Here is a 43,365-nt window from a genome sequence, read left to right as displayed (position 1 = left end):
CAGCCCAGTCCTCCACTGTCATCACCCTTCACAGGGTCACGCAGGGGTCCACTTCCAGCCGTCGCTAGAGGGTCAGTCTTCACCCGCCGTCGACAGCACTACGCCCTCCGAATCGGAGAGCGCTAGGCAGCCTCTACACCGACCGGCCAACGTCCTCGCCCTTCGCGGCGGCAGTATCGGCGGGGGCAAGTCCCGGAGTCGGGCTTCCAGAGCCGCCGCATCACTGCTTTCGAAGGCGATCGCTCATCGGCTTGAGATCCAGCAAGGCGATCCGGTCATGCGCACGAGCTATCGCTTTATCGCCGACGGTGAGCCCGTGCTGCTAGCCACGTCATTTGAGCCTCTCGCGCTAACTCGCGGCACTCCGATCGAGAACCTTGAAGGCGGCTCGACCCCACGCGGAGTCCCCAGGATGGACACCATCGGCGTGCACATCACGCACGTCGGCGAAGACGTGACCGGTCGTGCGGCTCGTCCCTGCGAGGCTGAAACGCTTGTGGTGCCGTCAGACTGCCGATTCTGGTCATTGAGCGCACCTACTACGAGCGTGACCATCCGGTGGGAGACTGCAGACATCGTCGTCTGGTCCGAGCGATATGTGCTTTCGTATCGCTTGCCGATTCCGGGGCGAGGACTCTCTCCGGACGGCAGTTCGAGGTGACCTGACACTCGGGACCCTGGGCGTACTGTCGGGGCGTCAAAGCCGATTGCTCTGGTCTGCACCGTTCTGAGTGCGACGCGGCAGTAATCTTGCAGTTGCCGTCGGAGATTGTCGGCACCGCCTCGTAGGCTCGGTCTTGGGCCAGAGATCTGGGAGGCGACATGTCGGAAGCCGAGCTGTGGGCGATGCCGCATGAGTACGGGGCGGGAGCCGCGAGCTGGGTCAGCAACGCTGTCGATTCGATCAGTCGCGAGCTCCACCCAATCCTCGCGGCGGTCCGCCGCGAACGAGTTGCTGACCTGCCAAGGCCCGAGGAACATTCGCCTGGTGCAGAAGTATTGGCGTCGCCACTCTATCGCGGCATTGAGGTAATGCACGTTGTAACTGCCGACCGGGACGACGTCCTCATGGGGGATGTGGGCGCGTTTCTGGGACTGCTATTCAATCTTGCGGACGAGATGGGCTCTCAAATGATGCGCGGAATGCTTGAGCACATCAGCGAGGTCTGTGAAGCGTCAGGACAAGTCGTCAGTGCCGAGGGTCGTGATTACTATGACGTAATGATTGAAACGCTTGAGACGATCGACATGTCGTTCGATGAGAACGGCAAATCAAATCTCTTTATGGTCGTCAGCCCTGCCATCGCGAAAGAGCTCGAGGGCAACCCGCCAACTCCTGAGCAAGAGGCACGCATGACGCGGGTGCTCGAACGGCGGAAGGAGGAGTGGGATGCTTCGCGGCGTCGTCGGGACCTTCCTTGACTCCCTCACCGAGCGAGAGCTCGATGGCCCTTTACTTGCCCTGCTAGCTGCCCGGGGCTTTACGGACGTCCATTTCCTGCATGGCGCATTCGAATTTGGCAAGGACGTAATCGCCAAGCGGACCGACGAGCGCGGGAACGTCAGACAGTACTCGATCCAGTCGAAGGCAGGCGACATTGGGCAAGGTGATTGGCGATCGATCCGGCCACAGCTTGAGGAGTGCGAGTACAACACCAGGGCTCACCCCAACTTTGACGATAGTCTGCCGCGAGTGGCTGTGCTTGTGACCACTGGCCGGTTGAAGGGTGCCGCACCTGTCGACGCCCAAGAGTTCCGGCAAGCCTGTGAGAGGCGGGGCCTGGCCGGCTTTGAAGTATGGGACCGCTCCAACTTGCTGGACTGGCTCTGTCTCGACCCATTGCTCGGACTCACTGAGATTGGTGTTCAGGACGAGTTGAGCGCGTTGCTCGGGGCCATTGCGCGCCAGAAGGTGACCGAGCCTAGCTTGGAGCGCCACACCCGACAGTGGCTGATCGGCGACGATGACCAACGTCGCCTCGCGCGAGCTTCGATGGAGACGTCGCTCATCTGTATCCAGCTCTTGGCAGCCCGACGTCTGGACCTGGCAGCGCTCACAGCGTTGCATCTCTATCGCGCAGCTTGGTCACCACCGACTGCGGAACTCGTCGAATCGCCAGTTTCAGGTACTGCGCTGAGATTGTTTGCGTCCTATGCGACTGAGTTACTGAATCAGGCCGCTCCACTGCTGAGCAGCGCGAGAGACCTGGCGGACGCGATCATGGACGTCGGGTTCATCATCACCTATCCGGCAACATGTTGTCGGCTCGCTGAGGTCTTCGCCCTTCTCGCCTTAGTGGGTGAGCCTGCCGTCTCTGCACGGGCAGCGGCCGCGGTAAGCGTGTTGGCTTCAGATCATCCAGGCACAGCGCGACCACCGTCAGACCAGTTCGCGGCCAGTCTCGTGCCGCTCATCGTGGTGCTAGCACATCACGATCGACCAACCGCAGTTCAGTTCATGCGCAACGTCACGACGTGGCTACTCGATCGACATGATCCGGAGAAGGATGGTCTCGGCCTTGGTGGCCTGGACGAGGCCGAACAGACACAATTCGAACGGCTCGTGGCTGGTGCTACAACCTTAACCGGCTTGGAGTTGAGGCGCTCGAGCTACCTGGCCGCCGTTGTGCTCGACGCGTTATGGGTAGTCGGAGCCCAAGATTTGTATGAGGCTCTTCAGGCGAACATGTCAGCTCTTCGGATCATCCCGAGCGGTAGTGCAGCGGATGAGCGGCACGCCCGATGGAAGCGGGGAGGGTCGAATGTGTTCCTCCAACCCCGTATCGAGTACGCAGGCTGGTCAGATCGAGCGAGCGAGGCGTCTGTCGAGCCTGCCAGCACACCCCTGGACGCCGTAGTCCTGGGCGCGGTGTGTCGAAACCGACACTACAGCGACGCAATGGCCGCGATGATTCGGATGGCCGGTACCGCGTAATGCCTTGTGGACCGACGGATCCGCGCCGTTCTCATTCACGCAGCCCAGGGTTCCCGCATCGCCTGACAGGGTCATGGGGGAGCGCGCTCTCCGACATGGCACGCCTCAGGGCGCCTACGGCGTCCCTCCGGGATCTCCGACCCTTGACTCGCACCGCACCAAACCCCAAGTCACCAGCTATCGAGGTGATGTGAGACGACAGGCCGTTTCGCCTGACACGTAACCGTCAAGTGCTCAGACCGCTCAGATCCGCGATCGGTCGCTGGTCTGCTGCCATCACCGCGGGCGGATCTGGCTCGCCGAAGGCACCCGCGAAGCTCAGGCACTTCTCACGCTTCGCGCTGTCCATCGCATCCAAGGTTGGACTAGAGACCTCGCGCGCCATCAGTGCGCCCCATGTCTTCTCCGACGCCTCACGCATCCTCTTGAATCCGTCGCGCAGCAGAAATGGCGGGGCGACGAGAAGAGCGAGCGCAATAGGCGACCAGGCGGTGGCGAGGACTCCAGACAGAATCAGCAACGGCCAAAATATCGACATCCGAAGTTCAGCCTCAACCTTTAGGCGATCGATCTCTGCGTAAACCTCCGGGAAACGCATCTGGATACGGACCTCAATCGCGGGCTGGTCCCGCTTTATCTGGCGAATGAACTGCTCAAGCAGTTCATCTCGCGCTGCCTCGTACTCCTCGATATGAGCCGGAGTCATCGACTCCGTCGAATAGAATGCCCGAAATCCAGTCGGTGCGTCGCAACCGCCACGGAATGATCGCATTACCGGTACCCGTCCATCGGACATTAGACTCTGAAATTCGTTGTGCAGCCATGAATCAACAGCGTCAAGGCGACCAGAAAATCCCTCACCCAACCTACGGGCGGCAAATCCCAAGCGCCCCCACCCCGCTCGACGCCACCATCGCCAAACCGGCCGGAAGCGCGCACGCTTGGGCTCGACGTCCAAGTCGAGCCGCTCGATGACCTTCGTGACCTCTGACCGCATCCTTACGCTCACGAGCCTGAGTGGCGATCTACGAACCACCAGGAGACTTCCGACCAGATACACCAGCAAGACGCCGGCACCCAGCCATACAGAGGATGGCAGCCCGTCGAGGTCAGATCGATGGAGAAACGCGACTGTCGACTTGTTGTCGGCAACCTTTGCGCCCAACAGGATCCATGCACACGCGACCCAGAGCGCGCCAGTAACAAGAGGCGTCCGGAACTCACGGACGCCTGGCAAAAGAGCGGAGAACACATGCTGAGAGTACTGATGACCGCCGACAGAATCCGCTCGGCGCGCAACCTCTGGCCCAGGTCGTGGCGGGAGTGTCTGATTGGGTCCTATCGCGCCCGGACTCGCGCGCTCTTAGGGTCGGTGGCCCGTAGCCTGGTCGGCCACGGGAACTGCAGGGGCTCGGGGGTTGCGCTCCACTGTTCGCCCAGTTCGCGCAGCACCGTTGTAGCGCGGTTGATGTCTTCGTCCGGATACGGACAAGGATCCTGAGAGATGACTCCCCAACTCTCGCGCACTTGGGCGTACGGCGTCGGTTGGCGCTTCTCGACGGCTTCATGGATTACCGCCGCGATCGCCTCACTGACACCGACACCCTTAGCGGCCTTCAAGATGCGGTCGCTACGGACCTTCGCGTCGTAGCGCGCCTTGCCCTCGATCTGAGTCATGGTGGAGAAGACCGCGCCTGCCGCGATCACGCCGAAGATTCCGTCGGCGATGCCGAGCTCCCGTTCGGTCACCGCATGCGAGAGGTCGTGCGGTACGCGCCACTTGCGTGTGTACGACGAGAGCGTGAAGACTGCGCCGTCCGCCCGCCGGATCAACGTAAGGCTCTCGCCGCGCGGATCATGCTGGAAGGTGAGATGCATGTCATCCAGGGTGACGCCGCGCTTACACATGCACCAATGGTTTTCCCGCAGGTGTCACGAAGCCCTGAGCTGAGGGTCAACCGAGTCCAGGCACCGGACATCGACGGCGGCCGCGTCGGCGCGCCACCGAACCACCCGCAACAATCAGGACCGCCAAAACCCCTTGTATGTATAGGAGTGAGCCCCCTTGCCTTCGCGGAGTTGTTCGGCGGTGCGCGGTGAGTGCGAGGGGGATGCTGCGCTGCCGGTGGGTTGGCGGCGATTGGCTTCTGGGATTCAGCGCGCGCGGCGGTAGTGCATGGCCACTACGCCGTTGCGGAGTGGCTCCGCCGAGAGCAGCTCGAGCCGGCGCGTGGCGGGCAGCCCGCCCTGGTACAGGGTCGGGCCGTGGCCGGCGATCATGGGCTGGACGAGCAGCTTGTACTCGTCGATCAGGTCCAGCCGGTCGAGCTCGGTCGCGAGCTTGCCGCTTCCGAGGAGGACTCCGGCAGGCGTCGCGTCCTTGAGCTTCTGCACGCCCTCGCGCAGATCACCGGCGATCTGGTGGGTGTTGGCCCACGAGAAATCCTTGCGCGTCGAGGACACCACGTACTTGGGTTTGGCATCGAGCTTGACTGCCCACTCGCGCAGGGCCGGTGACGCTTCCTCGTCGCCGCGGGCGACGGCCGGCCAATAGCCCTCCATCATCTCGTAGGTGACGCGACCCCACAGCATCGCCCCGCCCTCGTCCAAGAGACGGGTGAAGAAGGCATGCGTCTCATCGTCGGCGATCCCCTCCTGGTGGTCGACACAACCGTCCAGGGTCACGTTGAGGCTGAAGGTGAGAAGTCCCATGCCCGCCGAGTTTAACGCCACCACGGCAGCGCGTCCGCTGCTCGCCGTATCGCCTTAGGTGAAGGCCAAGTAGCCCCTGGCCATGTCATCGATCGGCGTTCCTCGGTTGGAAAGGATGGACACGAAGCCGTGTTGCAGCTTCCGCGGTGTCTACTCGTCAGCGGCGCGCCCTGCCTACCTGGCCACCTTACGGACGTGCCGTCGCGCGTTAGCTGATGCTGGCGGCTTCGAGTGTGTGGGACGCGGCCGTGGATGAGTTGGTGGCTAGGCGGGGAAGGCTTTCCAGTGGCCTTCGGAGATTAGTTCGGTGGTGCCGTTGGTTACTTTGATGGCGGTTTGGTCGTCGATGGCGTAGGCCGGGGCTGCGATGTCGGCGGCCCAGCGTTCTGCGTTGGCCAGGGTGTTGTTCGGCATTTGTTCGTGGTCCAGGTGGGGGTAGATCGAGAAGTCGACGACGCCGAGCGTGCGGTCGTCGGGGGCTGAAGGCCAGTTGACGAAGTCTTTGCCGATTCGCGGTGTCATGACCATGCTGCCGGCGCTGAGTCCTACCCAGACTGTGTCGGGTAGGGACGGGATGAGGTTCGACAGGCCTGACTGCTGCATCCAGTGGCACAGGTAGGTCGTGTCGCCGCCCTCGGCGAGGAGCACGTCGGCCTCTTGGACCCAGGGTATCCACCGCTCGTTGCCGATGCTGGGCAGTGCGGTGAGTTCGAGGACTCCCAACGATGCCCAGTCCAGGCTGGTCATCTTGTCGAACGGAGGCTCGGCGGCGATGGTGCGTCGTACCGTGGCAGGCCCGAGCATTGGGTGGCCCCACTGCGCGGTGGGGATGCAGAGCGCGTGGGACTCGGAGATCGGCTTGCCCAGAAGGTCGACCAGCGCATCGCGGATGCTGTCGTTCGTGATGCCTCCGGAGGTGAGAAGGAGCTTCACAACGCCTCCCGAGTCGAGTGCGACGGATTTGTGTGGCGCGGGCACCGGGGACGCGTCATCGCTTGACTCCTTTGTCGTGTCCTGTGGCGTCGTTGACTAGCAACCGTTTCAGCTGTTCTACACCAACTGTGGAGCACTGATCTGCTACATCGATGGGGACGACGAGCGCGGCGCGGAATGTGTCTGTGTTCGCGTCTAGGGTGCTGGCATGGTTGCCCCGGTTTCGATCTCAGTGGCTGCGCTTGTGCGCGATGGCCTTGTGCTCCTGGTGCATCGGCATCCGTCGCGGCGGTGGTATCCCGACTGTTGGGACCTGGTCGGCGGGCATGTCGAGTCGGGCGAGTTGCCTCACGATGCCGTCAAGCGGGAGTGCCTCGAGGAACTCGGTGTCCGCGTCCACGAACCCGTGCCCATCTCGATGGCGGTCAGCGACCCCACGCTCGACGTACACGCGTTCGTTGTCACGCGATGGGAAGGGGTACCTGTCAACGCGGCTCCTGAGGAGCACGACGATCTTCGCTGGTTCCGGCCCGGTGATCTCGCAGACTTGAAGCTGGCTCACCCGGGCAGCCTGCCGAGTCTCCTGTACGCCGTTCAGTCCGCAGCCGGCTAGCCGGCTGCGGACTGTCCGCTCTTGATCATGTGAGTCATCTGTTCTTGATCATGTGGGTGATCTACTCGCGAAGCAGGTCGGCCCTTCAGTCTGATGGACGTTGACTGGTTCCGTCGGTCCTGGCCGCCGGCCGAGCAGGACAATGCTCAGGTTGAGGCTCGCAACATAGCGGCAGTCTGGGAGTGCGACCGGTCAGTGGGGCCGCGCCAGTTGGGCCGCTATAGCGCCAGACGTCAGCCTTGGAGTGGCATCTGGAGCGCTGCGATGAAATAGCCGCTCGCCTGGAGGCAGCGGATCTGGACGAATTGGTAATCGACACCAGCACTCTTGAGCCGCAGGAGGTGGCCGAGCGCGCTCTGCGACGCCTCGGTCTGCTGGAAGCTCGCCACCGTAACCGCCGGTAGGCGAGAGCGCCTTATAGGTAAGGGAAAATGGGCGCCGACCCGCGGCCTGGAAACGTCACGAGACTGTCGGCGGCCAGTGGCTGGTGCGCCACGCGTCCCAGGTTGTGAAGCCGGGTGGTGGGGCGTCGATGGGTTCGGTGCCGTCGAGTTCGCCTGGGTTTGGGATCTCGATGCTGGCGGACCACTCGGCGAGTTCCTCGTCAGACATGGGCCAGGTTGTGTGGGGCGCTTCGGCTTGGCGCTGGTCGAGTCGTTTTCGCTGTTCGGTTGCGGGGAGTTCGAAGTAGAGCATCTCCACCCTCGCGCCGAGGTCTGCTGCAGCCTGACGGAGAGCGGAGCGCTCATCTCGGCTCCAGAGGCCGTAGTCGATCACGACGTTGTTGCCGAGCTCGAGGGAGCGCAGCCCGATCTCGATCAGCCGTCCTTCGATCACGCGCTGGGCCGAGTCCGGGTTCTCGTGGCCGTAGAGGGCCTTCACCCATTCGTCTTTCGTGAGGCGAAGGGCTCCGTGCTCGACCTCGATGCGCCGTGCAGCAGTGGTCTTCCCGGTGCATGGAAGTCCCACGGTCAAGAACAGAATTGGTTGCCTGATCATCACCGCCCATCCAAGCAGACGCCTGGGTGCCGAGAACGTCAGCGGACGGGGTCTCCGGGGAGGAGGGCCCGCCACCAAGGCGCGTCGATCCAGCGCTGGTAGCGGGCCAGTTGTTGATCGATGGTGGTGACCTTGTCGGCGGGGGCGTAGTCGAACAAGGAGGCCTGGTGGCGAATGCCGAAGTAGGTCCGGCGCGTCCAGAGGTCGACGATGTAACCGCCGTACCATCGGCCGCGGCGCATGAATGCGTCGGCCCCAGGCGGCCAAGGCACGCGGACTGGTGAGGCGGATGGTCGGGAGGCAGAGGTGGTGCATCTTCTTGCGGATGATGCCGGGATGACTGTCTACGTTGGGTGTCCCGAGGTGCTCGGTGGTGAGGACGGCGGGATGGTGTTGGCCGGCTTCTACCGGGAGGTGCTGGGTTGGGAGCGGTACGACGCCTGGGGGACGTTCTTCGTGGCGAGGAGTCCTAAGTTCCGGATTGGCTTCGATGGTGATGGGTGGTCGGATGAGAGGCCGCCGCGCTGGCGCGATCCGGAGTGCCCGCAGCAGATTCACTTTGATATCGCTGTGCAGGATCTGGACGGCGCGGGTGCCCACATCACTGGTGCCGGCGGGACGTTGCTTCAGGACGACGCGGACCATCGGGTGTACGCCGATCCCGCCGGACATCCGTTCTGTCTGTACCCGGGTCCGTCTGTAGCGCCGACGGTTGAGCGTCTGGTTTACGACTGCTTCAGTCCGCGGGCGCTGGCGCGGTTCTACGAGGGATTCCTCGGCGTACAGGAGAGAGCCGAGGACTCACCAGAGCGAGTCGTGATCGATCTTGACGACGATGAGCTGCCGGACCTGGCGTTTCAGCATGCACAGGTCGCTGCTCCGCGGTGGCCGGACCCTGCTTATCCGGCACAGCTGCACGTTGACTACCGGTTCACGGTGGACCACGAAGTTCCGCACTTCCAAACTCCGGCGGCCAAGGCGGCAGTGGCACGTGCCGAAGAGTTGGGCGCGATCCACCTTCAGAACGTCGTGTACGCCGACCCGGCCGGTCACCCGTTCTGCTTCTGAAGCACTCGGTCGCGGTTGGAACGGCTGGCGCAGGGCGGGCTCGTCTTCGCGTCCCGCGCCAGCCGGATTGTGGGTCCCTGTCCGAGCCCGCCACAGGGAGGAGAGCTCGGACAGGGAGATTGATGACGGACCTGTTGGCGGGCGATCCGCCGCATCTCGGTAGTCGCCGTCGGTCAAGGTGCGGGTTCGTACAGCAGGAAGTGTGCGCCGGTGACTCGCTCGAACTGCTGCTTGATCGTTGCGGGGTCGCCGAGCAGCGCCAGGTGGCGCCACTCCGGCAGCAGGACCGTGGTGATCTGGTCACGATTGACCGACTCGATCAAGGCATCGAAGGCGGCCGGAGCCGAGGCTGGATCCTCGACGTACACCGGGCCCATGGTGTAGCCCTCGAGGTTGGCGATTGCTTTGAGTTCCTGCTTCATGTCTTCGATGTGTGGATCGGACAGGTACAGGTCTCGCCGGGCATATCCGAGCAGGAGCGGCCCGGTTGCCGGCTCGATGGTTACTCGGAGGCTTGCGAAACGTCTGCTCATCGCGGCCTGATAGCGGAGGGCCGCGGCTGGTTCGCCTGTGTAGTCCGCGATGACGTGTACGCCGAACCAGACGCGAACGCGCTTGTCGGTGGGAAGCGGGGGTCGGGTGATTGTCGTCATTCGCCGCGCACCTCCCGCGCGATGTCGCGCAGAATGAAGGCGTACAGCACGCTGGCCACCAGCCAGAGAGACCACAGTTCCGGTATCACTTAGCGTCACCCCACCGTTGCGGTTGGCACACTTGGTGCCGAGAAGCTTCTGGCCAGGCGGGCGGACATCACCATGATCCGCACCGGACATATGCCGGACATCCGGGTGCCATGCGTCAGGCGTTTGTCTGCCATGGACGCGCTGGACCGGCATACCGCCTAGCTGGCTGATGTGCGGTGCACGCGGGGCAGGGAAGTCGGATCTTGGGTTGGGCGGAGCAACATGGAGTTATGGCGGCCGGGGATTTGGTGTTTGGGGTGGGGGACAGGGTTCGGACTTGGGGGCGGTTGGTGAGCGGGGCGGACGGTGATTGGTTGGACGTGGCTCGCGTTCTGACTCCGATCCGCAGAGAACCGGGGTGGAAGTCGGATCGGTCGGTTCGGTTGATCGGGTTGGTTGCCGAGGCGATCCCTGTCGACTCGGCATCGAACCGCCGACTGAGCTACATCTCGGTGGTCGGGATCTGGCGGGACGGGAGCATCGAGGTCGACTCGTTCTCGGGGGAGGTCCCTAGGCCGGAGTCACGTGCAGTTTGGAGGGAACCACCGTGCCCGCCGCCGCCCGGTGGCTGGCGGCACGGTGTGGTGGACCTCGACCTGGACCTCCGCGCCCTGGAACCGCCCGGAGAGGTGGTCCATCCGGTGATCTTCCGTCCCTCCGAAGGTCAGGAAGTCCTCGTTGTCGCCGCCACCGACGTGGACGCAGTGACTCGATTGTTGTCCCCGAAGCTGCCAGGTCAGTTCTGTGTGGTGCCCAGTCGGTTCACCCGTGCTCAGATCGACGAGGTGTACGACGTCCTGCACGCCCATTGGCGAGAGTGGCGCGTGGAGTCCTTCGGCACCGGCTCGGACGCGCAAGCTCAAGTGTTCATTCCGGTCAGCCTGTTTAGGGTCACCGCCGATACAGCCGAATGGGCTGACACCCTGCCCGAAGGCCTGGTCCGCCTCGAGCCGGTACTGAGCCCGGCCTGACACCTCAGTCTTCGGCGGCTTGGCGGGGCATCAACGTGACGAGGGGGAGGGTTAGCGCGGTGAGGGCCAGTACGACGATCAGGGTTATTTCCATCGCGTGGGCCAGACCTGGGGTTGTGGCTCGGAAGAAGATCGACGTGACTGCGGCCGAGCCGATTGCCGACGCGAGTTGCTGGATCGAGCTGAAGGAGCCGCTGGCGCTGCCTGCCTCCTCGGGTTTGGCGGTGCCGAGGGCGACGACAGGGATCGTGGCGAAGCTGAGGCTGATGCCGACGCCGATGACGAAGAACGCCGGGGCCAGCGCCCAGAGGCTGAGGGTCGTACCGGAGTGTGCGACGAGGGCCAGTACCCAACCGCACCCGACGATGTCGATGACGAGGCCGATGAAGACGAGCCGGCGTCCGAGCTTGGCGACGAGGCCTCCCATGGCGGCAAAGCCGGCGGCGACGAGTCCGAGGGTGAGCGGCATCAGGCCGAGCGACGCGTTCTTCGGGCTGACCTGCAGTCCCTCCTGCAGGAACAGCGACAGTACGAAGAGCAGACCGGTGCCGGCGGCGACGGCGACCAGACAGACGAGCAATCCGGACGTGAAGCCGCGGTTCTTCAAGAGCGAAGGCGTGATCAGCGGGTGCGTCGCGGTGCGCTGACGGTAGGCGAAGGCAGCGAAGGACAGTACGCCGATGACCATCGAGGCGATCGAGATGACGCCCCAGCCGTTGGTCGAGCCTTGGATCAGTCCGTACAGCAGCCCAAGCATCGCGATCCCGAGTACGCCGGAACCCCAGCCGTCGACGACCGTCGACCGGTCGCCGTCGTCATCACGCGGCAGGATCCTCACGGCCAGGATCATCCCGGCAACGCCGAGGACGATGTTGAGGAGAAAGATCGGGCGCCAGGACAGACCGAACAGGTCGGCGCTGATGATGAACCCGGCCAAGACCGGGCCGGCGACACTCGACAGACCGAGAATCGGGCCGAACAACCCGAACGCCTTGGCGAGCATCTCGCGATCGAACGCCTTCGTCATGATCGCCATGCCTTGCGGGATGAGCAGAGCCCCGAACGCTCCCTGCGCAACCCGCGCGATGACCAGCAGAGTCGGATCAGGCGAGAACCCGGCGACCGCCGAGGCCAGCGTGAACCCGCCCATCCCGATCAGGAACAGCCTGCGCTGGCCGAACTTGTCACCCAGCCGACCGCCGACGACGAGCAGGACGCCCATCGCGAGCATGTACGCCGGGCCGAGCCACTTGACCAGGCTCACCCCGCCGCCGAGTTCGGCCGCGATCGTGGGCGCCGCGATATTGGTGACCGTCGCATCGATCACGTCGAGAGCGTCGGCGAGTATTACCAGGGCCAGGATCGCCCACATCAGCCGACTGGACCGGCCGGTGCGGACTGCTGGCTCCGTCAAGATCGTCATGATGAGGTGTTGCCCTTCTCCATCGGCCCCCCGTCTTGAGCGGCCTCTCAACCTGACTACGACCACCCTCCACACGATCCGACATCGGCCCTCGAAGTTTCTTCGACTCAGCTGCCGGACGAGGTACGTCAGCGGGACTCGGGGCTCAGCGTCTGCTGGGCTGGCGGGAGGTTATCCACAGAAAGGCAATCGGTCCGTTCAGGAAGGCTTCGGCTCGCTAGCCTCAAGGAACGCGAATGAGCGCCAGAAGGTGACCTGATCTGGGGAGATGGCATGGACGGTGATGGAGCACAGCAGTCGGATCACGACGCGGCAGATCTGGCAGCATTGCGTAAGGCCATGGACGGGCTGCGGTACGGCAGCCGCCGCGAAGGTGCGCCGGCGTCTGGATTCCGGCCCCGGTTCGCTGATCTCGAGTCATGGGTACACGAGTTTTTCGTGCTGACTTTCGGACGGTGCGCTGAGCAGGGTCGATGGTGCGCCCAGTGGTGGGATCACCCCGAGGCGGTTCTCAGATTGGATGCGCTGTGGCGTAGCTGGGAGGTCGCCTCGCTGGATCCGATCCACGGTGTTGCCGACTGGATCCGTAACTACCTCGACCCCAATCTCGTCCAACTCTGCAGCGATGGTGGCCCGTTCGCCCGGTGCGCGGAGGAGCGTCACAGACCGACGCCGGTGCTACCCGTCTGTCCGCCGCCGGATGGCTTCGGCGCACCACCTCGCCATTGGTGGGAGGTTCTGGGTGAGCGCGACAGGTGAGGGTGGATCGGGCTCGGCGGCAGAAGTTCCTGGACGCGCGGCCGATCCGACGCAGCGAATCCCGGACGTGGACCTTCTCGTGCCGCGGGATCGTTTGGCTCTGGTCAAGTCGTACAGCGAGTCTGCGAGGAACGCGGTCCTGCCCATCAAGCTCGATACGGTCGCGGCTGAGGTGTATGTCGATTTTCGCCCGCGCCACGAGAAGTCGTACCTGGTCCATCGCAGACTGAGGTTCCCTGTGCCGAGCACCTTCTTCGCACCGCGCGCCGTGCCCTTGTTCGGAGAGCAGATCAAGACGATCGACCCGCGGTCGTTGCTCCATACGTTCGGCACCATCGGTGGTGTTGTTCGTCAGAAGGATGTGCCGAAGATGATCAGGCTGGCCGAAGCAATCCGAAGCAATCCGAAGCGGTCGGGCGGTCAGTAGGTATAGCGAGACGGATTGCGAGGTGTTTGATCGCTTCATGCTGGCGCGTAAGCGACAGTCTCCGGTGTTCATCGCAGCGAAGACCGGCTGGGAAGGCGTTTTGGACGTTCTGCCTCCGACGGCTGCCGGAACTCTGAAACGGCGGCTGTCACCTCCTGCCCAGCGAGTGATGGGTCAGATGAATCGGTCTGGAGTTGGAGGCCGGGGGCGTGACAGCTAGGTAGGGCGTGATGCAACGTACTGATCCGGGCGACGTTGAAGTCTCCGCACACGACAGTCGTTGCCATGTTGGCTTTGACAACCTGCCCGAGGGCTGTGAGTTGGTCACCCTGTAGTTGGCGGAATCGATTGTGCTCCGACCAGTCGCCGTCGGTGTTGGCCGCCGGGTGGACGTTGAGCACCCTGATCCGACTGCCGGCCAGGTGGACGGCGAGCAGTCCGCTGTGCAGCGCATTCACGCGCGCTCGAACGGGTAGGCCTGACCGGCGCGAAGGCTGCGGAAGCTTGATGTACGCAGTGTCGGACAGCGGCTGCCGCGACAGTGTGACCAAGCCACCTCTGGGGCCGGCCAGCGACGGCCGATAGGCCACCTGTGTGAACGACGGCATCCCTTGGCGAAGGAGTCTCAGGTGGTAATAGTCGAACACCTCCTGCAGGCAGATCAGGTCGATCTTGCTGGAGTCGAGTTCGGCCGCAATCGCCGCGAACCGTCCGGCAACGCGGGTGCCCTTCAGCGGGAGCCCGCGGATGTTGAGCGTGGCCACCGTCAGCTGCGTAGTCATCGTGCGAGACAGCTTACGGATGAACCTACGAGACGTCGGGTCTGGTCATGAGGGGGGATTTTAGGTGGAGGGGGAGGTTGGGGCCGGTTAGGGGGACGGTGCTCCAGGTTGCGGTGGCGGTGGGGCCGTTGACGGTTAGGTGGACTCGGTGGGGCGTGGTGATGACGTAGAGGTCGGCGGTGTAGGTGTCGTTCTGCCAGGCGGCGGAGGCGATGACTGGGCGGCCGAGGGGGGAGCTTTCGTGCCACTCGTTGTGGCCGGCCTTGATGGTGAGGGACGGGCCGAGGTGGATGAGCCAGCCGTCGGAGGTGGGGGCGACGGTGACCGGGGTTCCGTCGGGGAGGGCGGAATTGTCGGCGGAGGCGTCGATCGTTGCCTTGATGGAGCGGTCGGGGCCGAGGCTGCCTGGCACGGGTGGCATGGAGAGTTGGCGGAGGCGGTCGGCCAGGCGGGCGTCGTTCTCGGGGGTCGCCTCGGTGTCGAGTAGGTGGTCCCAGAAGAGGCCGGGTACGGCGTTTGTTGGGCCGACGGCGCCGGTCAGGGCGATGACGAGGTCGTGGGACGGGACGACCACGCAGTACTGGCCGAAGGAGCCGTGACCGAAATACCCATGGCGCGAGATCCAGAACTGGTAGCCGTAGCCGGAGGTGAAGTCGGGGTTCACCGCCCAGTTGGGGAGGGCGAGCGTGTCGATGTGGCGTCGAGTTGCGAGCTCGATCCATTCGCGAGGGACCAGTTGTTGGTCGCCCCAACGACCTCCGCGGAGTAGCAGTTCGCCGAAGACCGCGATGGCCTCGGTTGTGAGATGCAGACCGTGGAATCCGAAGGCGGCGCCGCTCGCCACGCGGTCCCATTCGGCACCCTCGATGCCCATCGGCTTGAACAGGCGCTCGTCAAGGAATTCGGGAAGTTCGCGGCCGGTGACCCGTTCGACCATCCGCGCCAGGATGAAGGTGGTCGCGTTGTCGTAGTCGTGCTGGGTCCCCTCGGCCGCGGGGAACGAGACGCGCAGGAAGCCCTTCACCAGATCCCCGGGCTCCAGTTCCCACGCTTCCTCGAGGCTGTCCTTGCCGTGCCCGGCCGTCATCGACAGCAGGTGGTGAACGGTGATGCGGCGGCCCTGCTCCGAGACGCCGGAAGGAACGTGGTCGGGCAGTACGTCGACCACCCGATCGTCCAGCGACAGCAGCCCGTCGGCGATCGCGAGTCCGACAGCGATCGAGGTGAACGACTTGGTCAACGAGTACAGCAGGTGCGGGCGCTCGGCGGAGTACGGCGTCCACCAGCCTTCCGCGACGACCTGACCGCGGTACACGATCATGAGCGAGTGACATTCGATGGACTGCGCTTCGAGCTCGTCCAGCAGCGCGAGGATCGACGTCGACGACATGCCCGCGGCGGCCGGTGTCGACCGCGGCAGGAGGGCGCGCTGGGAAGTCATCCGCGCACAGTAACAAGCCCGCCCGATCGGGTCATGCGATATATGCCCTTGCTGCTAAGGGCAAATGACCAGGCGCGAGAGGTGCGTGACGGCGTACCGTCGGGTGATGGACGGCGTAGAGGAAGGGCTGTGGCCGCTGGTTGAGAGCTTTGTCGGCTCGCATGACATCGCGGGACTGGCCGTCGCGGTCGTGCGGGATGGCGAGGTCGTCTCGCGCGGGTTCGGAGTGCGCGATGTTGGGAGCGGTACGCCGGTCACGCCGGAGACGATGTTCCATCTGGCGTCGGTGTCCAAGCCCTTTGTCGCGACGGCGATCGTTCGCAAAGAGCTCGATCTGGACGCTCCGATTACCGAATGGGTGCCAGAGTTCACGCTGGCCGACGGCCGGGAGGGGGAGGTCACGGCGCGGGGCTTGCTGAGTCACACCAGCGGTCTGCCCGACGTCTCGGACTACGGCTGGCACGACCCCCAGCTCGGCGACGACGCGCTGAGCGAGTTCGCTCGCAGCTTGTCGAGTTGGCGGCTGAAGAACCCGGCGTTCTCCTACTCCAACGCTGGCTACGAGCTACTCGGCCTGGTCCTTTCGAGGGCGACAGGCGCGACGTTCGAGGACGCCGTACGGCGGGAGATCCTCAAACCGCTAGGGATGCAGAAGAGTACGTTCCTGCGCGCCGACGTACCCGCTGAACTGGCCGCCTCGCCGCACGTGGGGATGCCGCTGGTGATGCCCGGTGATGCGTATCCGTACAGCAGGCGTCATGCGCCGAGCTCGACCCTGCACTCGAACCTGATCGAGTTGTCCCGCGGACTGATGGCGTACTTCGAATCGGGTGGCGTGCTCAACCTCATGTCGCAGCCGGTCGTGCAGGTCGGCAATCCTCCCTGGGAGGAGGCGATGGCGCTCGGCTGGGCCGTGGGCAGCTATCTCGGGTATCGAACGCTGAGCCACAGCGGACTCGATCCCGGCTTCGGAGCACGTCTCGTGCTCGTGCCTGAGCGGCGTACCGGCGTCGTCGTCCTCGCCAACTCCAACACCGTCCCCGCCTCATCCATCGCCAAGGCAGCACTCGACGTCACACTCGGCGGAGGAGACCTCGGAGTGACGGAGTTGCGCATCGCCAAGCGCTCGCTCGCCGGCCCGGTCGCCGAAGCCCTTGCAACCGAAGGGCCGGACGCGGCCCAGGCGACGTACCACCGACTGGCCACTGCCGACGATTTCGACCCCGACGACGAGGGATTCGAGGACGCCGTCTGGGGAGCGATCGAGCTCCACCGCACCGACATCGTCTGGCCCTTCCTGCGCCTCTGGACCAAACTGCGCCCGGACTCACCAACCGCCCGGACCATGACCGCCTGGGCCCACGAACTGGACGGCCACGAACTGGGCGGCCACGAACTGGACGGCCACGACTTAGCGCTTCGCGGTGAAGGTTAGGTGGGTTATGCCGGTCGGGGTTGAGACGGGCTCGATGGTGTAGGTCTGTTCGAGGGATTCGAGGCCGTCCCAGAGGCGGACGCCGCGGCCCAGGAGGATGGGGACCTGGGCTACGTGCATGTAGTCGATGAGGCCTTCGGCGAGGAAGTCGCGGACCACGGTGGGGCCGCCACCGATGCGTACGTCGGCGCCGGCGGCGGCCTCGCGGGCCTGGGCGACGGCTTCGGCCGGGGTGGCGTCGAGGAAGTGGTAGGTGGTGCCGCCCTCCATCTCGATCGACGGGCGTGGGCGGTGGGTGAGGATGAAGGTCGGCGTGTGGAACGGCGGGTTCGGGCCCCACCAGCCCTTCCAGTCGGGGTCGTCCTGCCATCCCGGCGGGCCGAACTTGCCGGCGCCCATGATCTCGGCGCCTATGCCGGGGTTGTGCTGTACGGCGAACCCGTTGTCGGCGCCCTGCGTACCGCCGGACAAGTTGTCCTCCGCGTGGAAGAACCGCGTGCCGACGAGCCACTCGTGCAGCCGCTCACCGGCGTGCCCGAACGGGGCCTCCAGCGCCTGACCCTCGCCGGTCGCAAAACCGTCCAGCGAAATCGACAGGTTGTGAACTCTGACCTCGGACATGGTGTCGCTCCTTCAGTTGGATGGGAGATGCTCACCAACTGGTCGGAGCCGGCAGAGCCGCCTTGACATGACGGGAACGAATCACCGTTTCGACGTGGTGTAGGTCAGGTGAGTCACCCGCGGCGACGCGACCGAACGCGTCTGGTCGAGCGCGATCCGGTCCGGATCCACGTGGTCGAACAGGCGAATCCCGGTGCCGAGCAGCACCGGCGAGAGGGAGATCGAGAACTCGTCGATCAGACCGCCGTCCAGGTACTGCTGGATCGTCTCGGCGCCGCCGGAGATGCGGATGTCGCGGTCGCCGGCGACCGCGCGGGCCTGGAACAACGCGCTCTCGATGCCGTCGGTGACGAAGTGGAACGTCGTGCCGCCCGGCCGCTCCCACGGCTCCCGCTCGGTGTGGGTGAGGACGAACACCGGAGTGTGGAACGGCGCTTCCTCCGGCCACGAGAGCTCGCCGGCCTCGAACATCCGCTTGCCCATGATGTTGACGCCGATGCGCTCGTGCGTCTCCTGCGAGAGGTCGTTGTCGACTCCTTCCTCACCGCCCTCGCCGAGCTTGAGGTTCTCCCGGAAGTGGCGCTGCGGGAACGCCCACGACTGCAGCTCCGACCATTTCCTCAACCAGCGCTGGGCCCCCGGATCGTCCTGACCTCGGGGTGTGAAGACGATCTCGGCCGGCACGTGCTCCGGTGCCATGAAACCGTCCAGCGACATCGTCACGCCGAAGAACACCTTGCCGGCCATCAGTTCCTCCACTCGGTTCGAACCATGGCAAAATCATATGCCCATATCGGAAAGTGTCAACGCGCAAGCTGGCCGCGCGATACTTTGCGGAAGGCTGCTTCGACGTGGTGAAGGTGGTTCGCAGATGCGTCTCCGATGGGTTCTGGCCGCCGCTACTTCCCTTGCCCTGATCGCGCCAGCCGTGCCGGCCGCTGCGAACCCTCCCGAAGCAAGGAACTCGGCGCTGAGCTTCGGCACCTGTCCCAGCGATATCGCCGAGCCGTACCCGGCGCTCACCTGCGCCACCCTGAAGGTTCCGCTGGACTATTCGCGTCCGAACGGCGCCAAGATCTCGCTGCTGGTGACCAAGCACGCGGCCAACAAACCTGCGAAGCGGATCGGCTCGCTGGTGGTGAACCCGGGCGGCCCGGGCGTGAGCGGTGCGGCGTACGCCGGATCGCTGTCCAGACCGGACGCCACCGGCTTCACCCAGCTCGACACCGCCGTTCTGGATGCCTACGACATCATCGGATTCGATCCGCGTGGCGTGTTTCTGAGCGCGCCGGTGAGCTGCGCGGCTCCCGATCACTTCGGCGCCCCGCAGCCGGACCCGGACGCGAAGGCGAGCCGCAATCAGCTGTGGAAGCTCTGGAGCAGCTATGCGGAGGACTGCCAGGCCAACAACACGGCGATCCTCCCTCACCTGGGCACGGTCGACGTGGCTCGTGACATGGACGCCGTCCGCGCCGCGCTGGGCGAGCGGAAACTCAACTATCTGGGCCTGTCTTACGGCACCTATCTCGGCGCCGTGTACGGGCAACTGTTCCCGCGCCACGTCGGCCGGATGATTCTGGACGGCAACATGGATCCGACCCCGAAGGAGGTTTGGTACCAGGTCTGGCTCGATCAGGCGGCCGCGTTCCAGAAGCGGTTCGACCACGACTACCTGCCATGGGTTGCCAAGTACGACAACGTGTTCCACCTGGGCAAGACCGTGCCGGCCGTGCGGGCGGCCTGGAACAAGACGCTCACTGACTTCCGTACCAAGCCGCACGGAGACGTCGGCGGCAGCGAACTGCTCGGAACGGCGTACGGCGCGATGTTCGCCGAGGGCGGCTGGATCGGATTCACCGACGCACTCAGCGCGTACGTCGTCGACGGGGACGACAGCATCCTGACCGACATCGCCGCGCCCGACCTGAGCCCCGACGGCGAACAGGCGAACGCGATCTTCACCTCGGTGATCTGCGCCGACTCGCACGGGCCGCGCAACCGGGCGAAGTACGAGCACGACGCGGACAAGCTCGCCCGGACGTCGCAGTTCGCCTGGTACATCATGTGGACCAGCGGCAGCGCCTGCCAGAGCTGGGCCTTCGACAGCCCCGGCAGGCTCAAGATCACGGGTGAGGGCTTGCCCGGCGTCTTGATGTTCAACTCGATCGGTGACCCGGGCACGCCGTACGCCGGTGCGCTGAAGATGCACAAGGCACTGCCGACCTCGATCCTGGTCACCGAAAGGGACTCGGGCAAACACGGCGTATTCGCCAACCGCCTCGCCGCGGTCAACCCCGCAGCGAACGCGATCGGCACGAAGTACCTCCTGACCGGCGAACTACCTGCGACCGACACCACCGTGCCCGGTCATCCCCTGCCGGTGCCAACCGAGGCGCCGTGACTTCACCACCGCAGCATGCGGCCCTCGCTGAGGCCTGGCTGAGGCTGGTTATGCGCGGCGGACGGTGATGTTGCCGCCGTGAGTGCGGGCGCGTACGGCGATGGTGCGGTCGGTCGGCTCGGTGGCGTCCAGTTCGTTGAACACGCGGCCGATTGAGGTGTGGGCATCCAGTTGGGCGGCGGTGCCGGCCAGTACGCCGACTGCAACGAAGCCGGTGGCGGTGTAGAGGTCGGCTGCGCCGTTGCCGAGCTGCCCGACCTGGATGTCGCCGCTGGCTGTACGGGCGTTGACCGCGGCCCTCGCCACGTCGACGGTGATGTTGCCGGTGGCCGACTTGGCCCGCAGGTCGCCGGCAACCTTGCCGACGTGGATGTCGCCGTTCGCGGTCTTCAGCTGGCAGGAGCCGACTTCACCCTCGACGACGTAGTCGCCCTTGGCGGTGTAGCCCTGGACGTCGGACCCGGTCGGCAGCTCGATCAGTACGGCCACCTCGCCGTACTTCTTCGCGAACAGCGTCCGCAGCTTCGGGTGCTTGACCAGCAGTTTCCCGTCGGTGAACTCGATGACGACCTGCTCGGCGGCCTGTACGTCGAGGTCCCAGGCCGGGTCGACCGGTCGGACCTCGACGACGGTGTCGGTCCGGTCGCCGGCCTTGACGGTGACGTTGCCGAAGATGATGTCGACGTCGGCGGAGATCGGCGCGGGGGTGGCGAAGGTCGGCATGATGTCTGTCCTTTGCGGGAGTCGGTGATGACAAGGACGACTCTCGCCCGGAGCCCTGACACCGCACCGCCATGAGCGCAAGACGGGCATGGTCACGGCCGCTGACACGGTGTAGGCGGCGTGTCAGGTGCGTGTCAGGGCGGCTGCCGAAGGTAGTCCCATGACAACTACGGCGATCGCGGTCTCAGGACTGCGCAAGACATTCGGCGACAAGACCGTGCTCGACGGCATCGACTTCGAAGTACCCGCGGGCACCGTCTTCTCGCTGCTCGGCCCGAACGGGGCCGGCAAGACGACAACCGTCAACGTGTTGACCACGTTGATCAAGGCCGACAGCGGCACGGTCCGGGTGGCCGGGAACGACGTTGCCACCGATGCCAAGTCGGTCCGCTCGGCGATCGGCGTCACCGGCCAGTTCGCGGCGGTGGACGAGTTGCTGACCGGCCGCGAGAACCTCCAGCTGATGGTTGACCTGAGCCCGGTGCCGGCCAAGGACGGCAAGCGGATCGTGACCGATCTACTCGAGCGCTTCGACCTGGTGGAGTCGGCCGACAAGTCCGCGGCGACGTACTCCGGAGGGATGCGGCGCAAGCTCGACCTCGCGATGACGCTGGTCGGCAATCCGCGGATCATCTTCCTGGACGAGCCGACCACCGGTCTGGACCCGCGCAGCCGCCGGACGATGTGGACGATCATCCGCGAGCTGCTGGCCGACGGCGTGACGATCTTCCTCACCACGCAGTACCTGGACGAGGCCGACGAGCTCGCCGACCGGATCGCAGTACTGAACAAGGGCAAGTTGGTTGCCGAGGGCACCCCTGAGGAGCTCAAGCGGCAGATCCCCGGCACGCATGTCCGGTTCCGGTTCGCCAGCTTCGACGACCTCGACGTCGCCGCCGGAATCATGCCCGAATCGACCCGCGACGACGACGCGCTGACCCTGCGGGTCCCGAGTGACGGCGGCACCAAGTCGGTCCGCGCGTTGCTCGACCGCCTCGACGAGCACTCTCTCGACGCCGAGGAATTCTCCGTCCACACCCCTGATCTCGATGACGTTTTCCTGGCCCTGACCGGCCACGACACCGCGGAGGTAGTCGCGAAATGAAGAACCCCTCGATGGTGATGCTGCGCCGCAACTTCAAGCACATCGCCCGCAACCCAACCTCGGTCTTCAACGCAGTACTGATGCCGGTCGTGGTCATGCTGATGTTCGTCTACATGCTCGGCGACGCCTTCAGCGTCGGTGTTCCGTACGTCGATTACGCGACGCCCGGCATGCTCCTGCTGGCGGTTTGCTACGGACTGGGATCAGTCGCCACGTCGGTGAACTCCGACATGACCAAGGGCATCATCAACCGGTTCAAGGTGATGGATGTGCCGCGTGGCGCGGTGCTGACCGGTCACGTGATCGCCAGCCTGATGACCAACCTGGTCGCGATCGCGGCGATCATCGGAGTGGCCTTCGCGCTCGGGTTCAACCCGTCGGCGAGCTTCGTCCAGTGGCTCGGCGTCATCGGTATCGTCGTACTGCTCGGTCTGGCGACCGGCTGGCTGACCGTCGCTCTCGGTCTGTTCGCGAAGACGCCGGAGACCGCGGGCCTGGCCTCGGTGCCGTTGATCATGCTGCCGTTCTTCAGCAGCGCGATCGTGCCGGCCGACAAGATGGGTCCGGGCGTGAAGCAGTTCGCGCAGTACCAGCCGTTCACGCCGATCATCGAGTCCCTGCGCGGGCTGCTGAACGGTTCGGCGGCGACCGGCGACCTGCTCGCCGCACTCGCCTGGCTGGTCGGGATCGCGGTCGTCGGCTACATCTGGGCGACCTCGACCTTCAAGAAGCGAGCGTGAGCCGGACCAACTCCGACCAGTCCGCCTGCCGTCCCTCCTCAGTCGCCTCGGTGAACCGCGTGTCACCGAGGCGACTGCGCGTTTCCTGCTCGATCCGGGTCAGGTCGGGGTTGGACAGGTCCGGCAGACCTGCGACGACGGCACTCGCCGCGAGGAGCCGGGCGGCCTGCTCGTCCTGATCGGTGCGCAACGCGAGATCCGCGATCCCGACCAGCACCTGCGCGATGCTCGGGATGTGGCCGGTCTCGGTCGCCGCCTGGACCGCGGCAGTGCGGTGCTCCCAGGACTCGTCGAGATCCTCGGCCAGGTAGCCGAGGACGTCGTGCCGGACCGCCCGCAGGCTGGCTCGCTCGGCCTCCTGGCCCAGCATCGTTGTCGCGACGGCGAGCTGTCGTCGCGCCTCGTCGTTGTTCCCACTCCAGCGCGCAAGTTCCGCCTTGCACAGCGCCAGCTCGACCAGCGCCTCCGGCCACGCAACCCGTTCAGCCTGCTGTTGTGCCTCGACCATCGCGGCGGCGCTCGACTCCAGGTCACCGGCCAGCCAGTACAGCTGCGCCTGCCGCGACCGCGTCCGTACGACGTCCTCCGTCGCGCCGACCTCGGTGGCGACCGCGATCGCCTGTTCGCAGTACTCGCAGGCGGCGGTGAAGTCGCCGCGGACGGCGACCCGATCGGCCAGTTCGGTCAGCGCGAACGACATGCCCCAGCGCTCGCCGATCGCCCGGAACTCGGCCAGCCCGGCCTCGAGCAGGGCGTCCGCCTCCGGGTCGCCGTCGCCGAGCATGATCCGCATCTTGCCTGTCTGCAGGCGAGCCAGCGCCCGTACCCAGGGATCGTCATCTTCGAGCAACGGCTCGAACGCCGACACGAACGCGCTCGGTCCGTCCAGCAGTCGCTCCAGGGCGGTCGACAGCTTCACGGCCGGGTGGGGGTTCTGTACCCGGCGGCTCACGTCGGCGGCCTTGCGGATCCAGTCCTCCGCGTTGTACTGGTCGCGGCCTCGCCCGGACGTCATCAGGTTCGTGACGAACGCGTACACCACCGCGAGGACCTCGTCGGCGACCTCACCGGGTACGGCGGGGGCAGCCATCAGGTACTCGTTGCCCTCGACCTTGTGTCCGGCGAACCACCAGTACCAGCCGGCCGCCGCGCCCAGCCGCATCGCTCCGTCGGCCTCCTGCGCCATGAGCGCACCCCGCATCGCCGCGGCGATGTTGTCGTGCTCCGGCTCGAGAATCGCCAGCCATTCGAGCTGCTCGGCACGGCGCAGATGCGGGTCCGCGGTCTCGGCGAGCTCGGTGAAGTACGCGAGATGCGTACGACGGGTCAGGTCCGACTCGCCCGCTTCGTCGAGACGCTGCTGCGCGTACTCCTTGATCGTGCCGAGCATCCGGTACCGCGGAGCGCCCTCGTCCTTCGTGACCACGAGCGACTTCTCGGTCAACGCGGTCAGTAGATCGAGTACCTCCCAGGATTCGACCTCTCCGCCGGCGCAGACCTGCTCGGCCGCTTCTAGGCTCGCGCCGCCGGCGAAGACCGAGAGTCGGCGCAGGACCGATCGCTCGGCGTCGGACAGCAGCTCCCAGCTCCAGTCGATCACCGCGCGCAACGTGCGGTGCCGGGGGAGCGCCGTACGACTGCCGCCGGTCAGCAGGCGGAAGCGGTCGTCGAGGCGGTTGGCGAGCTGCTCCAAGGACATCGTGCGCAAACGGGCCGCGGCGAGCTCGATGGCGAGCGGCATACCGTCCAAAGCCCTGCAAATACGGGCCATCGTGGCCAAGGTCTGCGCATCCGACGCGAGGTCTGCGCGTACCGCGCCGGCGCGATCCTGCAGGAGGCGAACGGCCGGCGATGAGTCGATCTCGCTTCCGTCCGCGGGGACGGCGAGCGGTGCGACCGGCCAGAGCGCCTCACCGGTGATGCCGAGGGGCTCGCGGCTTGTCGCGAGAATCCGCAGCCGCGGGCACTCGCCGAGGACGCGGTGGGCGAACGCCGCCGCCGACTCGATCACGTGCTCGCAGTTGTCGAGGATCAGCAGCATCGCCCGCTCGCGGACCGCGGCGATGACCCGGTCCGTCGGATCCGCCTCCGGTACGTCGCCCAGCAGCGCGTCCCGGAGTGCGAGCGCGGACAGGGTCGCTTGAGCCACGTCGCCGTCGGGGCCGATGGCCGCGAGTTCGACCATCCAGGCTCCGTCCGGCAGATCGCCGAGCAGCGTACGCGCGGTCTCCGCGGACAGTCGCGTCTTGCCCGATCCACCCGGCCCGATGAGCGTGGTGAGGCGGTGCTCGGCGATGAGGTCGCGGACGGCGCTGATGTCGGCGTCCTTCCCGACGTACGTCGTGAGCTCTTCGCGGAGGTTGGTGTTGCGCTTCTCGTCCCGTCGTACGAGCTCGCCGCGGAGGAGGGCGACGTGGAGTGCGGACAGCTCGGGTGAAGGGTCGACGCCGAGTTCGTCGGCCAGCGTTTCGCGCGTGCGCTCGTACACGCGGAGCGCTTCGGTGTCGCGGCCGGAGGCGACCAGGGCGCGCATCAACGCCGCGACGAGGCGTTCGCGGACCGGGTTGGCCGCGACGAGGTCGGTCAGCTCGGTGACCATCTCGGCGCCGCGGCCGAGCGTGATCTCGGCGTCGTACCGATCCTCCATGGCGGTCAGCCGGAGGCCGTCGAGCCGGGTCACGGCCGCGTCGAACGCACCGCTTTCAGTGAGACCGACGTCCTGCATCGCGGCACCGCGCCACAGCTCGAGTGCCTCGCGGAGCAGTCGGACGCCCTGCGGGTCCTGGTCGGTGCGAGCCCGGGCAACGAGTCGTTCGAACCGTACGGCGTCCACCGCGTCCGGATCGACCTGCAGCCGGTAACCGTCCGTGTGCCCTTCGACGGACCCTTCCGGGAGCACCTTCCGGAGCCGGGAAACCAAGCGCTGCAAGGCGTTCGCTGCATCGGCCGGCGGCTGCTCACCCCAGATCCAGTCGACCAGCGTCGCCTTCTGCACCACGCGCCCGGGGTCGAGAGCCAGGGCAATCAACAATGCGCGCAACCGCGCGCCCGGTACGTCGGCGATGCCGCCATCGTCCGCACGAACCTCGAATGGCCCTAACATCCCGATCTGCACCCGGCAGATTGTGCCACGCGGCGCTAGCCCGCCTTGGTGACCTGCTTCGCTCGGCTCGGAAGCGTGGCAAGGCCCGCCTCGATCAGGCCGGCCGCTCGCTCGACGTCGGCGGCCGCGGCGTCGATTGCGTCCTGGATCGGCTGCCCAGGGCGTAGGTGGGTCCGAAGCGCGCGGAACTGGATCTTCCACAGGCCGAGAAGCGCGGCTGCGGCGACCTGAGGCTCCGGATCTTCGGGCTCGAGGCCGAACCGGGAGGCGAGTACTTCGGCGGCAACGTCGGCGAACCGCTCGGCGACGTCGCTCTGGTACGCCCGCAGCGACGGCGTCGCGTGAATGAGGTCGCCGAACCTTTGGTAGCGGGTCACAGCCTCGGTGGTGATCAGGTTCGCGCTGATGCCCTGGAGTTCGTCGTCGAGCACCTTCAGCATCGCGGCTACCGGGGGGATCGCCGGGTCCGCGAGATAGGTACGCAAGGCGTCGGCGGTCGGCTCCAGGCGGTCCAGGACCAGCGCCTCCTTGCTCGGGAAGTAGTTGAACACGGTCTTCTCGGAGACTCCGCACGCCTCGGCGACATCGGCCACGCGCATGGCGTCGTACCCCTGCTCGAGGAACATGTGCGCGGCGGCGTCGGACAGCTGCTGACGCATCGCGCGCTTCTTCCGCTCCCGCAGGCCCTCCGTGCTCATGGCGGCAGACTACTACAGTGACCAGAAAAATACTGTTACCCTAATTTTCTAGTCACTGAAGTTTATCGGAGGGGCCGTTATGGCCGAGATCAAGATCGTGTGCGACTACCCCCGTTCGCCGAGGAAGCTCTGGCAGGCAATGACCGACCCGGCCAAACTCCTTGGCGCGGTCCGGAAGAAGATGCTGACCGTGGGCCTACCCGCCCTGCTCGCCAACTTGGACGACACCGGCGCCCTGCGTAAGCCGTTAGCTGGTGCCTGAGGCAACTTCTTGGATGCATTCGGCAACCAGATCGGGGCGATCGATGTGGAGGTAGTGCCCGGAGTCGGGGACTACCTGGTGGCGGGCGCCCGACTGAGCGGCAAGGCTGTCCTGGACTGCGATCACCTGCGGAGTGAACTCCGCGGGCCTGCCCTTGGTGGCGGTGAGCACGACGATCGGGATCTTCGGCCAGACACCTCGCGTACGGCGGGCGGCTAGCTCGTCGACGTGATCGAGGATCATCGGGAGCTCGTCGAGATAGGTGAAGAGCTGGTCGTCGGTCTGCAGGCAGGAGCGGCAGGCCTCGGTCAGCAGGTGCGTCTTGGCCTTCACGCTGCGGGAGATGTCAGCAGCCAGCTCGTCGCTGAAGGTCAGGACGTCTTTGGCTCGCGGGTCGTCCGCAGGTGGGCGGGTGCGGTCCGGGTGTGGTTCGGGCTCGGCGTCGCGCCAGAAGGTCTCATGCGACGGGTCGAGGAGGACGAGCCCGCTCACCAGGTCGGGCCTGCTCCAGGTAGCCAGCTGGGCGAGCAGCCCGCCCCAGCTGTGCCCGACGACGACGGCCGGTCCGACTTCTTCCAGTACGGCGATGAGGTCGTCGACCTGGAGATCCAAGCTCAGGGGAGCGGGGTCGCTCGCGCCGTACCCGGCTCGGTCGTAGGCGATCACGCGGAAGTCGGCGACCAGTTCCCTGAAGACGGCCGCATACCCGACGACCGGCGACATCGCACCCGCCTCGAGCAGGACGCTCGGACCAGCACCCGCCTCGATCCAGCGGAGTGCGCGACCTCCGCGGTCGAGTTCCCGGCGGGTGGCAGCACCTCCGGCCAGTGCGTCGAACGCCGCTAGGGCCCGGTCCGTCATTCGGACCTGACGGCCTTCTTCACGAGGGCGATGAGCTTCTTTTCGATCGCCGGCGTGAGCTTGTTGACGGCGTACGACGTGGGCCACAGGTCGCCGTCGTCGATCTTGGCCTCGTCGCTGAAGCCGAAGGTGGCGTAGCGGGCCTTGAACTTAGCGGCGTCCTGGAAGAAGCAGACGTTCTTGCCGCCGAGCGTCCAGCCGGGCATGCCGTACCAGAGCTTCGGCGACAGCTCCGGCACCTCGGCCGCGATCAGGTCGTGCAGGCGCTGAGCCATCTCCCGGTCGCCGTCGGCCATACCCGCGATCTTCGCCAGCTGCGCCTCGGTCGGGTCCTGCTTGCTCTTCAGGTCCTTCGCGTGCTCCTTCATCGCGGCGACCTCGTCCTCGGTGAACCCGTCGTACGCCTTGCCCTTGGCTGCTGTCTTCTTCGTGGTGGCCATCGCAGTGTCCTCTCGTCGGTCTGAACACTCCACACACTAAGAGCCGCCGTACGCCGGGCGCTTCTTGAAAACTGATCGATCAGGTCAAGGCGGTCAGACCGGGGTGCCGCTGGGCGAGGTACGCGCCGCGAACGATCGTCTCCTTGTACCGCGCCGCGGCCCGACCGGTGAGCACCGTCTTGCGAGGCGAGTCGTCGGCGTGGACGAACTGGATCAGCGCGTCATTACGCCCGAGGCTGATGCACTGGTTGATGTAGCGGAACCGCAGCGGCTTCGGCTCGTGTCCCTCCAGGCGAGCCTTGAGCGAACGTACGGCGTGGAACGCCGCCGGCAGACCGGTCGCGCAGGCCATCCGCAGCTCCTGACCGCTGGTACGACGTACCGCGGCTGCGTCCCCGATCGCATAGACGTCCGGGTGCGACATGGAACGCAGTGTCGCGTCGACCTGCATCCGACCGTGCGCGTCGACGGCGAATCCAGCCTCGGCGGCAAGCGGGGAGACCTCGAACCCGGTCGTCCACACCACGACGTCGGCGGCCACGCGATCCCCGTCGTCCAGCTTGAGACCGTCGCCGTCCACCGCGGCGACGCGGGCATTCTCCACGAGGTCGATGCCGAGCCGTTCGAACGCGCGATGCAGGTGCTTGCGACCGCGCTCGGACAGAGCGGAGCCGAGGTGACCACTCGTGACCAGCTGCACGACGCGATCCGGGTACGTCTCGGCGAGCTCGGTCGCGGCCTCGATCCCGGTCAGTCCGCCACCGACGACCGCGATCGTGCCGCTGGCGCGGAGGCGGTCGCGCAGTTGTCCCGCGTGGTCGACATCGGCCACGGTGTATGCGTATTCGCTTGCTCCCGGCACCGAGTTGAGATCGGCCCGGCTTCCCAGCGCATAGATCAGTACGTCGTACCGCAGCTCGCGATCGCTCAGTACGACGGTCCGGGCCTTCGCGTCGATCCGCTGCACCCGATCGGCGACGAACTCGACACCGGTCCCCTCGAGCAGCTCCTTGATCGGCCGCTCTGGCAGCTGCTGCCCCGACGCGAGCTGGTGCATCCGAACCCGCTCGACGAAGGTCTCCCGCGCGTTGACCAGCGTGACGGAAGAATCCGTCCGGCGGGCGGCCAGTTTGGCCGCAACGAGGCCGGAGTACCCGGCTCCTAGTACGACGATGTGCATGTCCGCACTCCTTTCGACGAACACGAGACACCGTTCACCACCCCGAATGTGACGTGACGCCGATCACGTCACAATCACGCCTGCGGCGCCCAACCAGACCTGGCTGATCGCCGACCGGGCCCAGATGCCGGCAAGCTCGACAGGACGTATAGGTCCACTGCCGGCGCCTCCCGCCTGCGCCGACTGGAAATCGGGCCCAACGACCCGACACTTCCTGTCGAGGTTGTCCGCCCAGCCAGCTAGGTTGACCGGATGTGCGACGACTTGCCGGCAGAGCTGACCACTGAGCGACTGCACCTGCGGCGCTGGCGGCCGTCGGATGCCGAGGAGTACCGCGGACTATGGGCCGAGCGGGACGTCCGCGCACGGCGGCGGATCGACGCTGACGGTCGGCCGACGGTCGAGGAGATCCGCGGTTGGCTGACCGAGAATCCGCTGGCCGCGGACGCGGGGCTCGGGTTGTTGCCGATCGAGGTGCGGGCGACGGGGGAGTTCATCGGGTATTGCGGACTGACCGTCGGACAGGCGACCTTCGACGAGCCGGAGATCGCCTACGAGTTGGCGGCGCGCGCCCATGGGCAGGGGTACGCCACCGAGGCGGCCCGTGCCGTGGTCGAGGCGGCGGCGCGGACCGGTCGGCGGCGGCTGTGGGCGACCGTGCGGGAGTGGAACACGGCGTCGTTCCGCGTGCTCGAGAAGGTTGGGTTCGAGCGCAGCGAGCGGGTCGACGAAGATCCCGAGCGGGGCGACTCGATCTGGATGACGCGGGTGCTGGCTCAGCCGTTGGCGTAGAGGCAGAAGGGGTGGCCGGCTGGGTCGAGGAGGACTCGGACCTCGTCCTGGGGCTGGAACTCGGCGAGTGTGGCGCCCAGCTCCACGGCGTGCTGGACTGCGGCGTCGAGGTCGCCGACTTCGATGTCCAGGTGCATCATCATCTGCTGCTCGCCTTCGGTCGCAGGCCAGACCGGGCGGGCCCAGGGCGCGGAGGTCTGCGCCTGGAACGCGAGGTACGTCTCGGAGTTGCCGGGGACCGCGAGCGTGAACTCGTCGGGCTCGTTCTTGTGGATCTCCCAACCGAGCACCGCGTGGTAGAACATGCCGAGCGCCTGCGGGTCCGGCGCGTCGATCACCGTCCCGAACCAGTGCCCCTTCTCCGAACGTCCTCGCAGCATCGCACTACCTCTCCTCGGTCGCGGTTTGCCCGACACTAGACCCGTGAACCGACAGAACGATCTCGCCGCCGAGGGGGAGCCGGAGAAGGAGTTCAACCCCGGCATCGCCGCCCGCCTGCCTCGCAAGACGGCCGCCGGCGGCGCACTCATCCGCGACCGCGCCGGCCGCATCCTCTTCCTCGAACCCACCTACAAACCCACCCTCGACATCCCCGGCGGCATCGTCGAGTACGACGAATCGCCGTACGAGGCCTGCCGCCGCGAGGTCAAAGAAGAAATCGGCCTCGACCTCGAGATCGGCCCCCTCCTGGTAGTCGACTGGGTCCCCGCCCTAGGCCCCTGGTCCGACGCCCTGGCCTTCGTCTTCGACGGCGGCATCCTCGACGAAATCCCCCTAACCCTCGACCCCACCGAGGCAAAAGCCCACCACTACCTAACCCTCGCCGAGGCAACCCCCCACCTCCGCCCGTCCATGGCCCGCCGCCTATCCCTGGCCCAACAAGCCCTAACCACAGGAACCCCGACGTACTCCGACTTCGGCCGCGCCCTCAGCTGACGGCGTTGGTGAGCAGGGCGGAGTAGTCGCCGGTGTCCGCGGCGCGGAGAGCGTCGAGGTAGTAGCGGCGAGCTTCACTGGCAGGTATTCCGGAACGACTGCCCCAACTCAGGTGGTCGGCTCCGAGTCCGAGGGAGTCTGCGAGCGCGCCGGCAGCGAGGCGTGCGTGCCGGCCGTTGCCGTTCACGAACGGATGAATGAAGACGAGCCGATGGTGGAAGCGAACGCAGATCTCCGATGAGCCAAATGTTTCCTGCTCGATCCAGAACGCCGTATCGCCCAGCAGCACCTGCAACTCCTCTTGGACTCGCGAAGGCTGAACGCCGATGGTGGTGTCGCGCTGCCGCAGTTTGCCCGCCCAGGTCCACACCTCACTGAACATCTGCCGGTGCAGTTCCCGCAGAAAGGACTGGTGCAGAAGGTCACTGGGCTCCAGCGCCTGGTCGCCTAGCCAGAGCAGCCCGTCGGCGATGTTCGACGCCTCGGCATCGTTCAACTCGTCCCGAGTGCGGATCCAGGCGTAGTCGTCGTTCAAGTACTGCGCGTCGTCCGCATCAACCGGCGTCTGACCGTCTTCTGATCCGCCGAGTCCCGTCACGCGGCAGAGCGTGCGACTCGGTGCGCGACGATCTTGCGTAGTACCTTCTGGAAGCCTTCATCGGTCAGTGGCTGCGCCTCCAGGGCCATCGTCCACGCGACCTTCTGTGCCTTGGAGATGTCTGCCTGGGTGGGCTGCTCGTCCTTCGCCAGCAGGCTGAAGTCAAGCACCTGCAACACGCTCAGGACCTTGTCCGCCTCCAGCCGACGAGCCCCATGCTCCAGCCGGCCGAGCCATTCACGTGAGACTCCGGCCTGCGCCGCGAGCTTCGCCTGCGACAGCCCGAGTCGGCGGCGCTGGGCACGAACGGATGCACCGAGGTCAGCCATCTGTCCGATCATGGTAAGAGCCCTTCGATGTGACGGTACTGTCACAGCCTATCTCACTACGCCGGCACCCACCTTCATCAAACGAAACAGTAGCCATGTACTTAGTAGCCATGTACTGTATCTGGTATGAGTGAGGCGACGCCGGGGCATTTGGTTTGGCGGCTTTCTATGAAGTGGCGGGTGGCGGTGGATCGGGCGTTGGCGCCGCGGGGGTTGACGCATGCGCAGTATGTGATGTTGGCGTCGTTATACGGGCTGGAGCGGGATGGGCGGGTGCCTAGTCAGCGGGAGTTGGCTGATCACACCGGGCTGGAGGCGTTGTACGTCTCGAAGTTGGCTCGCAGCCTCGATGCTGACGGGCTGATGCAGCGGACCCGGGATGCCAAGGACACCCGCACGATGCGGCTCGAGCTGACTGCCAACGGGCGCGAGACCATCGAGCCCGCGATCGCCGAAGTTGCTGCTCTGCTGGACAAACTGCTGGCGCCGCTCGGGGGACGCCGGGGTGCGCGGACGAAGAGTTTCGTGCGCGATCTCACCGAACTTCTCGATACACCACTGTGAGGAACAGTCATGCCTGATATCGATCTGCTCGACTCGACAATCCACTACGAAGACACCGGCAGCGGTACGCCGATCGTCTTCCTGCACGGCAATCCCGCGTCGTCGTACGTCTGGCGCAACATCACCCCGCTCGTCGGCGAAGGGCGTCGGCTCGCGCCGGACCTGATCGGGATGGGCCGCTCCGGCAAGCCCGATCTGGAGTACAAGTTCGCCGATCATGCCCGCTACCTCGACGCCTGGTTCGACGCGCTCGAGCTCGACGATGTGATCCTGGTCGGCCACGACTGGGGTGGCGCGCTCGCGTTCGACTGGGCCGCGCGTCATCCCGAGCGCGTGAAGGGCATCGCGTTCTTCGAGAGCATCGTGAAGCCGATGGCCTGGGAGGACCTCTCGCCGCAGGCCGCGGAACGCTCCCGCCTGATCCGTACGACAGGTCCCGGCGAGGATCTCGTCCTCGAGCAGAACCTCTTCGTCCGCCAAGCCTTCACCGGCGGCGTGCTGACGCCCGTGCCCGACAACGACCTGCAGACCTACCTCGCGCCGTACCCGACGCCCGAGACCCGCAAGCCCATCCTCGCCTGGGCCCGCCAGATCCCGCTCGGCGGTGACCCGGCCGAGCTGGTCGCCAGGATCGAGGCGTACGACGCGTGGCTCGCCGCGAGTGTCGACGTACCGAAGCTGCTGCTCACGTTCGAAGGCTCGCCGACGCTGCTCATCGACGAGCACTACAAGAACTGGTGCGAGACCAACATCGCCGCGCTCGACATCGTGCACGGCGGCAGGGCCGGCCACCACGCCGCAGAGGATCGCCCGAAGGAGATCGGGACCGAGATCTCCACCTGGATCGACAAGCGAGGCCTGCGCTAACCGGAGAGCATCTCTCCACTTCGTGCTACGCTGATAACCGGAGAGCAAATCTCCGTTAATCCCGAAGGTGGAGAAGATGGCTGAGACGGTGCTGGTGACCGGCGGAACCGGGTACGTCGGCGGCTGGGCGATCGTCGCGCTGCTCGAGCGCGGGTACGACGTCCGTACGACGGTCCGGAGCCTTACCAAGGCCGACGCGGTGCGTGCCGCAGTGGCGCCGAGGGACCAGTTGACCTTCGCGGTCGCTGACCTGATGGACGACGACGGCTGGGATGCGGCGATGGCAGGCGTCGACTACGTGCTGCACGTCGCGTCCCCGCTCGGCGACGAGACCTCCAAGGACCCAGACGCCTTGATCATCCCGGCCCGCGACGGCGCGCTGCGCGTACTCAAAGCCGCAACGCGAGCCGCTGTGAAGCGAGTAGTGATGACGTCCGCCGCCAACGCAGCCAGCCCGGCGTCGTACGCCGAGGACGGCATCACCGACGAGACGCTGTGGACCGTCGACGATCCGAAGCTGCCCGCCTACAGACGGTCGAAAACCCTTGCAGAAAAGGCAGTCTGGGACTTCATGGCGTCGTACGACGGCCCGACCGAACTCACCACGGTCCTACCAGGCGCCGTCCTGGGCCCGATCCTCAGCGCAGACAATGTCGGTACGACGCGGATCATCCAGCGGATGCTGTCCGGCAAGATGCCGGGTGCGCCGAAGATCGGCCTCGAGGTCGTCGACGTACGCGACCTCGTCGACCTGCACATCCGCGCCATGCTGTCGCCCGAAGCAGCCGGCGAACGCTTCCTCGGCACCGGCGAGTTCATCTGGATGCGAGAAGTCGCGGCGGCGCTCAAGGCGGGACTCGGCGACCAGGCCAAGTCGGTGCCAACCCGCGAGCTACCGAACTTCGTCGTACGGCTGGCGTCCCTCACCGACCCATCGCTGCGGGCGCTGACGATCTCGCTCGGCCGACGCAATCGGCACAGCACCGCGAAGGCCGAGCGCATCCTCGGCTGGAAACCACGCCCCGCGGCGCAGACGGTGGTCGAGTGCGCCCAGAGCCTGATCGCGCATGGAGTAGCTCGTGACAGGATGGCTGGATGAGCGAGCCCACGCGCCCCGCTCGGCGGGACTCAGTTCGCAATCGCGAGCGCTTGGTCACGGCGGCGCGGGAAGTCTTTGCCGAGCACGGCATCGGCGCGACGCTCGACGACATCGCGCGGCAGGCCGGCCTCGGCACGGGTACGGCGTACCGGCATTTCCCGAACAAGCACGCGATCGCCGCCGAGGTACTGCGGGAGGCGACCGAGCAGATCGTTGTCGACGCCGACGAGGCACTAGCGGTCGATGACCCGTGGGACGGGCTGGTGCAGTTCTTCGAACGCACCGCCGCCCGCCAGGCCGCCGACCGCGGACTGTACGAAACCCTCACCGGCCAAGGCGACTACGACGAGCAGGCTCGGATCTGGCCGCGGATCGTTGCCTCGGTCACCGAGCTCTTCAACCGCGCCCAAAGCGCCGGCGTGATCCGCGAAGACGCCGCTCCACAAGACGTTGCGGCGATCTTCGCGATGCTCGGCCCGGCCTTCGCGATGAGCCGGACCATCGACCCCGACCTGTGGCGCCGCTACCTAGCCCTGATGCTGGACGGCTTGCGCCCGGCGGACCGACCACCGTTGCCGGTCGGTCCGCCACCTGCTGAAGCCCTCGACGCCATCCTCCGAAGCAGTAAGGGCTAAGAGAACTTCAGTCGCACGATGACATTGTCGATCGTGCTAGGAGTTCCGCCGTTCTTGTCGTCGTTCGTCGACGTCAGCCACAGCCCGCCGTCCGGCGTACGCGTGACACTACGCAGCCGACCCCACCGACCGGAGAACACGGCCTGCGGCGTCCCGACACCGTTGCCTGCGGCATTGATCTTCGTGACCCAGAGCTGTTCGCCGGTGACGCCGGCGATGTAGATCCAGTCGTTGACGATCTCGATACCGCTCGGCCCGGCCTGTGACGTCGACCAGGTTCGCTTCGGCGCGATGTACCCGGAGCAGTCGCCGATCGTGCCCTCGCATGCCGGCCAGCCGTAGTTCCCGCCCTTCTGAATCAGATTCAGCTCGTCCTGGCTGTTCTCACCGAACTCGGCGGCCCACAGCTGACCGCGCGAGTCCCACGCCAAGCCTTGCGGGTTGCGGTGACCCCAACTCCAGACGTACCTGGCGTTGCCGCCGCTGCTGTAGAACGGGTTGTCGCTCGGCGGCGTACCGTCCGGGTTCATCCGCAGGATCTTGCCGTTGAGCGAGTTCTTGTTCTGCGCGTTGCCGGAGTTCTTCGCGTCGCCGACGGTCGCGTACAGCTTCCCGTCCGGGCCGAACGCGATCCGCCCGCCGTTGTGGTACCGGTTCTTCGCGAGACCCGTCAGCACCGGCGACGAGGTCGTGGCCAGCTTGCCGTCCTCGTACTTCATCCGCACGATCCGGTTGTCGCCGGAAGCCGTGTGGTAGAAGTACACCCAGTGGTCGGTCGCGAAGTTCGGCGACAGCGCGACACCGAGCAGACCGCCTTCACCGCTGGTCGTGACCACACCCGGCACCTTCCCGAGCGTCGTCTTCTGACCGGACGCCGTCACCCGCAGTACTTCGAACCGGTCCCGCTCCGTCACGAGCGCCGACCCGTCCGGCAGGAAGGCCACGCTCCACCCGAGATCGACCTTCGCGATGTCCTTGTCGTACGCCGGAATCCCGCCGGTGCCACCTGTCGACGTACGAACCGTGACGGCATTGCTCGCCGCGGACGCGTTGCCGTCAGGGTCACGTGCCTTGACGGTGAACGTGTACTCCGTGTTCGCGGTCAACCCGGTGACCGTCGTGGTGAGCGAACCGGTCGTCGCGACCTTCGCCGAACCCTGGTACACGTCGTACCCGGCGATGCTGCCGCTGTTGTCGGTCGAAGCGTTCCAGGCCAGCGAGACGCTGTTCGCGCTCGTACCGGTCGAGTGCAGGTTGCCAGGCACGGACGGCGGTTGCGTGTCGCCGCTGCCGGGCGTCGTGAACGTGACCACGTTGCTCTGCTGCGAAGCGTTGCCCGCGGCATCGAACGCGCCGACCGAGATGTCGTACGACGTATTTGCGGTCAACGTGTCGACGGTCGCCGAGAGGGTGTTGCCGTCGACAACCTTCAGGACGTTGCCGCCGCGGTTGATCTCGTACCGGACGACCCCGACGTTGTCGGTCGCCGCAGTCCAGTGGAAGGTCGCAGCGTTTGACTTGAGGTCGCTCACGGTCAGGTTGCCGGGCGCCGACGGTGGTGTGGTGTCGTCGGTGGTGGGCGTGACGGTCAGTTTGTCGGCGTTCGGTCCGCCGTCGGCGCTGGTCGCGCGGGCACGGATCTTGTTCGTACCGGCGGTGAGTTGGAGACGAACGGTCTTGGTCTTCCAGGTCGTCCACGCACCCGTGCCGGGGAACGTGATGCCGACCGCGCCGGGCTGTCCGTTGACGGTGAAGTCCATCGGCCGGGTCGCGTCGGTGCCGTTCGCGTACCGCAGCGTGACGTCGGCGGGACCGGCCGGGGCGGTGACGGTCCATTCGACGTAACTGCCAACGAGATTGTCGTAATTGACGAAGCCGCTGCCGGTGTACCCGGCATGGTTGGACTCGACCACACCTTGCGAGATGGCCGCGTCCTCGGCTTGGTAGTCGGTCGACGCCGCAGTGGCGGAGGGTGCTGCGCTGAGCCCGAGCGTGGCGACGGCCAGCGCGGTGACAGCCCAGATCAAGCGGGGTCTCATGAGGTCTCCTGGATTTCCGGGGCGGAGGAGTTGCAGGGGACTAACTATTAGGAAAGCTTCCTAACGATAATCCGATCTGTCAACAGCGCGGATCCGCAGGCCATCACAATGCCGCCGCCCCTGCCACGGTCAGCGTGGCGGGGGCGGCGGGTTCCGATTGTGATGGCTTGGCGATCCGGGTCTCCTACCCGGTCGTGGCCAGGACCGTCGGGCGGTAGAGGGTCAGGCCCGAGGTCTCGTCGACGACGGCCACCCGGACGGACTCCGGAGTCGTGTCACCGTGCGGTACGGCGAAGACGGCGGTCGCTCGGCGGCCGTCGTACCTGGCGAAATAGCTCAGGTAGCGCCAGTCTTCGTCGTCCCAGTAGTCGTGGATGTCGGACCGCAGCATCCCGTCGACCGCGCGGTACGCCGGGCTGAGCAGAACCCGCCGCTGGGTTGCGGCGAGTGGTGCCGTGCTTGACGCCGTACCGGCGTACGGATGGCTGAGCCTGATCCGGAATCGGCGGATCGGGAGCAGCCAATAGCGGTCGAGCTCTGCGGACAGCATCACGAACACCGCTGCCTCGACCACGAGCACGCCCAGCGCCGGACCTGCCGACCACCAGCCGGCTGTGGCCGTCGTCGCGACCGCCGCAGTTGCCAGTAGCAACAAGGCGCGCGCGATCGCCCGGTAGCCAACGGGTTTCGCCGACTTCCCCGCACATCCACAGGACGCCTCGGGCACGACGACCTTCGAGTAGACGAGGAATCCGGTGAAGCCGACGGCCAGCGCAGCAGCGGCGACTGCCTCGATCGCCCAGGAAGGCGGTGCAAGAAGGGCGAGCGCGATGAGGGCCTCGATCGCGGCGAGGGTTTGGTAGGCGGGTTTTGCCCGCGATTCGCCTACCAGGCGGGGGAGTGCGGTGCGGTCCGCCTGCTCTGGGTCCCTGAACTTGCTATAGGACGACCAGAGCAGGAGCAAGCCGATCAGAAGCGGCTGGGCGGCCGCCACGTGTTCGCTACCCATGTCAGTTCGACGTGTAGATCGTCGCGATGTCGATCTCGTTGGTGCCCGGCCGCCAGGCTCCGATCACCTGGGCGTGCCGGCCGACCTTGAGCATCGACAGGTCCGATACCGCCGGCGTGCCGTTGTACACGGCTGCCGTCGTACCGGACTGGACGTGTCCGACGACCTTCTGCCCGTGGTGGTCGAACTGCACGCCGGAGCGGGCGATCGACGTGATGGCGACGGTCAGGTTGACGATGTTCACCCAGACCGCCTCGGCGGCCAGTACTCCGTCCGGAAGCAGCACGCCACGCGCGTACAGGCCGTCGCCGATCTTGGCCTGGTCGATCGTGGTCGGGCGGAGTTTCCAGACACTCGTCACACCGGTCAACTGGATCCGGTGCATGCGGCCGTCGGATCCCTGTACCTGCAGGAGATCCTGGTTCCGGCCGGTGATGAGGCCTTCGGCGAAGTTCGGGTCCGGCTGGCCGGCATCCGCGAACTGGGAGCCGGCGGCGAACGCGGTCTCCGGGGCGAGTGAACCCAAGGCGGTGGCGGCGACCAGGCCGGTCGCGCCGAGGGCCGCGCGGGAGAGCAGGGAACGACGGTCCATCGTGGTAGTCATCTCGGCTCTCCTCTCAGGCCACGTCGATCGATACGGGGGACAGGCCGCTGTTCAGGCTGAGGCCGAGCGCGCTGAACGCGGCCGGCGTGAAGTCGATGACCCGGTTCGAGGCGCAGTTCCCGCCGCAGCAGGTCCGTTCGCCGCAGAACAGGTCCGTCTGCGGACCGCAGTCCGCGATCGACGTGACTACCCGCTTGCCGGTGCACAGGCTGGTGGTGGCGTGCCTGAAACCGCAGGTGCGCCGGGACATCGCGCTGATCCCGCAGGTGTCCGGATGGGTGATGGCGTAGCACGAGTCCGAGGTGTTCGGCCAAGCGTGCTGCATGTTTCCCGAGTTGCATGTCCCGCAGGCGCCGTGCCCGGCGCTTCCACAGGGACCCCATGCGTTCCCACAACAGAACCATGAGGCTTCGGCAGTGATTCCGGCCATGACAGATTCCTCCTAGGCCTAGGGGCGGTAAGACCTAACAGGAACTGTTTGTACTCCGTTCCGGCGGAATCTCCCAGAGCTCAGCGCGGAAATGGAAACTTTTTGCCTACTGTTCGTGCGTGCTCAGCGTTTGGCCGCGCAGCAGGAACCACGCCGCGACCGCCGTCGCCAGCAGGACCGCAGCGCCGACACCCGCCGCGGTCGCGACCCCGCTCGCGAAGGATTGGCGGGCCGCGTCCAGCAGTGCGGCACCGGCTTCGGGTGGCAGGTGCGCCGCGACCTCCACTGCGCCGCCGAGTGACTCGTGTGCCGCATCCGGCGTACCGACCGGGCTCGCGAAGCCGCGGTAGATGCCGGTGACGATCGAGCCGAGTACCGCGATACCGAGCGCCGCACCGAGCTCGTACGCCGTCTCGGACACTGCACTCGCCGCGCCGGCCTGCTCCTTCGGTACGGCGGTCAGGATCACGTCAGCCGTGACGGTGAACGAGAGTCCAGCTCCTGCCCCGACCACGAGCAGGGCCGCACCGAGCAACGGATACCCGGTCGTCTGGCTGATCGTGGTGAGCGCAGCCAGCGCCAAACCGATCGCAGCCAGACCGCCGGCGACGACCGCACGTACGGAGAACCGTCGTGCAATGCGACCCGCCAGCAGGCCGGCGACAACCGCCCCGATCGCGGCCGGAAGCTCCGCGAGTCCGGCCTCGATCGGCCGCCTGCCCTGCACCAACTGCAGGTACTGCGAGAGGAAGAAGATCAACCCCGACAGTCCGAGAATCGTGAGCAGATCGGCCAGGACCGCGCTGCTGAAACCACGGCTGCGGAACAAGCGCAGATCCAGCAACGGGATCGGCAGGCGCCGCTGACGCCGTACGAATCCATAAAGCCCGGCCACGCCGATGACCAACGCCGCAACGGCAATCCAGCCGAAGCCGTGGGCCGCGAACTCCTTGATCGCGTAGACGACACCGATCATGCCGACCATCGACAGGACGACGCTGAGTAGATCCCACGGACCCGGCTCGGGGTTGCGCGACTCCGGCAGCAGCTTCGCGCCGACGACGACCAGCACCGCCATCACCGGCAGGTTGATCAGGAAGACCGAACCCCACCAGAAGTTCTCCAGCAGTACGCCGCCGACGATCGGACCGACCGCCATACCGGCAGATGCGGCAGCGCCCCACATGCCGATGGCGAGGCTGCGTTCGCGCGGGTCGTGGAACAGGTTGCGGATCAACGCGAGCGTGGCCGGCATCAGCGTCGCGCCGGCGACACCGAGCAGCGCCCGGGCGGCGATCATCAGCTCGGCCGAGTTCGCATATGCGTTGAGGACGGAGATGGCGCCGAATGCTGTCGCGCCGATCAGCAGGATCCGCTTGCGGCCGATCCGGTCGCCGAGACTGCCCATCGAGACGAGCAGTCCGGCGAGGACGAACGAATACGCGTCGCCGATCCACAGCAGCTGCGTGCCCGACGGCTGCAGATCCTCGGTGAGGAAGGGAGTTGCCAGGCCGAGGACCGTTGCGTCGACCGCGACGAGCAGCACGGCCAGCACGAGTACGCCGAGCGCGAGCCAGCGCCCCGGCCGCGTGATCTGCTGCTTCATTCCGTTCTCCGTACTGCGCCGCCGAGCAGCAGCTCGGCGATGTTCGAGGTGAAATCCTTGGAGGCGACGCGGCCCTCGTAGACCGCCCAGGCCGCGGAGACCAGCAATCCGTAGAGGGCCTCGCTCAACCAGACCGGACTGAGATCGATCCGGAACTCGCCGGCCTCCTGACCGCGCCGGAACAGCGCGACCATCCGGGCGTCCAGCCGGGCCCAGCCCTCGTTCTGCCCGTAGCCTTCGAAGAGCTGGTTCTCTGAGTACAGGAACGCGAGCAGGCCTGCGGCCGGCTCCAGCGCTCGCACCAGCCGGCGTACTGCGTCGGAGGCCGGACCGTCATCGACGCGGGCCCTCTCCAGCGCGCTCTCGCACTCGGCAAGCCCGAGCTCCTCGAGCGCGCGCACGAGGGCATCCCGTCCGGCGAACTGCCGGTTCAAGGTCGCGCGACTGATCCCGGCGGCCCGCGCGACCTCGTCCATCGTCGCCCCGGACTTCCGCATCAGCAGTCCCGCGGCATCCCGCAGTACTCGCTCCCGATCGACAGCCATGAGACAAGAATAACCCATTTGAGACATTCATGTCTCAAATCTAGCATTGAAGTCAGTATGCGGTATACGATCCTGGGTGTGTCCGGGAATAGATCGGAACCGGATATGCTTACAGCGTTTGTGGAGGGGAGTATTCCGCCACGGCAGTGTCGTCATCACGGGAGGCCTCGCGGCCGAACCGGTGCTGCCGGCCCAGGTTCGCCTGGGTGGAAGAGACCTCCGGACCGAGCTAGAGGTATGCCCACGTCCGGAGGTTCGTCATGGTCTCTGTCATGCCACCCGTTGTCTGGGTGCTCACGATCATCGGGTTGCTCGCGATCGTCGCGTTCGACCTGATCGTGATCGCGCGCCGCAACCACACCGTGACGATCAAGGACGCGACCCGGTGGGTGCTGTTCTACGTCGGCCTCGCGGGACTCTTCGCCCTCGGTCTGTTCCTGTTCAGTCCGGGTCAGACCGGCAGCGAGTTCGTCGCCGGCTACATCACGGAGTACAGCCTCAGCGTCGACAACCTGTTCGTGTTCGTGATCATCATGGCGCGCTTCGCCGTACCGAGCCTGGCGCAGGACAAGGTGCTGTACATCGGCATCGTGGTCTCGATGCTGCTGCGGGCGATCTTCATCCTGGCCGGCGCGGCGGCGATCTCGGCGGCGAGCTGGGTGTTCTACATCTTCGGCGCGTTCCTGGTCTATACCGCGGTCCGGCTGGCGCTCGAGGGTGAGAACGACGAGACCGACTTCCAGGAGAACGCCGTACTGCGGGGCATGCGCCGGATCCTCCCGATCTCGCACGACTACGACGGCGACAAGCTGACCACCCGCATCGACGGTCGCCGGCTGGTGACGCCGCTGGTGATCGTGATCGCCGCGATCGGGATGGCGAACGTGATCTTCGCGCTCGACTCGATCCCCGCGATCTTCGGGCTCACCCAGGACGCGTACATCGTGCTGACCGCCAACGCGTTCGCGCTGATGGGTCTGCGCCAGCTGTACTTCCTGATCGGCGGTCTGCTCGAGCGGATCATCTACCTGAACGTCGGCCTGTCGGTGATCCTCGCGTTCATCGGCGTCAAGCTGATCATCGAGGCGCTGCACGGCTCGCACATCGACGACATCGGCGCGATCCACCTACCGCATATCGGCATCCTGACGTCGCTCGGCTTCATCATCGCCACGCTGTTCGTGACCACGGTCGCCAGCCTGATCAAGTCGTCGTACGACAGCCGCCGGGAAGCGATCCGCGTCAAGGTCGACGACTGACCTCCTCCGCAGGGGTACGGCGTACGTCCTTGAGGCGCAGGTACAACAGGGGGATCGGCGTCGAGATCAATCCGGACGCCAGCAACGCACCGCGCAACGTCGAGCGGCCCAAGGCTCCCAGCGGCGGGCCGCCGACGACCTGACCGATCGCGTTCGCCTGGGAGACCATCGAGATCACCGTCGCGCGCGACTTCGAGTCGACGTGGCGGTTCAGCCAGGCGGACTCGATCGGGTAGGCGAGGGTGCCTGCGACAGTGTTGAGCCACATCGCCGCGAGCGCGAGCCAGAGGTTCCCGAGCAGGGCGAAGGAGCAGATGCCGACCACCTGCAGCGTCGCCAGCGTCGCCAGGATGCCGGTCGGATGTACGGCGGACAGGCGGTCGGGGGAGAGCCGGTTCAGTACGAGGGACGTGAACAGCGACAACAGCGTCCCGACGAGTGCGAGCACGGTGAACCAGAACGCTGGGTCCGACGTACCGAAGACGGTCGGGAAGGTGAAGTTCAGGATCTTGACCGACCACAGCCGGTCGAACGCCTCGCTGGCCAGACCGGAGATCAGGCTGATGATCACCAGCGTGCGTACGACGGGACGCCGCCGGGCCGCATCGAGGCCGCTCTTGAACGTCTCGGCCATCTGCCGGAACGTGTCGCGCTCGTCCTTCGGGGTCCGGTGGAAGT

48 protein-coding genes (1 of these 48 only partly in view) are annotated in these 43,365 nt (G+C 66.1%); 20 read left to right on the top strand and 28 right to left on the bottom strand.

Translation table 11 applies throughout. The features are described 5' to 3' along the window. Positions 1–175 precede the first annotated feature (175 nt). The 3 genes from EV645_RS43435 to EV645_RS29555 all read left to right on the top strand — a co-directional run bounded on the left by EV645_RS43435 (position 176) and on the right by EV645_RS29555 (position 2,935). Positions 176–661: a UTRA domain-containing protein gene (locus tag EV645_RS43435; RefSeq protein WP_422386649.1), complete on the top strand. Its 486-nt coding sequence runs from the start codon at positions 176–178 to the stop codon at positions 659–661. Between the two features lie 161 nt (positions 662–822). Then, positions 823–1,422: a hypothetical protein gene (locus EV645_RS29560; protein WP_130447272.1), complete on the top strand. Its 600-nt coding sequence runs from the start codon at positions 823–825 to the stop codon at positions 1,420–1,422. After that, positions 1,391–2,935 (top strand): hypothetical protein, encoded by a 1,545-nt coding sequence (locus EV645_RS29555; protein WP_130447271.1) that lies wholly within the window; start codon positions 1,391–1,393, stop codon positions 2,933–2,935. Before EV645_RS29560 ends, EV645_RS29555 begins: the two co-directional genes overlap by 32 nt. 226 nt (positions 2,936–3,161) lie before the next feature. Here EV645_RS29555 and EV645_RS29550 read toward each other — a convergent pair whose 3' ends face one another. The 4 genes from EV645_RS29550 to EV645_RS29535 form a co-directional block, all read right to left on the bottom strand. Continuing rightward, complete coding sequence (locus tag EV645_RS29550; RefSeq protein WP_198681920.1) at positions 3,162–3,821, bottom strand: hypothetical protein; 660 nt, start codon at positions 3,819–3,821, stop codon at positions 3,162–3,164. A gap of 452 nt (positions 3,822–4,273) precedes the next feature. Next, positions 4,274–4,813 carry a hypothetical protein gene (locus tag EV645_RS29545; RefSeq protein WP_130447269.1) on the bottom strand — a complete coding sequence of 180 codons (540 nt, stop codon included), beginning with the start codon at positions 4,811–4,813 and terminating at the stop codon, positions 4,274–4,276. A gap of 276 nt (positions 4,814–5,089) precedes the next feature. Next, the gene (locus EV645_RS29540) at positions 5,090–5,647 is read right to left on the bottom strand and encodes a dihydrofolate reductase family protein (protein WP_130447268.1); all 558 of its coding nucleotides are present in this window, start codon (positions 5,645–5,647) and stop codon (positions 5,090–5,092) included. Between the two features lie 264 nt (positions 5,648–5,911). After that, complete coding sequence (locus EV645_RS29535; RefSeq protein WP_130447267.1) at positions 5,912–6,580, bottom strand: Type 1 glutamine amidotransferase-like domain-containing protein; 669 nt, start codon at positions 6,578–6,580, stop codon at positions 5,912–5,914. 208 nt (positions 6,581–6,788) lie between these two features. Here EV645_RS29535 and EV645_RS29530 point away from each other — a divergent pair, with 208 nt between their 5' ends. Continuing rightward, positions 6,789–7,193, top strand: a complete 405-nt coding sequence (locus EV645_RS29530; RefSeq protein WP_130447266.1) for an NUDIX hydrolase — start codon at positions 6,789–6,791, stop codon at positions 7,191–7,193. Positions 7,194–7,652: 459 nt separating this feature from the next. Here EV645_RS29530 and EV645_RS29525 read toward each other — a convergent pair whose 3' ends face one another. Continuing rightward, a complete protein-coding gene (locus EV645_RS29525) occupies positions 7,653–8,162 on the bottom strand; it encodes an ATP-binding protein (protein ID WP_198681919.1) in 510 nt (169 codons plus the stop codon). A gap of 68 nt (positions 8,163–8,230) precedes the next feature. Next, entirely contained in the window at positions 8,231–8,434 is a 204-nt protein-coding gene (locus tag EV645_RS29520) for a hypothetical protein (RefSeq protein ID WP_130447264.1), read from the bottom strand. Positions 8,435–8,528: 94 nt separating this feature from the next. Here EV645_RS29520 and EV645_RS29515 point away from each other — a divergent pair, with 94 nt between their 5' ends. After that, the gene (locus EV645_RS29515) at positions 8,529–9,260 is read left to right on the top strand and encodes a VOC family protein (protein WP_157997178.1); all 732 of its coding nucleotides are present in this window, start codon (positions 8,529–8,531) and stop codon (positions 9,258–9,260) included. A gap of 173 nt (positions 9,261–9,433) precedes the next feature. Here EV645_RS29515 and EV645_RS29510 read toward each other — a convergent pair whose 3' ends face one another. Further along, positions 9,434–9,913 carry a hypothetical protein gene (locus EV645_RS29510; protein ID WP_130447262.1) on the bottom strand — a complete coding sequence of 160 codons (480 nt, stop codon included), beginning with the start codon at positions 9,911–9,913 and terminating at the stop codon, positions 9,434–9,436. A gap of 674 nt (positions 9,914–10,587) precedes the next feature. Between EV645_RS29510 and EV645_RS29505 the strand changes: the two genes are divergently transcribed. After that, the gene (locus EV645_RS29505) at positions 10,588–10,974 is read left to right on the top strand and encodes a hypothetical protein (protein WP_130447261.1); all 387 of its coding nucleotides are present in this window, start codon (positions 10,588–10,590) and stop codon (positions 10,972–10,974) included. Between the two features lie 4 nt (positions 10,975–10,978). Here EV645_RS29505 and EV645_RS29500 read toward each other — a convergent pair whose 3' ends face one another. Continuing rightward, entirely contained in the window at positions 10,979–12,397 is a 1,419-nt protein-coding gene (locus EV645_RS29500; protein WP_198681918.1) for an MFS transporter, read from the bottom strand. Positions 12,398–12,670: 273 nt separating this feature from the next. On the opposite strand from EV645_RS29500, the gene EV645_RS29495 reads away from it, so the two are divergent. Both EV645_RS29495 and EV645_RS29490 read left to right on the top strand, forming a co-directional pair. Continuing rightward, the gene (locus EV645_RS29495) at positions 12,671–13,156 is read left to right on the top strand and encodes a DUF4913 domain-containing protein (RefSeq protein WP_130447260.1); all 486 of its coding nucleotides are present in this window, start codon (positions 12,671–12,673) and stop codon (positions 13,154–13,156) included. Continuing rightward, a complete protein-coding gene (locus tag EV645_RS29490) occupies positions 13,140–13,583 on the top strand; it encodes a hypothetical protein (RefSeq protein WP_130447259.1) in 444 nt (147 codons plus the stop codon). Before EV645_RS29495 ends, EV645_RS29490 begins: the two co-directional genes overlap by 17 nt. 68 nt (positions 13,584–13,651) lie before the next feature. On the opposite strand, the gene EV645_RS29485 is transcribed toward EV645_RS29490, so the two are convergent. Together EV645_RS29485 and EV645_RS29480 are read right to left on the bottom strand one after the other, a co-directional pair. Beyond that, complete coding sequence (locus tag EV645_RS29485) at positions 13,652–14,365, bottom strand: endonuclease/exonuclease/phosphatase family protein (protein ID WP_130447258.1); 714 nt, start codon at positions 14,363–14,365, stop codon at positions 13,652–13,654. A gap of 25 nt (positions 14,366–14,390) precedes the next feature. Beyond that, positions 14,391–15,806, bottom strand: coding sequence for a serine hydrolase domain-containing protein (locus EV645_RS29480; RefSeq protein WP_198681917.1), 1,416 nt, complete (start codon positions 15,804–15,806; stop codon positions 14,391–14,393). A gap of 106 nt (positions 15,807–15,912) precedes the next feature. Between EV645_RS29480 and EV645_RS29475 the strand changes: the two genes are divergently transcribed. Next, complete coding sequence (locus tag EV645_RS29475) at positions 15,913–17,241, top strand: serine hydrolase domain-containing protein (RefSeq protein WP_157997177.1); 1,329 nt, start codon at positions 15,913–15,915, stop codon at positions 17,239–17,241. On the opposite strand, the gene EV645_RS29470 is transcribed toward EV645_RS29475, so the two are convergent. Together EV645_RS29470 and EV645_RS29465 are read right to left on the bottom strand one after the other, a co-directional pair. Further along, positions 17,218–17,862 carry a dihydrofolate reductase family protein gene (locus EV645_RS29470; protein WP_130447256.1) on the bottom strand — a complete coding sequence of 215 codons (645 nt, stop codon included), beginning with the start codon at positions 17,860–17,862 and terminating at the stop codon, positions 17,218–17,220. The genes EV645_RS29475 and EV645_RS29470 overlap by 24 nt on opposite strands. A gap of 81 nt (positions 17,863–17,943) precedes the next feature. Next, entirely contained in the window at positions 17,944–18,621 is a 678-nt protein-coding gene (locus EV645_RS29465) for a dihydrofolate reductase family protein (protein WP_206751457.1), read from the bottom strand. Positions 18,622–18,733: 112 nt separating this feature from the next. Between EV645_RS29465 and EV645_RS29460 the strand changes: the two genes are divergently transcribed. Next, the gene (locus EV645_RS29460) at positions 18,734–20,263 is read left to right on the top strand and encodes an alpha/beta hydrolase (RefSeq protein WP_198681916.1); all 1,530 of its coding nucleotides are present in this window, start codon (positions 18,734–18,736) and stop codon (positions 20,261–20,263) included. Between the two features lie 48 nt (positions 20,264–20,311). Here the strand turns inward: EV645_RS29460 and EV645_RS29455 are convergent, their stop codons facing one another. Then, positions 20,312–20,986 (bottom strand): DUF4097 family beta strand repeat-containing protein, encoded by a 675-nt coding sequence (locus tag EV645_RS29455; protein WP_130447253.1) that lies wholly within the window; start codon positions 20,984–20,986, stop codon positions 20,312–20,314. Positions 20,987–21,146: 160 nt separating this feature from the next. Between EV645_RS29455 and EV645_RS29450 the strand changes: the two genes are divergently transcribed. Together EV645_RS29450 and EV645_RS29445 are read left to right on the top strand one after the other, a co-directional pair. Continuing rightward, positions 21,147–22,091 carry an ATP-binding cassette domain-containing protein gene (locus EV645_RS29450; RefSeq protein WP_130447252.1) on the top strand — a complete coding sequence of 315 codons (945 nt, stop codon included), beginning with the start codon at positions 21,147–21,149 and terminating at the stop codon, positions 22,089–22,091. Continuing rightward, positions 22,088–22,831: an ABC transporter permease gene (locus tag EV645_RS29445; RefSeq protein ID WP_130447251.1), complete on the top strand. Its 744-nt coding sequence runs from the start codon at positions 22,088–22,090 to the stop codon at positions 22,829–22,831. The genes EV645_RS29450 and EV645_RS29445 overlap by 4 nt, the downstream gene beginning before the upstream one ends. Here the strand turns inward: EV645_RS29445 and EV645_RS29440 are convergent. Both EV645_RS29440 and EV645_RS29435 read right to left on the bottom strand, forming a co-directional pair. Further along, positions 22,815–25,934 (bottom strand): AfsR/SARP family transcriptional regulator, encoded by a 3,120-nt coding sequence (locus tag EV645_RS29440; RefSeq protein ID WP_242000732.1) that lies wholly within the window; start codon positions 25,932–25,934, stop codon positions 22,815–22,817. The genes EV645_RS29445 and EV645_RS29440 overlap by 17 nt on opposite strands. A 35-nt stretch (positions 25,935–25,969) precedes the next feature. After that, on the bottom strand, positions 25,970–26,632 hold the full coding sequence (locus EV645_RS29435) for a TetR/AcrR family transcriptional regulator (protein WP_198681915.1): 663 nt from the start codon (positions 26,630–26,632) through the stop codon (positions 25,970–25,972). Between the two features lie 79 nt (positions 26,633–26,711). On the opposite strand from EV645_RS29435, the gene EV645_RS29430 reads away from it, so the two are divergent. Then, positions 26,712–26,894, top strand: a complete 183-nt coding sequence (locus tag EV645_RS29430) for a hypothetical protein (protein WP_130447249.1) — start codon at positions 26,712–26,714, stop codon at positions 26,892–26,894. Here the strand turns inward: EV645_RS29430 and EV645_RS29425 are convergent. The 3 genes from EV645_RS29425 to EV645_RS29415 form a co-directional block, all read right to left on the bottom strand. Continuing rightward, a complete protein-coding gene (locus EV645_RS29425) occupies positions 26,880–27,755 on the bottom strand; it encodes an alpha/beta fold hydrolase (protein ID WP_130447248.1) in 876 nt (291 codons plus the stop codon). The two genes, EV645_RS29430 and EV645_RS29425, sit on opposite strands and share 15 nt — an antisense overlap. Continuing rightward, a complete protein-coding gene (locus EV645_RS29420) occupies positions 27,752–28,195 on the bottom strand; it encodes an iron chaperone (protein WP_130447247.1) in 444 nt (147 codons plus the stop codon). The genes EV645_RS29425 and EV645_RS29420 overlap by 4 nt, the downstream gene beginning before the upstream one ends. Positions 28,196–28,274: 79 nt before the next feature. Then, positions 28,275–29,375 carry an NAD(P)/FAD-dependent oxidoreductase gene (locus tag EV645_RS29415; protein WP_130447246.1) on the bottom strand — a complete coding sequence of 367 codons (1,101 nt, stop codon included), beginning with the start codon at positions 29,373–29,375 and terminating at the stop codon, positions 28,275–28,277. Positions 29,376–29,627: 252 nt separating this feature from the next. Between EV645_RS29415 and EV645_RS29410 the strand changes: the two genes are divergently transcribed. Beyond that, positions 29,628–30,167 (top strand): GNAT family N-acetyltransferase, encoded by a 540-nt coding sequence (locus EV645_RS29410; protein ID WP_130447245.1) that lies wholly within the window; start codon positions 29,628–29,630, stop codon positions 30,165–30,167. On the opposite strand, the gene EV645_RS29405 is transcribed toward EV645_RS29410, so the two are convergent. Next, positions 30,152–30,547, bottom strand: a complete 396-nt coding sequence (locus EV645_RS29405) for a VOC family protein (protein WP_130447244.1) — start codon at positions 30,545–30,547, stop codon at positions 30,152–30,154. The two genes, EV645_RS29410 and EV645_RS29405, sit on opposite strands and share 16 nt — an antisense overlap. Positions 30,548–30,590: 43 nt before the next feature. Here EV645_RS29405 and EV645_RS29400 point away from each other — a divergent pair, with 43 nt between their 5' ends. Continuing rightward, the gene (locus EV645_RS29400) at positions 30,591–31,103 is read left to right on the top strand and encodes an NUDIX domain-containing protein (protein WP_198681914.1); all 513 of its coding nucleotides are present in this window, start codon (positions 30,591–30,593) and stop codon (positions 31,101–31,103) included. Here the strand turns inward: EV645_RS29400 and EV645_RS29395 are convergent. Further along, the gene (locus EV645_RS29395; RefSeq protein ID WP_130447242.1) at positions 31,096–31,701 is read right to left on the bottom strand and encodes a mobile mystery protein B; all 606 of its coding nucleotides are present in this window, start codon (positions 31,699–31,701) and stop codon (positions 31,096–31,098) included. The genes EV645_RS29400 and EV645_RS29395 overlap by 8 nt on opposite strands. Beyond that, a complete protein-coding gene (locus EV645_RS29390; protein ID WP_157997176.1) occupies positions 31,698–32,030 on the bottom strand; it encodes a helix-turn-helix domain-containing protein in 333 nt (110 codons plus the stop codon). The genes EV645_RS29395 and EV645_RS29390 overlap by 4 nt, the downstream gene beginning before the upstream one ends. 126 nt (positions 32,031–32,156) lie before the next feature. Between EV645_RS29390 and EV645_RS29385 the strand changes: the two genes are divergently transcribed. The 4 genes from EV645_RS29385 to EV645_RS29370 all read left to right on the top strand — a co-directional run bounded on the left by EV645_RS29385 (position 32,157) and on the right by EV645_RS29370 (position 35,195). Continuing rightward, on the top strand, positions 32,157–32,594 hold the full coding sequence (locus EV645_RS29385; RefSeq protein ID WP_130447240.1) for a MarR family winged helix-turn-helix transcriptional regulator: 438 nt from the start codon (positions 32,157–32,159) through the stop codon (positions 32,592–32,594). A 9-nt stretch (positions 32,595–32,603) separates the two neighbouring features. Then, complete coding sequence (locus tag EV645_RS29380) at positions 32,604–33,461, top strand: haloalkane dehalogenase (RefSeq protein ID WP_130447239.1); 858 nt, start codon at positions 32,604–32,606, stop codon at positions 33,459–33,461. A 76-nt stretch (positions 33,462–33,537) separates the two neighbouring features. Continuing rightward, the gene (locus tag EV645_RS29375) at positions 33,538–34,560 is read left to right on the top strand and encodes an NAD-dependent epimerase/dehydratase family protein (RefSeq protein ID WP_130447238.1); all 1,023 of its coding nucleotides are present in this window, start codon (positions 33,538–33,540) and stop codon (positions 34,558–34,560) included. After that, entirely contained in the window at positions 34,557–35,195 is a 639-nt protein-coding gene (locus EV645_RS29370; RefSeq protein WP_130447237.1) for a TetR/AcrR family transcriptional regulator, read from the top strand. The genes EV645_RS29375 and EV645_RS29370 overlap by 4 nt, the downstream gene beginning before the upstream one ends. Here the strand turns inward: EV645_RS29370 and EV645_RS29365 are convergent. The 6 genes from EV645_RS29365 to EV645_RS29340 all read right to left on the bottom strand — a co-directional run bounded on the left by EV645_RS29365 (position 35,192) and on the right by EV645_RS29340 (position 41,428). Continuing rightward, the gene (locus tag EV645_RS29365; RefSeq protein WP_130447236.1) at positions 35,192–37,234 is read right to left on the bottom strand and encodes a PQQ-dependent sugar dehydrogenase; all 2,043 of its coding nucleotides are present in this window, start codon (positions 37,232–37,234) and stop codon (positions 35,192–35,194) included. The two genes, EV645_RS29370 and EV645_RS29365, sit on opposite strands and share 4 nt — an antisense overlap. Positions 37,235–37,418: 184 nt before the next feature. Beyond that, on the bottom strand, positions 37,419–38,243 hold the full coding sequence (locus tag EV645_RS29360; protein ID WP_130447235.1) for a MauE/DoxX family redox-associated membrane protein: 825 nt from the start codon (positions 38,241–38,243) through the stop codon (positions 37,419–37,421). Between the two features lies 1 nt (position 38,244). Beyond that, positions 38,245–38,847 carry a cell wall protein gene (locus EV645_RS29355; protein ID WP_130447234.1) on the bottom strand — a complete coding sequence of 201 codons (603 nt, stop codon included), beginning with the start codon at positions 38,845–38,847 and terminating at the stop codon, positions 38,245–38,247. A 13-nt stretch (positions 38,848–38,860) separates the two neighbouring features. Further along, positions 38,861–39,172 carry a septal ring lytic transglycosylase RlpA family protein gene (locus tag EV645_RS29350; RefSeq protein WP_242000731.1) on the bottom strand — a complete coding sequence of 104 codons (312 nt, stop codon included), beginning with the start codon at positions 39,170–39,172 and terminating at the stop codon, positions 38,861–38,863. A 211-nt stretch (positions 39,173–39,383) separates the two neighbouring features. Next, positions 39,384–40,883, bottom strand: coding sequence for an MFS transporter (locus EV645_RS29345; RefSeq protein ID WP_130447232.1), 1,500 nt, complete (start codon positions 40,881–40,883; stop codon positions 39,384–39,386). Continuing rightward, complete coding sequence (locus tag EV645_RS29340) at positions 40,880–41,428, bottom strand: TetR/AcrR family transcriptional regulator (protein WP_198681913.1); 549 nt, start codon at positions 41,426–41,428, stop codon at positions 40,880–40,882. Before EV645_RS29340 ends, EV645_RS29345 begins: the two co-directional genes overlap by 4 nt. A gap of 272 nt (positions 41,429–41,700) precedes the next feature. Here EV645_RS29340 and EV645_RS29335 point away from each other — a divergent pair, with 272 nt between their 5' ends. Then, positions 41,701–42,687 carry a TerC/Alx family metal homeostasis membrane protein gene (locus EV645_RS29335; RefSeq protein ID WP_130447230.1) on the top strand — a complete coding sequence of 329 codons (987 nt, stop codon included), beginning with the start codon at positions 41,701–41,703 and terminating at the stop codon, positions 42,685–42,687. Here EV645_RS29335 and EV645_RS29330 read toward each other — a convergent pair. Continuing rightward, positions 42,671–43,365: the 3' portion of an MFS transporter gene (locus EV645_RS29330; protein ID WP_130447229.1), read on the bottom strand. Its footprint extends 559 nt past the window's final position; only the last 695 of its 1,254 coding nucleotides appear in the window; its start codon lies beyond the right edge, outside the window; it ends in the stop codon at positions 42,671–42,673. The two genes, EV645_RS29335 and EV645_RS29330, sit on opposite strands and share 17 nt — an antisense overlap.

Origin of the sequence: Kribbella rubisoli (genome assembly GCF_004217145.1) — a bacterium.
In the GTDB taxonomy this organism is placed as follows: Bacteria; Actinomycetota; Actinomycetes; order Propionibacteriales; family Kribbellaceae; genus Kribbella; species Kribbella rubisoli.
Note: the sequence above shows the minus strand (reverse complement) of the source record. Positions and strands in the feature narration are given on the sequence as shown.

What these genes read in the sequence shown, in the direction of transcription:
- EV645_RS29560 (WP_130447272.1), top strand. Translation starts at nt 823, where the DNA reads ATGTCGGAAGCCGAGCTGTGGGCGATGCCGCATGAGTACGGGGCGGGA.
- EV645_RS29555 (WP_130447271.1), top strand. Translation starts at nt 1,391, where the DNA reads ATGCTTCGCGGCGTCGTCGGGACCTTCCTTGACTCCCTCACCGAGCGA.
- EV645_RS29545 (WP_130447269.1), bottom strand. Translation starts at nt 4,813, where the DNA reads ATGCATCTCACCTTCCAGCATGATCCGCGCGGCGAGAGCCTTACGTTG.
- EV645_RS29540 (WP_130447268.1), bottom strand. Translation starts at nt 5,647, where the DNA reads ATGGGACTTCTCACCTTCAGCCTCAACGTGACCCTGGACGGTTGTGTC.
- EV645_RS29530 (WP_130447266.1), top strand. Translation starts at nt 6,789, where the DNA reads ATGGTTGCCCCGGTTTCGATCTCAGTGGCTGCGCTTGTGCGCGATGGC.
- EV645_RS29520 (WP_130447264.1), bottom strand. Translation starts at nt 8,434, where the DNA reads ATGCGCCGCGGCCGATGGTACGGCGGTTACATCGTCGACCTCTGGACG.
- EV645_RS29515 (WP_157997178.1), top strand. Translation starts at nt 8,529, where the DNA reads ATGACTGTCTACGTTGGGTGTCCCGAGGTGCTCGGTGGTGAGGACGGC.
- EV645_RS29510 (WP_130447262.1), bottom strand. Translation starts at nt 9,913, where the DNA reads ATGACGACAATCACCCGACCCCCGCTTCCCACCGACAAGCGCGTTCGC.
- EV645_RS29500 (WP_198681918.1), bottom strand. Translation starts at nt 12,397, where the DNA reads ATGACGATCTTGACGGAGCCAGCAGTCCGCACCGGCCGGTCCAGTCGG.
- EV645_RS29495 (WP_130447260.1), top strand. Translation starts at nt 12,671, where the DNA reads ATGGACGGTGATGGAGCACAGCAGTCGGATCACGACGCGGCAGATCTG.
- EV645_RS29485 (WP_130447258.1), bottom strand. Translation starts at nt 14,365, where the DNA reads ATGACTACGCAGCTGACGGTGGCCACGCTCAACATCCGCGGGCTCCCG.
- EV645_RS29480 (WP_198681917.1), bottom strand. Translation starts at nt 15,806, where the DNA reads ATGACTTCCCAGCGCGCCCTCCTGCCGCGGTCGACACCGGCCGCCGCG.
- EV645_RS29475 (WP_157997177.1), top strand. Translation starts at nt 15,913, where the DNA reads ATGGACGGCGTAGAGGAAGGGCTGTGGCCGCTGGTTGAGAGCTTTGTC.
- EV645_RS29470 (WP_130447256.1), bottom strand. Translation starts at nt 17,862, where the DNA reads ATGTCCGAGGTCAGAGTTCACAACCTGTCGATTTCGCTGGACGGTTTT.
- EV645_RS29460 (WP_198681916.1), top strand. Translation starts at nt 18,734, where the DNA reads ATGCGTCTCCGATGGGTTCTGGCCGCCGCTACTTCCCTTGCCCTGATC.
- EV645_RS29455 (WP_130447253.1), bottom strand. Translation starts at nt 20,986, where the DNA reads ATGCCGACCTTCGCCACCCCCGCGCCGATCTCCGCCGACGTCGACATC.
- EV645_RS29450 (WP_130447252.1), top strand. Translation starts at nt 21,147, where the DNA reads ATGACAACTACGGCGATCGCGGTCTCAGGACTGCGCAAGACATTCGGC.
- EV645_RS29445 (WP_130447251.1), top strand. Translation starts at nt 22,088, where the DNA reads ATGAAGAACCCCTCGATGGTGATGCTGCGCCGCAACTTCAAGCACATC.
- EV645_RS29440 (WP_242000732.1), bottom strand. Translation starts at nt 25,934, where the DNA reads ATGTTAGGGCCATTCGAGGTTCGTGCGGACGATGGCGGCATCGCCGAC.
- EV645_RS29435 (WP_198681915.1), bottom strand. Translation starts at nt 26,632, where the DNA reads ATGAGCACGGAGGGCCTGCGGGAGCGGAAGAAGCGCGCGATGCGTCAG.
- EV645_RS29430 (WP_130447249.1), top strand. Translation starts at nt 26,712, where the DNA reads ATGGCCGAGATCAAGATCGTGTGCGACTACCCCCGTTCGCCGAGGAAG.
- EV645_RS29425 (WP_130447248.1), bottom strand. Translation starts at nt 27,755, where the DNA reads ATGACGGACCGGGCCCTAGCGGCGTTCGACGCACTGGCCGGAGGTGCT.
- EV645_RS29420 (WP_130447247.1), bottom strand. Translation starts at nt 28,195, where the DNA reads ATGGCCACCACGAAGAAGACAGCAGCCAAGGGCAAGGCGTACGACGGG.
- EV645_RS29415 (WP_130447246.1), bottom strand. Translation starts at nt 29,375, where the DNA reads ATGCACATCGTCGTACTAGGAGCCGGGTACTCCGGCCTCGTTGCGGCC.
- EV645_RS29410 (WP_130447245.1), top strand. Translation starts at nt 29,628, where the DNA reads ATGTGCGACGACTTGCCGGCAGAGCTGACCACTGAGCGACTGCACCTG.
- EV645_RS29405 (WP_130447244.1), bottom strand. Translation starts at nt 30,547, where the DNA reads ATGCTGCGAGGACGTTCGGAGAAGGGGCACTGGTTCGGGACGGTGATC.
- EV645_RS29390 (WP_157997176.1), bottom strand. Translation starts at nt 32,030, where the DNA reads ATGGCTGACCTCGGTGCATCCGTTCGTGCCCAGCGCCGCCGACTCGGG.
- EV645_RS29385 (WP_130447240.1), top strand. Translation starts at nt 32,157, where the DNA reads ATGAGTGAGGCGACGCCGGGGCATTTGGTTTGGCGGCTTTCTATGAAG.
- EV645_RS29380 (WP_130447239.1), top strand. Translation starts at nt 32,604, where the DNA reads ATGCCTGATATCGATCTGCTCGACTCGACAATCCACTACGAAGACACC.
- EV645_RS29375 (WP_130447238.1), top strand. Translation starts at nt 33,538, where the DNA reads ATGGCTGAGACGGTGCTGGTGACCGGCGGAACCGGGTACGTCGGCGGC.
- EV645_RS29370 (WP_130447237.1), top strand. Translation starts at nt 34,557, where the DNA reads ATGAGCGAGCCCACGCGCCCCGCTCGGCGGGACTCAGTTCGCAATCGC.
- EV645_RS29365 (WP_130447236.1), bottom strand. Translation starts at nt 37,234, where the DNA reads ATGAGACCCCGCTTGATCTGGGCTGTCACCGCGCTGGCCGTCGCCACG.
- EV645_RS29360 (WP_130447235.1), bottom strand. Translation starts at nt 38,243, where the DNA reads ATGGGTAGCGAACACGTGGCGGCCGCCCAGCCGCTTCTGATCGGCTTG.
- EV645_RS29355 (WP_130447234.1), bottom strand. Translation starts at nt 38,847, where the DNA reads ATGACTACCACGATGGACCGTCGTTCCCTGCTCTCCCGCGCGGCCCTC.
- EV645_RS29350 (WP_242000731.1), bottom strand. Translation starts at nt 39,172, where the DNA reads ATGCAGCACGCTTGGCCGAACACCTCGGACTCGTGCTACGCCATCACC.
- EV645_RS29345 (WP_130447232.1), bottom strand. Translation starts at nt 40,883, where the DNA reads ATGAAGCAGCAGATCACGCGGCCGGGGCGCTGGCTCGCGCTCGGCGTA.
- EV645_RS29340 (WP_198681913.1), bottom strand. Translation starts at nt 41,428, where the DNA reads ATGGCTGTCGATCGGGAGCGAGTACTGCGGGATGCCGCGGGACTGCTG.
- EV645_RS29335 (WP_130447230.1), top strand. Translation starts at nt 41,701, where the DNA reads ATGCCACCCGTTGTCTGGGTGCTCACGATCATCGGGTTGCTCGCGATC.